Raw genomic sequence first — 56,093 nt, 5'->3', positions numbered from 1 at the left:
TCCATGCCGCCGGAGCCGCTCGCCGGATCGTCCACCGCATAGATGTGGGATTCGTCCTGCAGCACCAGCTGCGTGTCGCGGGCGAGGCGACGGGCGAAATCATCCGGCGCGCCGAGCGCCTGCGTGAAGGGCAGAACGGTCACGGCGTCGGCGCCGCCGATCGCCGCACCGAAAGAGGCGAGCGTCGCGCGCAGCAGATTGGTCCAGGGATCGCGCCGCGTCATCATGCGCCACGCCGTTTCCGCATGGACGAAGATCGGCGCCGGCGTGAGGCCGCAAGCCTCCTCCACGCGCGCGAACAGCCGCCGCAGAGCGCGGAACTTGGCGATGGTGACGAATTCATCGGCGTCCGCCGCGAGGCGGAAGGCGAGCAGCCCGCGCGCTTCGTCGAGCGCGACGCCGCCCTCCTCGAGGGCGCGCAGATAGGCGAGCGCGGCGGCGAGCGCGAAGCCGAGCTCCTGCGCCTCCGTCCCGCCGGCGGCATGGATCACGCGGGCGTCGGCGGCGACGGTCCCGAAACGATAGCCGGCGGCCGCGAGGCTCTTGGCGCGCGCCGCGAAGGATTTGCTCTCCTGCGCCCAAGGCGCGGGCGCGAAACCGTGCAGCGCCTTCGCGCCGAGAGGATCGAGCCCGAAGGAGAGGCGCGTGATGCTGGGCTCTATATGGGCGCGATCGATGAGCCGCAGCAGCGTATCCACCGCTTTCGGCGCGGCTGGGGAAAACTCCACCAGCGCGGGAATTCCGTAGTCGAAGCGGATCTTGTCGAAGACATGGGCGAGCGCGTCCTCGCCATCGTCGGAAAGGCCCGTCCCATAGGCGCCCTGGGCGCCGGCGAAGACGATGTGCAAGCCGTCGGCGCCGCCCTCGAGATCGCCGAGCGCGAGGGCGTTGGCCGCATCGGCGCCGGAAACATCGACCCGCGCCAGAATGGACCAGCGGCCGGCCGTGGCGCGCAGCGCCCGCGGACCCGGCGCGGTCGCGCGCGGATAGAGCGGGGATATCTCCACCCCGTCATAGGTCTTGGATATCAGCCGGTCGAAGGACGCGCCCTTGAGCGCCCGGTCGACGATTTTGCGCCAGCCCTCCTCGTTTCCCGGTGGAAAAACGCCGGCCAGCGGCGCGTCTTGCAAACTCATGAGCGAGCCTCGAACAATGACGGGGTTGCGGGCGTCTTCTTGCATGAAGCGCCGCGCGCCGCCACCCATATCCGCAGCCTTCGCCCGCGCCGGGCTTTATTTTCGCCTCGGGGCGCCTTAACGAGAACGCGACGCCGCCCGCCGAGAGGCGGCGGCCCGACTGGCTGAGAAACCCTGAACGGAGGTGGACGTGGCTGAAGATCCGCAGGATAAAGCCAAGCTCGTCGAAGAGATCATCGAGGTCATCGCCAAGGAAGGCATGATCAACCGCACAAAGGTCACGCCCGATGCGACGATCGAGAGCCTCGGCCTCAAATCGGTCGATATCGTCATGATTCTCACGGCGCTCGAGGAAAAGTTCAACGTCTATATCCCGATGGATGGCGCTCTGCAGGACGCCAAGAATGTCGAGGGATTGATCGACGCCATCGCCGAATATGTGTCGAAAGAGAGAGAGAAACAATAATATGGCCGCTTCGTCCGGGGGCGTCGGCGAGCGTCGAGTGGTGATTTCGGGCATGGGCGCCGTCTCGGCGGCGGGCGTCGGCGCCGCGGCGCTGTGGACGGCGGCCCGAGACGGCGTCTCGCAAATCCGGCCGCTCGTGACCGAATATCCCTATGACGGCCGCATCAGGATCGCGGCGCAGGTTCCCGGCTTCGATCCGTCGCAATATCTCGAGAAGGCGCTTCTCACCTTCTGCGATCCGTTCACGCAATTCACGCTGGTGGCCGCCGATGAGGCGGTCGCCCAGGCCGGCTTTGCGCGCGAGGAGCTCTCCGGCCCGCGCGTCGGCGTCATCGTCGGCTCCGGCATCGGCGGGATGACGACGATCGACAATGGCCTGCGCCATTACTATCAGGAGCGCATCAGGCCCGATCCGTTCAGCGTGCCGCGCCTCATTCCGAGCGCCGCTCCGACGACGCTCGGCATGCGCTACTCCGCCAATGGCCCGACCTTCGCGCTCGGCAGCGCCTGCTCCTCGGCGAGCCAGGCGGTGGGTCTCGGCGCGCAGATGATCCGCTTCGGCCTCATGGACCGCGCCATCGTCGGCGGCGCCGAGGCCTGCGTCATCAACGGCACCATTCGCGCCTGGGAAGGGCTGCGGGTGATGACGCCGGATTTCTGCCGCCCCTTCTCCATGGGCCGCAATGGCATGAGCCTCGGCGAAGGCGCCGCGGTCTTCGTGCTGGAGACGCTGGAATCGGCGCAAAAGCGCGGCCATGCGCCGCTCTGCGAGCTCGCCGGCTATGGCACGACGAGCGACGCCAAGGATTTCGTGCGTCCCGATCTCGACGGGATGATCGGCGCGATGCAGGCGGCCCTCGCCGACGCCGGGCTGGGGCCGGAGGCGATCGACTATCTCAACGCCCATGGCACGGCGACCCACGCCAATGACGTCACCGAGGCGGCCGCCATCGGCCGCGTGTTCGGCGAGCGCGCGGCGCATCTGCCGGTCTCCTCCACCAAGCCGATCCACGGCCACGCTCTGGGCGCCAGCGCCGGGCTCGAGCTGGCGCTGACGATCCGCGCGCTGCAGGAGCAGATCGCGCCGCCGACGATCAATTTCCTCGATTTCGATCCGCGCTGCCCGATAGACGCCGTGCCCAATGAGGCGCGCCGCGTCGAGATTCGCACGGCCATGTCCAACTCCTTCGCCTTTGGCGGCATCAACGCCGTGCTGATCGTGCGCGCGCTCGCGGGAGAGGCCTAGATGGCCGAAGCGCCCGAGAGCGGCGAGACGCGGATCGGCCCGTTGCGCGTCGTGGCGGATGAGGAGCGCATCGCGCGCTATCGCCGCGAGACCGGCTTTCCCGACACGCTGGAGAAGATCGTGCCGGTCGCCTTTCCCGCCGTGTGGATGACGGCCGAGGAGATCGAGACCGCGATCCGCGATTTTTTGGCGGGCGACGATGTGGTTGCGGTGCACGAGTCGCAGAGCTTCCATTATTTCGCGCCGCTGCGCGTCGGCGAGAGCTATGATCTGACCGTCTCCATGCGCCGCGAGGCCGAGCCGCCGCGCCTTGCCGTCAACGGCAACCTCACGACGATCGGCGGCGAGCCGCGCCTGCACGCCGAGACGCTTCTGCGCATCGTGCCGCGCCCCGCTGGCCTCGGGAGCGCCCCGTGAGCGGCGCCTATCTGCCCACGGTCGGCGAGCGCCTGCCGGACTGGCGGATCGGCCCCTTCGACGCCGCCGCGCTCGCCGCCTATGCGGAGGCCTCCGGCGACGCCAATCCGCTGCATCTCGACGATGATCTGGCGCGCGCCATCGGCTTTCCCGCGCCGCCGGTCCATGGCATGAAGCTTCTCGCCGCCTTCGAGCCGCTGCTCAGCGCCTGGCGGCGCGATTTGTTTCTGGCGCGGCTCTCCGGCAAATTCGTGCAGCCGGTGCTGCGCGGCGAGGCGGTGACGCTCACCGCCCGCGTGCTGCGCTCATCCCCCCAGGAGGGAGTGTTCTTGCGACTTCTGGCCTATGGCGAAACACGGGCGCCGGCGATCGTCGGCGAGGCGCTGATGACCCTGCCGCGAAAGCTCCGCCCGTGAAGCGCGGCGCGCGGCGCATTCTCGTCACCGGCGCGTCCAGCGGCATCGGCCGCGCGCTGGCGCTGCGCTATGCGCAGGAGGGGCGCAGCCTCGCCCTCTTCGGCCGCGACGCCGCGCGGCTGGAGGCGGTCGCCGCCGACTGCCGGGCCAAGGGCGCCGAGGTGGACGTCGCCATCGCCGATGTGCGCGACCGCGCCGCTATGGCGGAGCGCATCGCCGCGGCGGATGCGCGCGAGCCGCTCGATATCGTCATCGCCAACGCCGGCGTCTCCACCGGCCTCTCCCGCGGCCAGATCGCCGAGGATCCCGAGGCGGTTCGCGGCACGCTGTCGATCAATGTGCTCGGCGTGTTCAACACGGTGGAGCCCGCCATTGACGCGATGACGGCGCGGGGGCGCGGGCAGATCGCCGTCGTCGGCTCCATGGCCGGGCTGCGCGGCCTGCCCTATTCGCCGGCCTATTGCGCCAGCAAGGCGGCGGTTCACCTCTATGCAGATTCACTGCGTGGCGCTCTCGCCCCGCATGGCGTGCATGTGAGCCTCATCGTCCCCGGCTTCGTGGCGACGCCGATGACCGACAAGCTGCAAGCGTGGCAGGCCGGCAAGGTCAGCGACGAGAAAGCCGCGGAGATCATCATGCGGGGTCTCGACCGCCGCGCCGCCGTGATCGCCTTTCCGCTCTTCGTCTATTATGCGATGAAGCTGTTTGCGATGCTGCCGCCCCGCACCGTCGATTCGGTCATGCGGCTCTTCGAAGTGTCCGTGCCTCAGACCCATGAACGGGAGAAGCCGTGATCGACAGCATCCTGTATTCGCTCGTCGTTCTGTCGGCTGTGTTCTGGGCCTGCTCCGCCTTGCTGCTGCTTCTCTCGGTGACGGCGGCGCTCGTTCACCCCTGGCTCATCGCACGGCGCGGAACCTGCCGGGAGCAGCCGCCCGTCTCTCTCGTCCTGCCGGTGAAGATGCTCGACCAGGGTTTCGAGCGCGCTCAGGAATCGGCTCTCGCGCAGACTTATCCACAATTCGAGGCGCTGGCCTCGGCGACGGAAGCGGAATCCCCCGCAATTGCGGCGATGCGCGACATTTTCACGCGCCATCCGCAGATCGAATCGCGCGTCCTGCACTCCACGGCGCGTTTCGCCGCGAGTCCCAAGGTCGACAATCTCTTCGCGCCCGTCAACGCGGCGCGCAATGATGTGATCTTCATGAAGGACTCCAACATCGTGCTGGAGCCGGACGATCTCGCCGAGACGATGCGCCATTTGAAGCCCGGCGTCGGCATGGTTTGCGCTATTCCCTATGCCGCGCGGCCGGAGAATTTCGCCGCGCTGGTCGAGGCCGGCATAATGAACGGCCCGCATCAGCGCATGCTGTTCGCGGCCTCCGTGCTCGGCGGCGGCTTCGGCGTCGGCAAGATCATGCTGTTTCGCCGCAGCGATTTTCTGCGCGCCGGCGGCTTTCCGGCGATCGCGCATACGGTGGGCGAGGACAACGCCACCGCCAAGGCGCTGGGCCGCATCAAGCTTCGCACCGTCTTCTCGCATCGGCTGGTGCGCCAGGAATTGGGCGAGCGCAACATCGTCGACATCTATAATCGGCAATTGCGCTGGAGCGTGGTGCGCCGCGACGACGAGATTCTCTCCTTCCTGGCCGAGCCTTTCTGCCAGGCGCTGCCGGCCTTCGCCGCGGCGGCGATCGGGGCGCCGCTCGTCGGCGTCTCGCCCGTGGCGGCCTTGACCGTCACTTTTGGTTTGTGGCTAAGCTCGGAGACGCTGCTTTCCATCGCCAAGGGGTGGAAGGTATCTTGGGCCGCGCCGGTGATTTTTCTCTCGCGCGAGGCGTTGATGTTCGCAGTGTGGCTGCACGCTTGGACGGCCACCAAGGTCGTCTGGGCCAGGACGACGATCGACACGCGCTCCAGCGGCGAGGCGGCCGCCGCGACGGAGCCGCAAGTCGCGAAGGAAGAAGGATAAAACCGCTTGATCCTCGCTCTTCTGCAGTTTCTCGTCGATAGCGTCTGGCTCGTCGCGGCGCTGATCATGATCTCGATCGGCGCCGGCTTCGTCGCGATCATCGCCCGCTTCCTCTTCGATCAATTGCGCGGCGCGCGCGATCCCGAGGCCGTCGTCCTGCCCGAGGATGAGCTGCCGCATGTGCTGCTGCAGATCCCCGTCTTCAACGAGGCCGAGGTGACAGAGCAGGCGCTGCGCTGCGTCGCCGAGCTCGATTGGCCCAAGGATCGGCTGCATATTCAGCTGCTCGACGATTCGACCGACGAGACGCCCGTGCGCGCGGAAGCGGTCGCGATCGAGCTGCGCGCCAGAGGCGTCGACATTCATCACGTGCGCCGCGCCGATCGCTCCGGCTTCAAGGCCGGCGCCTGCGCCGAGGGGCTGAAGCTCTTCGACGCGCCCTATATCGCCATGCTGGACGCGGATTTCCGCCCGCCGGCCGATTGGCTGCGCCGCACAGTGCCGCTGCTGGTGAAGGACGATCGCGCCGGCTTCGTGCAATCGCGCTGCGAATTCTCCAATTATCGCAAGAATTGGCTGACGCGCGCGCAAGGTCTCGTGCAGGACGGCCATTTCCTCGTCGAGCAGCGCACGCGCGCGCTCGCCGGCTGGCTGTTCCAATTCAACGGCACCGGCGGCATCTGGCGCCGCCAGACGATCGAGGCCGTCGGCGGCTGGTCCGATTACTCGCTCTGCGAAGATTTGGACCTCACCGTGCGCGCGGCGCTCGGCGGATGGCATGGCATCTTCGTTTCCGAGCCGCCCATTCCCGGCCAAGTGCCGGAAGGCCTGCGCGACTATCGCCGCCAGCAGCGCCGCTGGTCCAACGGCTTCGTGCAAGTGGCGCAGAAGACCGTTCTGCCGCTGTGGAACGCGCCCTGGTCGCTGACCCGCCGCGTCGCGGCAATCGTGCTCATCGTGCATCAGATCTTTTTTCCGACGGCGGCGATCGGCCTCATTTGCCTGCTGCTCGGCGTGATCCTGCGCGGCTCGCTGACGCCCTATCTGCCGGTGCTGGAGTTCATCGGCGTCGAGACGCTGGTCGTCGTGGTCGGCTTCACGCTTCTGCCCTATCTGGCGCTGAAGCGCGGCGCGCTGACCGATTATGCGAAGACCATGGTCTCGGTGCCGCCGCTGATGATCTATCTCGCCTTCTCCAATGGCGCGAAGATCCTGCAGACGATGCGCGGCCGCAAATCCACCTTCAAGCGCACGCCCAAGACGGAAGTGACGGCGGCGACTGCGACGCCGACAATTCAAGAAGCGGAGTGAGATGGAGCGAGTAGCGAATAGAGAGTAGCGAGTAGAAAACCTCTCTATTCGCTACTCGCTACTCTCTATTCGCTGATTTTCACGCATGTCCCGCGGCGGACGACAGCCGCGCCAGATCGATGCCGATGAGGCCCAGAGCGCGCGCATATTTCGACTCGAGATCGGAGTCGAACAAAATGGAAGGATCGGCCGGGCAGTTGAGCCAGCCATTGTGCTGGATCTCATTCTCGAGCTGGCCGGGGTCCCAGCCGGCGTAGCCCAGCGCCAGCAGCGCCTGATTAGGCCCCTCGCCAGAGGCGATGGCGCGCAGAATGTCGATCGTGGCGGTCAAGGACACGCCATCGTCGATCGGCAGCGTCGAATTGTCGATGAAGAAATCCGAGGAATGCAGCACGAAGCCGCGGTCGGTCTGCACCGGGCCGCCCTGCAGCACTTGTATGGTCTCGGTCTCCTTGGGCAGGCTGATGCGCTCCTGCGGCGCGATGATCTGCAGCTGCACAAGAAGATCGGGGAAATTGCGGACCTGCGAGGGCTGATTGACGACAATGCCCATGGCGCCGTCTTCCGAATGGGCGCAGAGATAGATGACCGAGCGCGCGAAACGCTCGTCGACCATGCCGGGCATCGCCACGAGCATCTGCCCGTCGAGATAGCGCCTGCCGGAAGATTTGGAGCCCGCGCCCGTCTCGCGCCCCGCCTCGGGACCGCGGATGATCGGAACGGAGGAGCCGGCGCCGCGCGAGCCCGCCGACCGCCGGGCTGCGCGGGCGGCCGATTTCTCGAGGCCTTGTTTCTTGCCGACCGGGCTCATAGGGTCATACTACCCGCGGCGCAAACGCATAACAAGCGCCGTTCGACTGAGCAAAAAGCCGGCGCGGGGGGCGCCCCGGGGACCTCGATATGCATGCACGAAATCTGGCGGCGGCCGCGCTCGCCCTGGCGTCGCTCGCCTCGCCCGCGGCCGCGCAGGATGGGGACTTCGCCACCCCCTTCGCCCGCGCTGCGCATTCGGCGGCCCGTCTCCTCTCGGCCGGCGCGCCGAGCGGGGGCGTCTATCGCCTGGGCGTCGAGATCGCGCTCGATCCGGGAACCGTCACCTATTGGCGCAGCCCCGGCGACGCCGGCGCGCCACCCGTCCTCGATTTCTCGGGCTCGGAGAATGTCGCCGCCGTGGAGACGCTCTATCCGGCGCCCAAGCATATCGCCGAGGCCGGAATGACGGTCGCCGGCTATGACGAGAGCTTGGTTTTTCCGCTGCGCGTCACCGCGAAAAAGGCGGGCGCGCCGGTCGTGCTGAAGCTGGCGCTGGACTATGCGGCCTGTGCGCAAATCTGCCTTCCTGCAAAGGCGAAGCTCTCGCTGGCGCTGCCCGAGGCGGGGGCCTCGCCCTTCGCCGAGCGGCTGGCGGCGGCGGAGACTTTGGTTCCCCGGCCGATCGGCGCCGGCGAGGCCAAGAAATTTGTGGAGGTCGCGCGCGCCGGCGCGGGCGCCTGGCGGCTGCGCTATCTCGGGCCGGGCAAGGCGGCGGATGTCTTCATCGAGGCGCCGGAGCCCTACATCATCGACAGCGCGGCCGATGGAAAAGGCGGTTTCGAGCTGAAGCTCGGCGAAGGAAAGCTGGAGGGCGCGATCGAAGCCCGCGCGACGATCCGCACCGAAAAGGGCGGGGTGGAGCTGCCGCTGACACTGGATTGAGGCTCTCGATTCCCTTGTTCTGTCGTGTTTTCTTCACGCGAACCGGTTCCCACTTTGCTCGAAAACACTCCAAACAATAAGAAGGGCGCGGCCGAAGCCGCGCCCAGTGAGAAGAAGAGCTCTGCATTCTTCGATATGGTATTTAGAGTCTCATTCGACAAGGGGCGATCGGCGCGCTCGCCCGCTCATCGCGATCTCGACTGAAACGGCGCCATGCCCTTGCGGGCGAGGGCGTCGGCGCGCTCGTTCATCTCGTCGCCGGCGTGCCCGCGCACCCAATGCCAGGCGATCTCGTGACGCTCGGTCGCAGCGTCGAGGCGTGTCCACAGATCGATATTCTTGACCGGCTTGCGGTCGGCCGTCTTCCAGCCGCGCGCCTTCCAGCCCTTGAGCCAGGAGGTGATCCCATCGCGCAAATATTGCGAATCCGTGTGCAGATCGACAGTGCAGGCGCGGGTCAGCGCCTCCAGCGCCTCGATCGCGGCGGTGAGCTCCATGCGATTATTGGTGGTCGCCGCCTCGCCGCCGCAAATCTCCTTCTCGCGCTCGCCGAAACGCAGAATCGCGCCCCAGCCGCCGGGGCCGGGATTGCCGGAGCAGGCTCCATCCGTCCAAATGGCGACGCGCCCGCTCATGCGCTGAGGCCATAGTCGCGAGCGGCGCGAATCGTCCGGTGGAAGCGCAGGCGGGCGAGATATTCGCGCGGGTCCTTGGGCCGCACCAGCGCGCCCGGCGGCACATTCAGCCAATCGACGAAGCGCGTCAGCAGAAAGCGCAGGGCCGCGCCGCGCGCGAGCAGCGGGAACGCCTCCACCTCCGCCGCCGTCAGCGGACGCGCACGCGCGTAAGACGCCAGCAGCGCGGCGCCCTTCTCGGCGTCATAGCTTCCGGCCGCGTCGAAGCACCAAGCGTTGAGGCAGATGGCGAGATCATAGGCCAGCGAGTCGACGCAGGCGAAATAGAAATCGATGAGGCCGGAGACGCGATCGCCGAGGAAGAACACATTGTCCGGAAAAAGATCGGCGTGGATCACGCCCTCCGGCAGGCCGCGGGGCCAATCGCGCTCCAGCGTCTCCAGCTCCGTGGCGACGATCTCGCCCAAATCCTCCGCCACCTCGCCGGCGCGGGCGGAAAAAGGCGCATAGAGCGGCCGCCAGCCGCCGACCGACAAAGCATTGGCGCGACGCAGCGGAAAATCCGCCCCCGCCAGATGCAATTGCGCCAGCGCTTCGCCGAGCCGCGCGCAATGAGCGGGCTCGGGGTGATGGATGGAATAGCCGTCGAGAAAAGTGACGATCGCCGCCGGCCGGTCCGCCAGCCGCCCCAGCGCCGCGCCGGCGCGGTCGCGCACCGGCTGCGGACAGCCGAGGCCCTTGGCGGAGAGGTGCTCCATCAGCCCCAGGAAGAAGGGCAGATCGGCCTCGGCGACGCGCTTCTCATAGAGGGTGAGGATGAAGCTGCCGGCGCTCGTATGCAGGTAATAATTGGAGTTCTCGACTCCTTCGGCGATGCCCTTGCAGGACAAGAGCGCGCCGAGGTCGTAGCCGGCGAGAAAGCCGATCAGCTCCTCGTCGTCGACATCCGTGTAGACGGCCATGAGTTCCGCGCGGTTGGAGAAAAGCCGGGCGCGTCAAGCGTGCGCGCGCAGCTCCTTGGGAAGCGGGAAGGCGACATCCTCCAGCGCGGCGGACACGGTCTCGACCGAGATCTCATAGCGCTCGGCGAAAGCCTCCATGATCTCCTCGACGAGCACCTCCGGCGCCGAGGCCCCGGCGCTGATGCCGAGCGAGCCTATGCCGGTGAACATGCTCCAATCGATCTCGCTGCGGCCCTGGACGAGCTGGGCGGGCGCGCCGGCGCGCTCCGCCACCTCGCGCAGGCGCTGCGAGTTGGAGGAATTGGGCGAGCCGACCACGATCACCGCATCGACCTGCGGCGCGACCTGCTTGACCGCGCCCTGGCGATTGGTGGTCGCATAGCAGATGTCCTCCTTGTGCGGACCGACGATCTGCGGGAAGCGCCGCGTCAGCGCGCTGACGATCTCCTGCGAATCGTCGAGCGACAGAGTGGTCTGCGTCACATAGGCGAGATCGGCCACATCCTCGAGCTGCAGCTCGGCCACCGCCTGGACCGATTCGACCAGCACCACCGCGCCCGGCGGCAGCTGGCCCATGGTGCCGACCACCTCCGGATGGCCGGAATGGCCGACGAGCAGCACTTTTCGCCCGCGCTTGTGATGAATTTCCGCCTCGCGATGCACCTTCGTCACCAGCGGGCAGGTGGCGTCGATCGCCAGAAGATTGCGCGAGGCGGCCTCGGCGGAAACGGATTTGGCGACGCCATGGGCGGAGAAGATCACCGGCGCCTTGGTGTCCGGCACCTCCTCCAGCTCCTCGACGAAGATCGCGCCCTTGGCCTTCAGCGCCTCGACCACATAGCGATTATGGACGATCTCGTGCCGCACATAGACGGGCGGACCGAATTTGGCGAGCGCCCGCTCCACCGCGTCGATCGCGCGCACGACGCCGGCGCAAAAGCCCCGCGGCGAGCACAGCAGAATCTTCAACGGCGGCTTTGACGACGGGCGATGCTGAATATTCATCCTCTAGCGCCTCTTGATCGAAAGGGGGCGGCCGAAACACGCCGCGCTGTGATGTCCCGCGTGAGGAAAGGTGTCAAGCCGAGGGTCCGCTCACTCGCGGGCCGCCCGAAAATCTGCTACACGGACGATCGACGAAGACTGGCCGCGCCAATGCCGGAGTGTCTCGCGGCCCATCTCGCGGTCTATGAGGGGACGGGGGCGAATATGTCGAATATCGTCGATATAATACAGTCCGCTCAAGGCGGCCAGATCATCGAAAATCTCTCCGATCGCTTCGGCCTCGCGTCCTGGCAGACGCGATCGGCGGTCGAATCGCTGCTGCCGGCGCTGGTCGCGGCGCTGCGCAAGGCGGCCGAAGCGCCCGATTCGCTGCGCCCCGTCCTCGACGCGGCCAATGATTCCGCCCATCGCGCCGCTTTCGAGAGCGCCGAGGAGGCCCATTCGCAGGCCAGCGTCGAAGGCGGCGACGCCATTGTCGCGCATCTCTTCGGCTCCGCCTCGGCCGCCGGCGAGGTCTCGCAATTCGTTGCGCGCGACAGCGGCCTGCGCGCCGATGTGCTGCAGCGCCTGCTGCCGATTCTCGTCTCCGTCGCCGCCGGCGGCCTCGGCTCGACGCTGGAGCGCCAGAGCGCCGCGGAGCCCCCTGCTCCCTCGCCGGCGCCGACGCCCGCGCCCTCGGGCGGCTGGCTGAGCGCGCTTTTTGGAACTTTTTTCGGGGCGAAGCCGGCCCCGCAACCGCAGGCGGCCCCGCCGGCCGAGCCTACCGACGCGCTGGAAGCCGCGCTGACGAAGATTCGCGAGACGCTCGCGCCCGCCGCCGGCGCCGAGCAGCAGGCCGGGCTCGACGAATTGCTGGGACGGATCTTCGCCTCGTCGAAGGGCTGACGGCTCAGGTCAGATTATTGGCGACGGGCAGATAATAGGCCGCCGAGAGCTTGGTGCCGATAATGCGCGTCGCCGCCAGGATCACGATCGAGAGAAAAAAGCCGACCATCGCATATTCGAGTGTGGTCGCTCCGCTCTCGTCGGCCAGAAATCGTCGCAGGCAATTCGGCATGGATCAAATTCCTCGAGCGGTCTGGCCGGGTGGCGGGCGTTGCGTCTCATGGGACGAAAACGCGGCCTTCTCGGTAACAGAAACATAAGCTTAATTCGTCTCGAAAGCGTTAAGCCAGCCGCCGCCCCGGCGCCGCGCGCGGCGGGGCGGTCTTGCGCGCGGGCGGCTTTTCCGCCAATTCAGCAGCCGGAACGCATATTGCTTCGGCGCCTACGCCGGAAGCGCTGTGGTTCGCGCCCGCTCTTTCGCGCCCGCCGAAAGGGAAGTCGACCTATATGGACCGCTGCGCCGGTCCTCACTGAAAGTTGCTGATGGCTCGCGACGTAAACGATACGACGCCGATCACGTCGCGCAATGCGCTCGTGGAGTGGTTCGAGGCTGGCGTTAAGACGCCCGACGATCTCAATGTCGGGACGGAGCATGAGAAAATCGCGTTTTTCGACGCGAGCCGCGCGCCGGTTCCCTATACGTCGCCGGCCGGCGGCATAAAGGATCTGCTGGAAGGGCTGGGCGCAGCGCTCGGCTGGGAGCCGATCACCGACCGCGAGGCGATCATCGGCCTCTTCGATCCGCATGGCATAGGAGCCATATCTCTGGAGCCGGGCGGACAATTCGAGCTCTCCGGCGCGCCCCTGCCCACCGTCCATGGCGTGAAGGCCGAGCTCGACGTCCATTTCGCGGCGCTGGAGCCGGTGGCGCGCCGCTTCGGCATCTCCTTCCTCGATCTCGGCGCGAGCCCGAAGTGGCGGCGCGACGAGACCCCGGCGATGCCCAAGCAGCGCTACGGGATCATGGCCGCCTATATGCCGAAGGTCGGCTCGCTCGGCCTCGACATGATGTTCCGCACGGCGACCATTCAGGTCAATCTCGACTATACGTCCGAGAAGGACATGGTCGACAAGCTGCGCGTCGGCCTGGCGCTGCAGCCGATGGTCACGGCGCTCTTCGCCAATTCGCCCTTCATCGACGGCGAGCCGACCGGCTTCCTGTCGCAGCGCTCAGAGATCTGGCGCGACACCGACGGCGACCGCACGGGAATGCTGCCCTTCGCCTTCGAGTCCGGCATGGGCTTCGAGCGCTATGTGGATTACGCTCTCGACGTGCCGCTTTATTTCGTGAAGCGCGGCGAGGTCTATCACGATGTCGCCGGCGCCAGCTTCCGCGACCTGTTGGACGGCAAGCTCGCCGCTTTGCCCGGCGAGCGCGCGACAATGTCGGACTGGGCCAATCACCTCGGCGCCATTTTCCCGGAGGCGCGGCTGAAGCGCTATCTCGAGATGCGCGGCGCCGATGGCGGGCCGCGCTCCCATATGACCGCCCTGCCGGCGCTCTTCGTCGGCCTCTTCTACGATCGCGCGGCGCTGGACGGCGCTCTGGCGCTGATCGAGGGCTGGAGCGCCGAGGAGCGCGAGGCGCTGCGCGCCGATGTTCCGCGCCTCGCCCTGGAGGCGCGCATCGGCGGACGCCGGGCGCTCGACATTGCGCGCGACATGCTGGCTCTGGCCCGCGGCGGCCTCGCCCGGCGGGCGAAGCTGGATGCGCAAGGCCGCGACGAGACCATCTATCTCGCGCCGCTGGAGGAGATCGCCGAGACGGGCCGCACCTTGGCCCAGCAGCGGCTCGAAGCCTATCACGGAAGCTGGGGCCGCTCGGTCGATCCGGCCTTCACGGATTGCCTGCTATAAGAGGAGCGACGCGCTGCGCCCCCTCCCTCACCCTCCCCCGCTATTGCGGGAGAGGGAAGGCGGCGAACGCCGCGCGATGCTTCGATGAAACGCGAAACCTGCCCCCTCTCCCGCGAAGCGGGGGAGGGCTGGGGAGGGGACGCTTCGACTCTAGGGCTCGAATGGCGCGCGTTCAGCGCGCATAGAGGCCGGGGGCGCTCGGCGCGCGCACATAGGAATGGCCGATCGGCCGCACGCCGCCCTGCCCCCAGCCGGGACCGAGATCGCCGGCGCGCACATGGCCGCCGAGACGAACGCAATTATCCGAGCCGGAAACCGGGACGAACCCCTCGCCGAAGCGGGCGCAACGCCCGCCGGCGGGAATCGTGCCGGTCGTCTGCGCCTCCGCGGCCGGTGCGCCGACGACGGCGCAAAGGCACAGGCAGGCGAAAAGACGGCGGACGTCGAGCCCGCGAGCTTCGGCGGTGAAAACGGTCATTCGCAGATCAGCCTCGAAAATGTCTCGCATCGCAACAACCGAGTCGACGCGCCTTGCGCGCCCCTCGATGTTGCCGCCCGATGTTTACCAACTCGTTACTTCGCACGCTTCGACGCGAGGGGTCACGCGACGGCGACCACTTAGGTCCAATAAGGTCGAACAATCGTGGCAGGATCGTGTCGCTCGGCAAGGCCATCAGCGCCAATCGCCGAGAACCGCCTGCACCACCGTCAGCGCCGCGACGGCGGCCGTGTCCGCCCGCAGGATGCGCGGGCCGAGAGAGAGGCGCGCGACGAGCGGCGCGGCGAGGATCGCCTCCCGCTCGGCGGGATCGAAGCCCCCCTCCGGGCCGACCAGCACATCGACGCCCGCATGCGCCGGCGCCGCGCGCAGGGCCGTGACGGGATCGGCGTGCTCGGCGTCCTCGTCGCAGAAGACGAGCAGCCGCCCCGCCTCGAGCGCGGCGAGATAGGCCTCGAGCGCGACCTCCTCGACCACCTCCGGCACGCTCAGCACGCCGCATTGCTCGGCCGCCTCCACCACATTGGCGGCGAGGCGCTCCAGATTGACGCGGCGCGCCTGGGTGCGGCGGGTGATGATCGGAGCGAGGCGCGCGGCCCCCATCTCTGTCGCCTTTTGGGCCATATAGTCGAGCCGCGCGTGCTTGAGCGGCGCGAAGCAGTAATGGAGATCGGCGTTGACGGTCTGCTCGCGCAGGCGCTCTTGCACGACGAGAATCGCCTTGCGCTTCGCCACTTCCTCGAGGCTCGCCCGCCATTCGCCGTCGCGGCCGTTGAACAGCAAGATCGCGTCGCCCTCGCGCAGGCGCAGCACATTCAACAGATAATTGAGCCGGTCGGCGTCCGGAATGATACGCGCGCCGGCCTCGAGGGGCGCCTCGACAAAGAGCCTCTGCGCAGAGAAATCATAACGTGACACGAGCTTTCCCGGAGGGTGAGAGCGGGCCGCCATCAAGCCGCCGCTTTATCCGCGAAACTGCCGGATGCTTGCAAGGGGCGCAAGTCTCTTGCTAAGACCGCTTAAACCATAAAAGGGGAACGCCGCCATGAGGGCAAGGAGCGGTATCGCGCAGAACGCGCGGGCGATTGCAGGCATGATCGCCGGCGCGCCGATATTGGGAATTCTTCTCGCGACGGCGGGAGCGTCGACCGCTCTGGCCCAGTCCTGCCAGGAGGATTTTCAGAAGCTCTCGCAGCGGCGCATGTCCCAGATCCAGACGCTCAACAATATCGGCAAGGCGTCCAAGGGCAAAATGGACCCGATCGCCGCCTGTCCGGTGGCGCGCAAGCTCGTCTCCATAGAGACCGAGATGGCCGCCTATATCGATAAGAACAAGGAATGGTGCAACATTCCCGACGCTATGGTCGACGGTTTCAAGCAGGCGCGCGGCAAGACGCAGACTTTCGCCGCCCAGGCCTGCGCGGTCGCCGCCAAGGCGAAGAAAATGCAGGAAGAGGCGGCCGCCGGCATCGGCCCGCAGGCGCAGAAGCTGCCCGCCGGCCCGCTGTGAGCGCTGCGGAGCCTCAGGACGAGCCGCGGCTGCCCGACGCCGTCGCCGACCATCCGCTCTGGCGCCTCGCGCCAGACCCGCTCCGCCCCTATGTGCAGCTCGCCCGCCTCGATCGGCCGATCGGCTGGTGGCTGCTGCTGCTGCCCTGCTGGCAAGGCAGCGCGCTCGCCGCTGCGGCGCTCGGCGCGCCGCTCAATGTCTGGCATTTGCTGCTCTTCTTCATCGGCGCGGTCTCCATGCGCGGCGCCGGCTCCACCTATAACGACATCGTCGACCGCAAGATCGACGCGAAAGTGGAGCGCACGCGGCTGCGCCCGCTCGCCAGCGGCCGGGTCTCCTTGCGCGCGGCGATCGCCTTTCTCGTGGCTCAATGCCTCGTCGGGCTCGGCGTTCTTCTGTCCTTCAACGGCTTCACCATCGCGCTCGGCTTCGCCTCGCCGCTGATCGTGCTGATCTATCCTTTCGCCAAGCGCGTCACCTCCTGGCCGCAGGCGGTGCTGGGGCTCGCGTTCGCCTATGGCGCGCTGCTCGGCTGGACGGCGCTGACCGGCGGGCTCGGCCTGCCGGCCGTCCTCCTCTACGCCTCGGCGATTTTGTGGACGATCGGCTTCGACACGATCTATGCGCTGCAGGACAAGCGCGACGACGCCATAGCGGGCGTGCGCTCGACGGCGCTGCTGTTCGGCGCGCGCGTGCGCCTCGCGGTCGGCGCGCTCTATCTCGGCTCGGCTGTCTTCGCGGAATTGGCGCTGCTGTCCGCCGATGTCGGCGGCTTCGCGCAGATCGGCCTCGCCGCCTATGCGGCGCATTTTTGCTGGCAGGTCTATCGGACCAGCGAGTCCGCGGCGCCGCAGACGGCGCTCATGCTGTTCCGCTCCAATCGCGACGCCGGCCTGCTGCTCTTCGCCGGCCTCGCGGCGCAGAGCGCCATCCTCGCTTATTCATAGCAGACGATTTCGCGCTCGCCCTGATAGACCGTCGCCATGCGCTCGCCTTCGCCCTGCTTGCGGCGCGCGCAGAAGCGCGGACGGCGCTTGATGACGGAGGCGTTCTTGCGGCGCGCGATCGTCTCGCGCAGCGCGACGCCGCCGAGGCGCGGATCGATCGTCTCGAGCGCGCCGCCGCGCGCAGCAAGGCGCGGCAGATCGAGATAGGACGCCCAATATTTCCAATCCGCCGAGATCGCGCCGCCATCCGCCGTCTCGGTGAGAACGACGTCGAGATCAGGGTCCTGATGGGCGAGCGACAGGCGATAGGAGGCGCCGCCGTCCACGCTCGGCTCGACATCGAGAGCGACGCCGCGATAGGCCTGTACCGGCACGCTGATCATCATGGACATTCCGGCGAAGCGCCGGGAAATCAGAATATCGCGACGGCCGACGCGCACCTGGCGCTGACCGCCGTCGGCGCGCCGATCGCGCTGAACGGCGAATTGAAGCTGCGTCTCCGCCATGACTTTGGTCTCGAACATGCGCTCGCTCCCCGAGATGTGACCTTCGCGACTGGTCTCGCGTTTCATGGGTCGCATGTTGGGCGACGGTTGCGGCAAAGCTCGCTAACAAGGCTGGTGAATCGCCCGTAAACCATTGCCTTTTCGACCGATTCGCGAGCTTTGGGTTAGCGCCCGGCAAACGAGATCGTCGAAATTCGCGGCAATTCGCCGAAAAGACCGCCTTGCGGGAGGGGCTCGGCTCGCTTAACGACTATAGTAATGGCCGACAATGCAACCGACTTCGCGGCTCAGCTGCCGCAGCTCGAAGCCGTCGCGCGGCGAGCGGGCGAGATCGCCATGGGCTTCTTCCGCCCGGGCGAGAAGACCAGCGCGGCCGTCTCTTATAAGGACGGCGGCTCGCCTGTGACCGAGGCCGACATGGCGGTCGACCGTTTCCTGCAGGAGGCGGCGCTGTCGCTGTTTCCGGACGCCGGCTGGCTCTCCGAGGAGACGGCCGACAATAAGGAGCGTCTGCTTCGCCCCCGGCTGCTGGTCGTCGATCCGATCGACGGAACGCAGGCTTTTCTGCGCGGCGACAGGCGCTGGGCGGTCTCCATCGCGCTGATCGACCAAGGACGGCCCACGCTCGGCGTCATTCACGCGCCGGCGCTGGAATGGACCTTCGCCGCCGCCGCCGGCCATGGCGCGGCGCTGAATGGCGCGCCGATCCGCGTCGCCGCGCGCGCCGTTCTGGCGGGCGCACGGCTGGAGGCGCCGCGCGGCCTGGCGGCGCGCTTCGCCGGCTCCGAATATAAATTCGCGGTTCAGGACCGCACGCCCTCTCTGGCTCTGCGCGTCGCCGATGTCGCCTCCGGCCGCAATGATCTCACCATCGCTTCCGCGGATTCGAAAGACTGGGACATTGCCGCGGCCGATGTGATACTCACCGAGGCGGGCGGCGTCCTGTCCGAGCTAGAGGGGCTTCCCTTGCGCTATAATCGTCCGCAGCTGCGGCGCGATATGCTGGTGGCGGCGCCGCAATCGATCTTTCCCGAGAGTCTCGCGCTGGCGCGGGCGGTTTCCAAGGGCGTAATATGAGCGAAACGACGACACAGAACGGCGGCGCGCCGCAGGCGCTTCATCTCGTTTTCGGAGGCGAGCTGATCGACCTCCAGGGCGTCGCCTTCCGCGACCCGACCAAGCTCGACATCGTCGGCATTTATTCGGACAACGCCTCGGCGCTCGCCGCCTGGAAGGCGAAAGCGCATGCGACCGTCGACAACGCCCATATGCGCTATTTCGTCGTGCAGCTGCACAGCCTCCTCGATCCCGACACGAATTGAGCTGAGATCGCTCCTCCCGCGCGGCCGATCGACGGCGCGCCCGACGGCCTCTCCGGGCCGGGGCGTCGCGATCGGCCCTTTCATTCGAGGACGGCGCTGCGAGAGCTCGGCCGTCGCATTATTGGCGAGTTCACCGGGGCGTCGATGCCGGTCCTGACGATTTATCGGTTGCTGACCATCGGTTTGACGCCTCTCGCCGGCGTGGCGCTCGGCTGGCGCGCGAGACAAGGCAAGGAAGATCCCGCGCGGCTCGGCGAGCGCATGGGCGCGCCGAGCCTCGAGCGTCCCGCCGGACGGCTGGTGTGGCTGCATGGCGCGAGCCTCGGCGAGAGCCTCGCCCTGCTGCCGCTGGTGGAGCGCTTCATTCAGCGCGGCGTCGAGGTTCTCGTCACCACGGGCACGGTCTCCTCCGCCAAAGTGCTGCGGGCGCGACTCCCCGCCGGCGCTGTGCATCAATACCTGCCGCTGGACGCGCCGCAATTCGTCGAGCGATTCCTCGAGCATTGGCGGCCCGACATCGTGCTCTTCGCCGAGTCGGAGCTGTGGCCCAATATGATCCGCGCGATTCATGCGCGGCGGCTGCCGCTCGTTCTCGTCAACGCCACCATCTCGCGCCGCTCCGCCGCGCGCTGGCGGCGCCTGCCCGGCGGCGCGCGAACCTTGTTCGGCGAGATCGATCTCTGTCTCGCGCAGAACGCCGAGAGCGCCGCGCGCTATCTGGGCCTCGGCGCGCCGCGCGTGCGCGTTTGCGGCAATCTGAAATTCGACGTGCCGCCCCCGCCCGTCGGCGCCGGCCGGCTCGCCGAATTCAATGGCGCCATCGGCCCACGTCCCGTCTGGGCGGCGATCTCCACCCATGCGGGCGAGGAGGAGATCGCGATCGACGCGCATCTCTCGCTTTCCGGCGAGGTCCCGTCGCTGCTGACCATCATCGTGCCGCGCAAGCCCGAGCGCGGCGCCGAGATCGCCGCTCTCGCCAGCGCCAAAGGTCTCGCTGTGGGCCTGCGCTCGCGCGACGGCGAGCCGCGGCGCGGCGTGCAGATCTATGTCGCCGACACAGTGGGAGAGCTCGGCCTGTTTCTCCGCGCCGTCAGCGTGGTGTTCACAGGAAAATCGCTGACCGCCGAGGGCGGGCACAATCCGATAGAGCCGGCCAAGCTCGGCTGCGCGATCCTGCATGGGCCGCATGTCGAGAATTTCGCCGACATATACGGCGAGTTGGCCGCCGCCCGCGCCGCCGCCCGCGTGAGCGATGCGGAATCGCTGGCGCGCGCGCTACAATTCCTGCTCTCCGACCCCTCGCGCATGCGCAAGATGGGCCGCGCCGGCGCCGAGGTGGTGCGAAAGCTCGGCGGCGCCTCGCAGAGCATTATGGCGGCGATCGAGCCCTATCTCGCGCAATCGGCGCTGGAGCAGAAATGAGCCCGCGGCGCCGCATCGCAAATGCGCGCGCCTGACTTCTGGCGACGCACGCCGGCCTCGCCACTGGCGAAAGCTCTGGCGCCATTCGGCGCGATCTATGGCGCAATCGCTTCAGCGCGCATGAGACGGAAGGGCGGGCGCGCCGATCTGCCGGCGATCGTGATCGGCGGGCCGACGCTGGGAGGCGATGGCAAGACGCCGGCCGCGCTCGCCATCGCCGCTCTGCTCGCGGAAATGGGCGAGCGGCCGTTCTTCCTCACCCGCGGATATGGCCGCGGCAAAACGCGAAGCGCGCCTTTTCTCGTCGATCCGAGCATTCATTCCGCGCGCGAGACCGGCGACGAAGCGCTGCTGCTGGCGCGCTGCGCGCCGACCATCGTCGGCGTCGATCGCGCGGCCGGGGCGCGGCTCGCGCGCGATCTCGGCGCGACGGCGCTGGTGATGGACGATGGCTTGCAGAGCCGGCGGCTCGAGCCCGATCTCGCGCTGATGGTCGTCGATGGCGCCTATGGCGCCGGCAATGGCCTGTGCCTGCCCGCCGGCCCGCTACGCGCGCCTTTGCGGCGCCAGCTCGCCGCTGTGGATGCGCTCGTGCTCATCGGCGAGGGCGCCGCAGGAGAAGCGGTCGCCGAATATGCGAGCGCGGCGGTAAAGCCCGTTCTGCGCGCCCGCATCGCGCCCCTCCCCGCGCGCCTCCCCGAGCGCGCGCTCGCCTTTGCGGGCATCGCGCGGCCGGAGAAATTTTTCGCGACGCTGGAAGCTTTGGGGGTCGAGATCATCGGCCGAAAAAGCTTCGCCGATCATCATGCCTATACGGCGCGCGAGATCGCGGCTCTCGAGCGCGAGGCCGCGCGCCTCGGCGCGACGCTGGTCACGACAGAGAAAGACGCGGCGCGTCTGTCCCCCGACATGGCCGCGCGCGTGGACGTTCTGCCGATCCGCCTGCTCTTGGAAAAGGAAGAAACGCTCCGCGAGCTTCTGCGCCGCGCGCTGACGCAGAATTGAGAAGGCTCAAGGCTTCTTCGGGAAGCTGACGCCGATGCGGATGAGCTTGGCGTCGGTGCTCGAATAGGCCTCTTGCAGGTCGACGTTCCAATAGCGGAGCTCTTCCAGCGGTATGGGCTCGCCGGTCACGGCGCAGCGCACATAGGCGCCTGGACGGCGAACGCGGAAGTCGCCATCGCGATATTCGACCTCGGCCTCGACCGCGGCCTGCGGCTGTCGTTCGAACCGGTTCATGCGGATCCTGCGTCTCGCCCGCTCGGTTAAGCGGCGCACCGACGAAATAAACGAGGTCATGCCGAATTTTCAATAGCAGAGACGCAATTGGCAAGGCCGAATCGCACATTGGCGGCCGAGCTTGCGCATGCGCTCCCCAAAAAACCGGCGCACGGCGCCAGCAATCGGCTCGGATGAGCGCCATTGGAGAAGGAATTCCAAACGCGAATGGCCGCCCCAGAGGGCGGCCATGAAGATCGATTCGATATTCTTTCGAAGCGCTCTCACCAGAAGACGTTGGCGCGGGCGAGGAAGAGGCTCGGATGATCGCCGTTGAGGAAGGGGCGGTCGGAAGCCGCGACCATCGTCATGACGCGCGTCCAATTGGCCTGCAGGCGGAAGCCGTTGACCGGATACCAGTTCAGGCCGATGGTCAGATTCTCCTGGCGGCCGCCGAGCGTCGCCGTATTGGCCAGCGCCTTCTGCGCGGCGTTGCCGGCCACGGTCGCCGCATAGACGAAATTGCCGTCGACGAGGCCGCCATTGTTGAGATTGAGCTCGCTGAAGCGTGCAGCGATTTCCCAGGCGCCCCAGCCGCCCTTGTTGACCGGATCCTTGATCTTGATCGCGCCGAAGGTGCCGGGCGAGCTCCAGTTCTTGTCGTAGCCATTATACACTTCGGCTTTCGACTCGCCGGTCAGGAAGAACGAGCCCTGGACATAATATCCACTGGCCTGCAGGCTCGATCCGCCATTATTGCCGAGCAGCAGAGCATTGAGCGGATCACGCTCGTAGCGCGTCGCGATATATTCGCCCTGCAGTGAGAAGGGGCCATAGGCGGCCGCGGCTTCGAAGCCGTAGCTATAGGCGTATTTCAAGCAGCCATTCTTCATGATGAAGGGCGCTGACAGGAGACCGAGGCCGGTCGCGGTCGTCGCCAAGCTGCCGGAGGCCGCGCAAGTCATATCCTGCGCCGTCGAGACGCGGCTCCAGGTTCCGCTGCCGCCCAGAACATCCGCCTCTTCGCGCTCCGTGCCGGCGCCCGGCCGCAAGAAGGCGGCGTCGGTGGCTGCCGTCGAATCGTTCGGCTTGTGATAGCGGAAGGACGAGCCGACATGCAGCAGCTTGTCCTCTTCCTGAAGGGGCGCATAGGTGGCGCGAACCGCCGCGTCCCAATATTGCGCGCCGCTGGTGGGCGGAGCGGTCGCCGTGTCCTGCGGCGAGGTGGAGAAGATGCCCGTCTTGACCGACCACAGCTTGTCGCCGACGCCGACGGCCGCGCCGATGTGGCGGCTGGGCGCGAGAACGGTCGGCATGGCGCGCTCGAGGAAGGTGATATTGCTCGTGGAGCTGGTCGTCTCCATGCTGAAGGGCTCGAAGAAATTGCCGACCTGGAAAGTGACCGGCTCTTTGGTGATTCCTTCCGGCATCAGCTTCTGGCGATAGGCGATGAAGGCGTCGCGTATGCCCGCCACGCCTGTGTTGGTGAAGTCGTATTGGAACCGATAGAACCAGTTCTTATAGGCCTTGCCTTCGACCCAGATCTGCGCGCGGCGGAAGCCGACATTGCTGCGCGACATGGTGTCGGCAGAGCTCGAGAAGCCGCCGTCGGCCTGAATGCGGCCGCCGATCTTGAAGTTGAACGCTTTGTCCTCCGTCTCGACGAAGAGGCCGTTCTTGAAGCTGACGAACACCGGCGGCGGGGCGACGAGCCCGGGCAGGGTCCTGGCGGAATTCAACGCATTCTTGACCTGGACATTGGTCTTGGCCTGATCGGCGACCTTGGCCTCGAGACGCTTGAGCTGCTCCTTCAGCGCCTTGATCTCGCTCGCCGTATCCGCCAGCGCCGAGGCCGGAGCGCCCACCATCCCGCAGAAGGCGGCGAGCGCCACGCCGCCCGAGAGCCGCCGCGCCATTTTCGACCCGATTTCCTGTTCTCTCATCCTAGCCCCCTGCGCTCGGCGTTTTGCGTGAGCGGCTCGGACATTTGTTCGCCGGACGGGATATTCATGTGATCTAATGAATATCTCGCATCGACGACAAGTCTCCCGGGTCCGAACCACACACGCAAGGCGCACGACGATTGCACCGTTTGCCTACTCATCGTTAGATGATGCCCAAATTCTCACCAGCCATGCCCATGTGACGAGCTTCTAGGGGCGAAATGTTCTTTGGATACATCACATGTAATTGTCTTACATTTCGATCGGCCATTTGTGCAAGGCCAGAATCGGCTTCACTTAAGGATTTCCACGTATGTGTTGCCGAATCGACACAATCTGGATGTGGGGCCGCTGTAAGGCGCAACGACATTACGGCGCGAAGCGGCGCGGTCGAGGCGGCGAGACCGGCCGCCGAGCAAAGCCGGCGACAATCGGACGATCCGAATAAATCCGGGGCTTTATCTAGAACTTGCGGCCCGGCCTCACGCCCCATCGCCCGTGGCATTTGGGCAACACCCTAGGTAGAAACCGTTGTCACAATTCGGCGCCGCCGTCTTTTGTGATGATTGTGTCACATAAGGCCTCTAGCGCTGCCATAGCGGTAAGCAATTCAAGGCAGAGGCTGACATGACACAGGTACCGAACGTCCAGACGATCGCGAAGGGCGCGACGCCTTCGAAGCTGCTGGGAGGCGTCGCAGTCCTCGCCCTCGGCGCGTTCGGCGCGCCCACGGCGGCTCTCGCCGACACGCAGAGCGAGATCAAGGCGCTGAAGGCCGAGCTGAAGCGGCTCGAGCACAAGCTCGACGAGCAGGCCAAGACGACCCATCAGGTCAAGAACGCGCTGAATTCGGCCAAGGCCGCGCCGGGCGGCAATGCTCCGCCGCCGGTGTTCGTCAGCTTCAAGAACGGCCTCTTCGTCGAGACCGAGGACCAGGCGTTCAACTTCAAGATCGGCGGCCGCATCCAGGCCGACGGCGGCTTCACCAGCTATCCCTCCGCCTCCGGCTCCCGCAGCAATGTCGGCTTCCGCCGCGCCCGCCTCGAGGTCGAGGGCAAGGCCTATAAGAACTGGTACTACAAGTTCCAATATGACTTCACCGGCACTGGCGTGACCGGCATTCGCGACGCCTTCATCGCCTATCGCGATAAGCTGCTGCCGGAGTCGATCACCAAGCAGCCGATCACCATCCAGATCGGCAGCCAGTACGAGCCGTTCAGCATGGAGACGCTGACCTCCTCGAAGCACATCACCTTCATCGAGCGCGCGCTTCCCGGCGCCCTGGCTCCCGACCGCCATGTCGGCGCCAAGGTCGGCCTCGGCGACAAGCATTGGAGCGTGCAGGCCGGTGTTTTCTCGACCAGCTTCGGACAGGACTCCTCGCAGGCTCCGGCCGCGACCGGACATCAGTATTGGGACCTGACGACGCGCGCGACCTACGCGCCGATCATCGAGGAGGACAAGCTGCTGCATTTCGGCGGCTCGTTCATGTTCCACAAGCCGAACGACTCGACCGCCGCTCAGGATCCGAACAATCTGCTGCCGGGCACCGGCTCGCGCGACGAGACCGACATTCTCAACAACCGCTACATCGTCGTTCCGTCGGCGCAGGCGCTCAACTGCAGCCCCACTTTCAAGGCGGCGACCGGCCTCGCCCTGCTGACGACGCCCGGCTATCTGCAGAATGGCTGTCTGAAGTCCAGCTACAACTACAACTTCGAAATGGCGGCCACTTACGGCCCCTTCTCGGTGCAGGGCGAATATTCCGGCGCTCATTACGAGCGTGATGCGGGGACGGCCGCGCTGCTCGGCAACAATGGCGGCTCGAGCCTCAACTATAGCGGCTATTACGTCCAGGGCTCGGTCTTCCTGACCGGGGAGTCCCGCGCGGCCTCCTATAAGGGCTACGACAAGGACTGGAACACGCCGGGCACGTTCGGCGACGTGGCGATCAAGAACCCGCTCAACAAGGGCGGCCTCGGAGCCTGGGAGTTCGCCGCGCGCTACAGCGAGCTCAATCTGAACAATGGCGGCCTCGTCGACAGCAATTACGCCTATCTGGCGGCCGTCGCCGGCAATGCGGCGCAGCAGGCGATCGCGAAGACCGCGACGCTGGGCGGCCGCGAGGAGAATCTGACGCTCGCGCTCAACTGGTATCCGGTGCGGGGCGTCCGCTTCCAGGCCAATTGGACGCGCGCCATGACGCTCGTCGCTCCCTCCGACAAGCCCTATCTCAACGGCCAGCATCCGAGCACCTTCCTCGCTCGCGCCCAGGTCTTCTGGTGAGAGCAGAGGCCGGGCCTCTTCGGTCCCGGCACGATGTCAATCGAGAAGAGGCCGCCCTTCGGGGCGGCCTTTTTCGTTATAGAACTGAACTTTACGACGTGACATTTCCGCAACAGCCGCCGCTGAAAACCTCCCTTGCCGACCACCAGCCTAGTCAGCACCTATAGTCTATGATTAGTGTGTACCACTTAGGCGTTAATACGGGGACACTGATGAACGGGCATAAGGGATCGCGCGGACGGACAATGCGGCGGCTCTCGGGCGGCGTCTCTCTCGCCGCCTTCGCAGCGACTTTCGGACTTCCTGCTTCCGCGCTGGCGGATACGGCGAGCGAGATCAAGGCGCTGAAGGCTGAGCTCAAGCGGCTCGAGGCCAAGGTCACGCAGCAGGCCAAGGATCACGCCCAGGTCAAGAACGCGCTCAACTCCGCCAAAGGCGCGCCGGCGGCCAGCGCGCCGCCGCCGGTCTTCATCTCCTTCCGCAACGGCCTCTTCGTCGAGACCGAGGATCAGGACTTCAATTTCAAGGTCGGCGGGCACCTGCAGATCGACGGCGGCTTCGCCTCCTCGGCCGACACCATCTCCCGCTCCAATGTCGGCTTCCGCCGCGCCCGCCTCGAAATCGAAGGCAAGGCCTTCAAAAACTGGTTCTACAAGATCCAATACGACTTCACCGGCTCCGGCGTCGCCGGCATTCGCGATTTCTATCTCGCCTATCGCGACAAATTGCTCCCGTCGGAGATCAGCTCGCAGCCGGTCACCTTCCAGATCGGCAATTTCCGCGAGCCCTTCAGCCTCGAATCGACCGAATCGTCGAAATATTTCACCTTCATCGAGCGCTCTCTGCCCTCCGTTCTCTCGCCGAGCCGCCATACCGGCGCGGCGGTCGCCGTCGGCGACAAGCAGTGGAGCGTCAAGGCCGGCGTCTTTTCGACCAGCCCGCAGGACACGGCGACCGCTCCGCCCACCGGCGAATCGCAATATTGGGACGCAGCCGTGCGCGGGGTCTATGCGCCGATCGTGGAAGAGGACAAGCTCCTCCATCTCGGCGGCTCCTTCAAATATCACAGGCCCAACAACACCACCGCGGCGACCGACGCCGCCAATCTGCGCCCCGGCCAATCCTCCGAGCGCGAGGAGACCGACGTGCTCGGCGGCGGCGGCGCGCTGACCCGCGTCTCCGCGGCGCAGGACCTTTCCTGCGGCGCCTCGGCGGCCAGCCTCAACATAGCGACCACCGGCGTCGGCCTGCTCAGCGCGCCCTTCGCGCGGCGCTCGAGCTGCCTGAAATACTCCTATAATTACGGTTTCGAGGCCGCCGCCGCCTATGGCCCGGTCTCGCTGCAGGGCGAATATATCGCCGCTCAATATGAGCGGGACGCCACCAACGCCTTCCTCTACGGCAATGGCGGCGGAAGCAGCCTGCGTTACAGCGGCTATTATGTCTTGGGCTCCTTGTTCCTGACCGGCGAGTCGCGCGCGGCCTCCTACAAGGGCTATGACAAGGACTTCAACACGCCGGGCAGCTTCGGCGAGGTTCAGATCAAGAACCCGCTGAACAAGGGCGGCTATGGCGCCTTCGAGCTGGCGGCGCGCTACAGCGAGATCAATCTCAACAATGGCGGTCTCGTCGACAGCAGCTTCGTCTATGCGGCGACCGTGGCCGGCAACGCCGCGCAGAAGGCGCTGGCCAGCACCGCGACGCTCGGCGGACGCCAGGACAATTTCTCCCTCGCGTTGAACTGGTATCCGGTCAAAGGCGTGCGCTTCCAGGCCAATTGGACCAAGACGCTGACGCTGATCGCGCCCTCCGATCGCCCCTTCCTCAATGGCGACCATCCCAGCCTCTTCCTCGCCCGGGCGCAAATCTACTGGTGAGACGGACCTTCGGATCGAAGCGTCTTTCATGACGCTCCAATTCATGCGCGGCCGCCCCTTTCGGGCGGCCGTCGCATTTTGGGCGACGCGATCCGGCCGGGGATATTTCCGTCGTGCAGAAAATACAATATTAAATTAAGAAGTTCGCGTCGCCGATTCGGCGCAGCGTGCGTAATCGATACATTTACCTAAGCGTAAATACGTAATTCGATTAATCACCGCTTCGCCGGATTTCAAATATGCCTAATATAGTCCGCATTTCTATTGTCATAGCGGCAGTCGCGCAAGGCCTCGCCGCGGGGCGCGCCGAAGAGCTTCCGAAACGACAGGCTGCTCCTGTCGAGTATGTTCGTATTTGCGATCAATATGGCTCGGCCTTCTTCTATATCCCCGGCAACAACACCTGCCTGCGCATCGGCGGCGCCGTCGTCGCCGAATGGCGCTCGTGGAGCACCTCCTACCGCATGTCGCGCAACATCATCGCGACCGACAACCCTTTCGCCTTCGGCCCTAGCGTCAACGCGAATCCGCTCGGCATTCCGGGCCATGTTCCTCTCCTCGGCTATTCCAATCCGCGCAGCGGCGACAATAGCGGCTTCGTCGGCATCGGCCGGGTCGAGATGGACGCCCGCGCGCCGACCGACTACGGCACGATGCGCGCCTTCATTCGACTCGAATCGCAATTCGGCTCGGACAGCAGCGCGGCGACCGGCTCGCTCAGCGGCTCGCAATATTTCGGCGCCGCCAATTTCTCCAACGGCAATGTGTTCCGGACGACGGCGCGCGAGACGACGATCCTCAACAAGGCTTTTCTGCAATTTGGGGGCATTACCGCCGGCCGCGTGCAGTCCTTCTTCGATTTCTACACCGACAATATCGATTGGGAGGCGCTGCGCGGCTCCAACTCCACCGTCGGCGCGCTGGCCTATACCTATAGTTTCCGTGACGGCGCCTCGCTCAGCTTCTCGCTCGAGGACAATGTATCGCGACGCGGCTTCATCGGTTCGACGATCGGCGCCTTCAATTACGTCGCCGCGGTTTACGGCCTCTCGGGCGCTGCGGCGGACGCCGCGGCGGCGGCCTGGGGAACGCGCTTCACCGGCGTGCCGGACGGCGTGCAAATTCCCGAGATCGTCGGCGCCTTCCGCATCGACCAGCCCTGGGGCGCCGTGCAACTCTCCGGCGCCGCGCATCAGCTGCGCACATCCACCTACACACGCAACGCCACGGTGGCGACGCCCGTCACCGGACTGCCGCTCGGCACAGCCATCCCCGTCGTTTCGCAGGAGGATTACGGCTATGCGTTCCAGCTCGGATGGCAGTTCAATCTCGACAGGCTCGCCCCGGATATTTTTTCCGAGGGCGACAAATTATGGGTGCAGGGAACCTACGCCCGCGGCGCCGTCGGCTATCTGATGGGCAATAATCTCAGCTTCAACGGCGGCCCGGTGAATGGCAACGCCTTCTACGGCTATGGCAATGGCGGCGTCAAAGCCAGCAATGGCTGGGAGTTTCTGAGCTTCGACTGCATATGGACCGCCGCCGCCCATTGCGACAAATCGATCGGCTGGGTCGGTCTGGCGGCATTCAAGCATTATTGGACGCCGACGCTCTCCTCCGGCGTCTACGGCTCCTTGATGGAGCTCTATTACAGCCCGAGCGCCATAGCAGATTTCGGCGGCGGCGTCGGCGCGGTGAACACGACCGAATATCGGGTCGGCTCCAATCTCATCTGGACGCCGATCAAGAATTTCGATCTCGGCGGCGAGCTGATGTATCTGCGCGACAATCACCACAACCGGCCGGTGGGGCTCGCGCCGGACATTGCGCTGTGGTCGGTGGGCCTGCCGTCCTGGAAGGGCGCGAATGCGACAGTAGAGGGACGCGTGCGCCTGCAGCGCTCGTTCTGACGCCGAGAACTCCTTGCTCGGCCGTGTCTTCTGCAGGCGAACCGTTTCCCGCTTCGCGCGAAAACGCTAGCTCTCGCGCGGGAAGACCCCGTCCGCCTCCATCATCTCGAGCAGCATGCCCTCGCGCAGGCCGCGATCGGCGATGCGCGTGCGGGAGGCCGGGAAGACGCGGCGAATCGCCTCGAAGATCGCGCAGCCGGCGAGCACGAGATCGGCGCGCTGCGGGCCAATGCAGCCATTGGCGGCGCGCTGATCGAAATCCATGGCGCGCAGCGAATCGATGGCGCGCGTCGCGTCCTCGTCCGAGAGCCAGAGCCCATCGACGCGCCAGCGATCATAGCGCTCGAGGCCCAGATGCACGCCGGCCAGCGTCGTCACCGTGCCGGAGGTGCCGAGCAGATGGAAACGCTCGCAGCGGCGCTCCGCCGCCGTGCGCTCGGCGAAGGCGACGAGCCCCTCGAGCGCGCGCGCCGTCATCGCCTCGTAAATGGCCGGCGTCACGCTCTTGCCGCCGAATCGCTCCGCCAGCGAGACGACGCCGAGCTCGAGCGAGGTCCAATGGCGCAATTCGCAGCCCTGCGCGTCGCGGGTCAGCCACACCAGCTCGGTGGAGCCCCCGCCTATGTCGAACAGCAATATGCTCTCGGCGCGCGGGTCGGCGAGCGAGCCGCAGCCGCGCGCGGCGAGGCGCGCCTCGGTCTCGCGATCGATGACCTCGAGCAGCAGGCCGGTGCGCTCATGCACGCGCTCGACGAATTCGGCGCCATTCTCGGCCGCGCGGCAGGCCTGGGTGGCGATGAGCCGGGCGCGGGAGACGCCGCGGACGCTCATTTTCTCGCGGCACACGTCCAGCGCCTCCAGCGTGCGCTCGATCGCCTGCTCGCAGATGCGACTCGAGGAGCCCATGCCCTCGCCGAGCCGCACGATGCGGGAAAAGGCGTCGACGATGCGCAGCAGGTCGGTCTTGCGCCGTGAGCGCTGCTCCGGCCGCGCGATCAGCAACCGGCAATTATTGGTGCCGAGATCGAGCGCCGCATAGACATGATCGTCGCGCCGCTCGCCGGGCGCGCGGGCGTTCCGCGCGGAGGCGCCCGGATCACCCGCGCCGTCCACGGATGCGCGCATCCCCGCTCCAGCGCGCGGCGCCTCGCCTCCGCCCAGGCCCCCGCCCCAATGTTCCGGCTTTTTCAACCCGCCTCCCGATCGGCCTTTTCCGCCCGCCGCCGATCTTTGTCTCGACGAACTCTCATGGCCGATCGCGGGAAGTGTAGCAAGGCCGGCGCGAATGCCAAGGAGCGCGTTTACGGGCCAAGCTGGCGGGCGGGGCCGACCGGCGGGAGCGACGCCATTGTGGGAACCGGCCAAGGTCACGCAACGAACCGCGCCGATCATGTTGACAGAGGCGCGTCCTCTCTTTAGATCACCGCGACGCGCCGCTTCGCCGCGCGACCGTTGGGGGATAGTTCAACGGTAGAACAGCGGACTCTGACTCCGTTAATCTTGGTTCGAATCCAGGTCCCCCAGCCAAACTCTATAAAATCCCTAGAGTTCCACGCTCTTGCAAAAGAGCGCCGTTTTCGCGCGCCCCGAGGTCCAAAGCATTGGTCCAAAATGGGGTCCAAAATCCATGAAGAGCGGCTGCAATCTGCGCCGGCGCGCCTCCGCCTATCAGTTCCGTTTCGCCCTGCCGCAGCGGCTTGCGTCTTTCTTAGGGCGGAGAGAGATTGTCGTGGGGCTGCGCACGACCGCCTATCGGCTCGCCATCAAGCGGGCGCGCGTGCTGCGGACGCGCGTGGAGAGGCTGATGGAGGAACTCGATCTCGTTACGGTCAAGGCCGAGGCCGAAAGGCTCGTGCGCGCCTGGATCGACAGGCAGGTGGCGGCGGTCGAGAACAATCTCGCCAGCCATGGCGCCTCCTATTTCGACGCCGAGGAGGCCGCGCGACTCGGGCCGGAATTCCTCCAAGAGACCCAAAATCTGTTCTACACGGTGGCGCGAATCGATCACGAGGATGACCTCCGTCCAGCGATCGCCGCGCTTCTCGCGGGCCAGATGGCGGAGGCGCGCCCGTTCCTTCGAGAGGCCATGAAGATGGCCTGCGCCGAGATTGGCATTGCGGAAGAGAAATTGGACGGGCCGGCTGGCCCCATGATCGAGCGCGCGGTGCTGCGCGGCTTCCTGACTCTGTTCGATGAGAAGTTCGCCATCGAGGGCGGCGAGGTCGAGCCCGTGCCGCGATACGTGGCCGCGCCAGCGCAGCCGACGCCGCAGCCCGCGGCGGCTCCCGCCCCCGCGCCGGAAAAGCCCTTCTTCGCCGCCTGGGACACCTTCGTCGAGAGCAAGACGAGGGTAAAAGAGTGGAAGGCGGACATGCCGAACAATGCGCGCTCGGCCCGCAACACATTCGAGGCGCTGGTCGGCGATCCGCCGCCGACGCGAATCACGAAGGCGGTCGTCTCCGACTATAAGGCCGACCTCCTTCGTCTGCCGCGCTACTACGACAAGGCGCGCCAGTGGCGCGATCTGCCCCTGGCCAAGGTCGGCGCCGCCGTCGAGAAATTCCGCGACGAGAATCCGAAGGAGACGGTTCCGATGCTCACGCCGACGACGGCCAATAAGCATCTGACCAATCTCTCCACCTATTGGAATTGGCTCGAGCAGAACGGCCGCCTGCCGGAGGGGCTGAAAAATCCCTTCCCCGGCCTCAAATCCAAGCGCCGCCGAGGCCGCGCCGCTCGCGAGGAGCGGCAGATGTGGCCGGAGGCGTTGGAGCGCAAGCTCTACGAGTCGCCCGTCTGGACAGGATGCCTTTCGATCCATCGCCGCAGCAGGTCCGGACCGAATATCTACCGCGACGCCTTGTTCTGGGTTCCGCTTCTCGGGCGCCTGCTCGGCGCCCGCGAGGACGAATTGTGCTGCCGCAAGGTCGGCGACGTAAAATTCCTCGACGGCCTCTGCTATCTCGAAATCCGCGGCTCGAAGACCGACTCCTCCGATCGCGACGTGCCGCTGCCGCGCCTCATCTTGGATTTCGGATTCCTGGAATATCGCTTTTACGGCCGCGCGCCGGAGGAGCCGCTGTTTCCGGAGCTGATCGCCCAGGGGCCGGCAAATCGGCATTCGGACGCGTTCGGCGGGCGTTTCAGCCACTATCGCAAGCAGATCGGCGTGAAAGAGCCGCTCGTCGACTTTCATTCCTTCCGGCACAATGTCACGACCGACCTCAAGAACACGGCGGGCCTCAACACGGGCTGGATCGACGAGATCACCGGGCACGCGAGCGACGAGCGCACGAGCGAGAGCACGCGCTACACGAAGCTGATCTATCTCACCAATCTGAAGACGGCGATCGACGAGGTGACCATCGCCGCCGATCTGTCGCATCTGCGCTACGACGGCCCCAGGGGCGTCGCTGCGCCGGGCGCGCAGGAGGATATCGCAAAATTCCGCAAGCTCGCCGAGCAGGAGATGCGCAAGAAGGAGGGACGGAACGAAGTGACGGTGAAATTGAAAATGAAGCCGAAGACAAAGGTGAAGGCGAAGGCGTGAGCGAGCGACGAATAGACGCGCCGGTCGTGTCACAAATTTCTGTCTACAGAGCGACACGCATCACGGCCAACGACACGCGAATAGTGACGTCGCTCGTCGGGGAATGACCCGCGGACGAGGTCGACGAATTTCGGCGTCGATGATGTTCGTCGACGCCACCGCCACTGTCGCCATCGCCTGCGGCGAGCCCGAGGCGGAAGAACGCGACATACGGCCGGTGTGCGCAGCCCGTCGTTTCATATCGCCCACCGACCATATTATGGGCAATGACCGATCCGGCGCACTCACGGCCCCATTTACGGCTTGGGGCAGGCGGTTACAGACACGCTCCTGCCGACACCGAGCATGCCCATGCAAGCTTCTGCGCGATCGGCGTCGAGACCGCCTGCTCTACGGGCCGACCGCAATGGGACCGAAATGCTCATGACGAGCGCCGGCTGGACGCGCATATGGATGGTCCTCCCGACAATCGCGCGATTTCACATCGAGATCGCAACGGGTCGCCGCGAAATGAATGTCTGGACTTTGTTCGGCTCGACACGCTTTCCGCGCCGCGTCGGTTCCGGTCGAGCGAATAGCGCCGCCTCGAGGCAACGCAGGGAGAATCGGCTGAATGATGGCGCTTCTGTCACGGGTGACATTCGGGATCGTGAGCGCAATGTTGATGCTGCTAGCTCTGGCGCTCGTCGCATTTGGCGCGCTCGAGCTGGTCGCCGAGCTGAAGAAGTCCTGGCGCGAGGGCGGCAATGCGCTTCTTACTGCGATCGGCTATGTCGTCATCGCGATAGCGGTTTTCGACGTCGCCAAATATTTCGTGGAAGAAGAAGTCATACGTCGCCCTGGGACACTCACCGCGTCCGAGGCGCGGCGCAGCCTTTCAAAGTTCATCTCGACGATCGTCATCGCCGTGTTCATCGAAGGTCTGGTCATCGTATTTCAGGTGAGCAAGCAGGACGTAGCGCAAATGCTCTATCCGATAGCGCTGCTCGTGACGGCCGTTCTGATCGTGCTCGGACTTGGCGTCTACCAGCGACTGAACGTCGAGGTCGAGCGCCAAAGCGCCCGAAAGGAGCAGAGCAAGAGCGGCGACGACAAAGACGAGCAGGCTGACGTTCGATCACGGCCACGCTCGACATGAGGCGCTGCGTGGAATTCGAGAAATGTGGGTCCGACCCACGAAAACTGGAGCACGGCCATGAAACTTCGCATCGGCTATGAGCTTCGATACGACTTTCCGCAGCCGACGCCGGCCATCTTGATTCTCAACGTGCATTTCACGCGCGTTTCCGATCTCTCTTGGCCCGACCACATCTCGATTGCGCCCGTTGCTCCGATCTCGGGATACCGCGACAGCTTCGGCAATTGGTGTAGCCGCGCCGTCCTCGGGCCGGGCAGCACGCTCATCTCGACCAACGCGCTGATACGCGACTCCGGCCTGCCGGATATCGTCACCTCGGGAACTTACCAATCGCCTGTAGAGAGCTTGCCGGAGGAAACACTGGTCTTCCTGTTGCCGAGTCGCTTCTGCGAGAGCGACCGACTTCTAGAACTCTCTTGGACGCTATTCGGCGCCGCGACGCCCGGACGGGGCCGCGTGCAGGCGATCTGCGACTTCGTGCATGACCACATCTGCTTTGGTTACGAGCACGCGCGGGCGACGCGGACGGCATGTGAGGCCTATGAAGAGCGTCTCGGCGTCTGCCGCGATTATGCGCATCTGGCCATCGCCTTTTGCCGCGCGCTGAACATTCCGGCGCGCTACTGCACCGGCTATCTCGGCGACGTGGGTACGCCGCCTCCCTATCCGCCCGGGGATTTCGCTGCCTGGTTCGACGCCTACATCGGCGGCGCTTGGCAAACATTCGATCCCAGGAACAACACGCCCAGGATCGGGCGCGTTCTGCTGGCGCGCGGGCGCGACGCAGCGGATGTGGCGATGGTCACGACCTTCGGTCCCAACAAGCTGGAAAATTTTCGTGTCTGGACAGATGAGGTCAGCGAAGACGCCGAATGATGCACGGACGTGGTGGGTCGGCAATTGCTCCCTCGATCTCAATCGGAGCAATCCTCGACAGCGCCCGCTCGTTGGACGAGTTCGTGAAACGCGATGAAGCTCGGCCCGCGAACAATTCAATGGGCCTGCTTCATCTGCGCATGCAAATCGATGGCCGCCGCAAATCGCTTGACGCGCACCAGGCCTTCACGCCGCAACGTGAACGATATGCCCCCTCCGCGCTCGCGCGAGCAGGTTTGCATGAACCTCCAAACACGTCGGCTTCAGGCCCGCCAAAATCGCATGGGCTCGTGTCGACTCCGCGCCACGTCCATGCACAAAGACCAAAGATCCATCGGCCCTCAATGTTTGCTCACAATCGAGAACGATTTCCTCCGGAATGCCGAGATCACAGAGCGCATCGACCAAGGCGCTCGCGCCGCTGGATGACAGCGCGCCGGCGACTTGTCGCTGGATGAGAGGTGCAATGGCGCCGAGCGCCACGACCGGTCCGGTAGATGGCGAAGTCGAAAAGACTCCTCCAGCAGATAGCTCACATAGGCCACCCCAAAATGCGCCATAGTTTTCCCACATACGGATCTGTCCGCCGACATTGTGAAAGCCCACGCCATCTCTATCAGAGCAATATCCGCGTCCGACGACGCTCAATCGCCCGGTGTCGAAGCCGGCCTGCGACAGCGTCTTGACCGCGGTCGCGGCCTGAAAGTGGTACGCGAAACTCGCGATCGATATTTCATCGATGCGTTTCATGAGTGCCTCCTTTCGAGAAGGCGAATGGGGCGATGAGCGCGACGCAGTGGCGTCGACGGCTGTGAACGCGCCGAGCAGCGGGGGAATGCGCACAAGCCGAATAATTCCGCCGAACGATCCCGGCGAGCGTTACGCGGCCCGGAGCACGACCACGAGTTTCCCAAAGACGACGCTCGAGCGAAGTTCATCGAGCCGAGCGGCGCGGACGTTCTGAGCGTCCATGGACGCGATTTATCGCCAACTCGTCCCGTGCACGAAAGGATTGGACTTCCGTTGCGAGATCCGGTCTCGATATCGAGCGGTCGACATCTGTAATATAGGCGCCTTAGCGGCGACGGTCAGCCTCGGTAAATACTCTAGGCGTTGCGCAGGGTCGCCATGGCGATGTCGCGCTTTATTGGGAGAACTTCGACAAGCCCGAATGCAACGAGGAGGCGACATGCAAAATCGACAGATATGCTCGCCTGGGCGTGCTCATCGTCAATCCGACCGACAATTTTCTCGAGCCGCTGCTGATCAGCAGCGCCGCCGACATTCCTCTCGTCATCGCCTTCCTCGGCGCGATGGGCGGCCTGCTCACCTTCGGCTTGGTCGGATTGTTTCTCGGCCCGCTCATTCTCGCCGTGCTGCTCGCCATATGGCGGAAACGGCTGGAAGGAAACGCGCCCGAAGTGGAGCGCTGCCCCCGCAACGCGCCGCATTGATCGATGTCGAGACGATCATTTCGCGTCGACGTCCGCGTCCCGATACGGTGCGTGAAAAAAGCCACTGCTCCGCCGACCTGCCGCTCTCGGCCAGCGCACCCATCTCGAGGCGGCGTCACATGTCGCCGGAAAAGCGCCCACTGCGCCACTCGTTAAACTCCGTATGCGCCCTAGTTAATGACAAACCAACGGGACATAAACCACAGGGGATCATGTCATGGACAAGGAAAGCATCAAGGGCGCGGGACAGAAGATAAAGGGCAAAATCGAAGAAGTCGCGGGGAAGGTTCTCGGCGACAAGGAGCTTGAGCTGCATGGCAAAGCCGATCAGCTCGGAGGCGCGGTTCGAAGCGCGGTCGGAGAGGCGAAGGATACGATAAAGGACGCGATCAAGGACGCCAAGAAAGTCTAAAGCGCGATCTGACGAAGGGAACGGGGCGTCGTCGTCGACCACGGAGGCGTACGGAGCTCCTGGGCTCTTCGTCGCGCTCTTTCCCCCGCGCCTCTGCGGGTTTCCCTTCGCGATTTGCACTGTCGGCGCCTGACAATCGGAGCGAAATCGGTTCATCTCGGATTGCGATTCCGCTCCGTCGGCCTAATTCAAGGTATGATCCGGTTCGTGAAATCTCCAGAAATTGCTTTAAGGGAGTAGGCCCATGAACATCAGCATCGAGCACCTCCAGCCGATCGTCTCGCTGCTCGCCGGCGTTCTCATTCTGATCATCCCTCGGCTCCTCAACTACATCGTCGCGATCTTTCTGATCGTATCGGGAATTCTGGGGCTCGGGTGGATCAAGTGACGACGAGCGATAGCACTCCGAAATGTCATCTCCGAGTGGCGACGCACGCCGCCGAAAAACGATAGCGTGCAATTAGGTTTTGGCATTCATTGAATGCATTTCCTCTGGTTGTCGCAACGTCGGCGCGCCCGAGAGGGCGGGCCGGCGCTCTTTGGCGTCATTGCATGATTGCACAGCCGCGCTATGTTTTTTGAAAGAGCTTTCCCGACGACCTGAAGCAGGCCGTCGAAGGCGTCGAGCAGCTCGTTCGAATCTCGATATTGGAAAAAGCCCCTCGCAGTCGGGCTGAATCGAGACGGCCGCAACCGGGGAGACACGCTCATGTCGATCGGGCTCATACTCGTCATTCTCCTTATCATCTTTTTGTTCGGTGGCTTCAGCGGCCGCTTCGGCGGCTATGGCTATGGCTACGGTCACGGCGGCGTCGGCGTGATCGGCATTCTTCTGATCATCGTCGTCGTGTTGCTTCTGACAGGACGGCTTTGATCGAGACCGCCGCCACTCGATCGGTGTAACGTGCATGGAAAGCGCGCGCGGACGACTTGTTCGCACCAACTTAGGCGTCGCGCGAACGGGGTCGGATGAGTCGTCTTCGCCTGCACGCTGAGAAGCACCTCGTCGATCGCATCGGTTGGCTGAGAGCCGCAGTGCTCGGGGCCAATGATGGAATTGTCTCGACCGCGAGCCTGATCGTCGGCGTAGCCGCGGCGACCGCGGCGCGAAACGATGTTTTGATCGCGGGCGTCGCTGGACTGGTGGCCGGAGCCATGTCGATGGCCGCGGGCGAATATGTGTCCGTCAGCTCGCAATCCGACACCGAGCGAGCGGATATCACGCGTGAACGTAAAGAACTCAGCGACAACATCGCATTCGAACTCGATGAGCTCGCCGACGTCTATGTCACACGCGGTGTAGATCGAGAGCTCGCGCTTCGAGTCGCCGAGCAAATGATGGCGAAAGACGCCCTGACTGCCCACGCGCGCGATGAGCTCGGAATTTCAGAGATCACTACCGCCCGTCCGGTGCAAGCGGCGCTGACATCCGCAGCTACGTTTTCGCTGGGCGCCGCCATGCCCTTGCTCATGGTCGTCGTGGCGCCTGTCGGCACGCTCGTCCCCGTCGTTTCCGTCGCGTCCTTGGCCTTCCTCGCGCTTTTAGGCGCCATCGGAGCAAGAGCAGGCGGCGCCGATGTTCTGCGCGCGACGGCCCGAGTGACATTCTGGGGCGCATTGGCGATGGCCCTCACCGCCGGCATCGGGAAAATTTTCGGCACGGTCGTTTGAAGATTGGATTCACGAGAGGGTCATGCTTTGTGAAAACCGGAGCGAGCGACGCATGGCGGCCGCGCGCGACACGGAACGCAACATTCGCCGCAGCCCGGTCTCGGTCCTGCGACGTTGGATAAGAAGGTCGCCGCCGCGGATCGGTTTTCAAGTTGCGAAGCGAGAATCAGGCGATCACGTCCTCGGCGCCCATCCGCTTCGGACACTTCGCGCTAATCGCCCGGGCACCTACGCCCTTATCGAAAATGCGCACGATCTCCTCGTCTCCGGTCTGCGCGGCGTCAGATTTCGATGCGTCGCTCAGTCCCCGCGGAGGAACTCGGGGAGATCGGCGGCGCCGTCGTCGCCTCTTCCGGCGCCCCCGTCCGGCGCCCCGGACGCCGGAATGTCCAGATTCGACACGAGGCTCTCCGCGGTCGAGGCCTCGGCGTCCTGGGCCGCTCCCTCCGTCACGCGCTCGGCCGGACCATCCTCCTTCAACTCCGCCTTCTGCTCTTCCGGCCCCGCCTTCAGCTCCCCCTCCGCCTGCTGAGGCGCCGCGGAATGACCACGCAGGGGAGAGCTGCGTCCGCGCGTCGGCGCGCCCGAAGAAGCCCTCCCACGCTTGTCCGCGCCATCGAGCGGCGGTCTGTCGGGCTCGGCATCGTGATCGACCTTCGCTTTGGCTTCCTCGCTGACCGTCTCCGACGCGGCCACCGCGGCCGAAGGGGCGGCCGCGCTCGGCTCCGTCTCCCGGTCGTGTGCGCTCGCGTCGTCGCCGCTTTGCGCGGGCTCGGCGCCTTTTCCATTGCCAGCGCCCGAGGAGTCCGCGTCCGGAGTCACCATGACCTGGCCGGAAGCTCCGACGATGGCGCGGATAACCGAGGGCGCCGCGACGCCGTGCCAAATCCAGCAGACGATGCCACGTCTCCGTGTATCCGTGTGACGAATGAGCCCCTGCGCCGTGAGCGCCTGCTCGAGCTCCGGCTCTCGCTCCCGAAGAGTCACGAACAGATCGCGAGGCCGCATGTCGGGCGCTTTCGCGAACTCCAACGTCGCAGCGCCTCGCTGATGGAGCATACGGCGCTGATGCGGGTCCGCCAGCAATTCGGCCAGCAGGTCGCACCCGCCATAGAGCATTTGGGGGGTCACGTCCGGCAGCGGCTCCGCGAGATGCGATTTGATCGCGAGTTGCAACGTCTGGCGCCAAGCCGTTTTTTCAGCTTTCGTCACCGAGGCGAGCGCAGCGTGATATTCGGTGGACACCTGGGCGAACGTGGCCAAATCGGGGATGATCATCACGCACCTCGCTAAGCTGAACGATTAAGCTATATCACAGGCTCACTCGAGCATTTACATTTGTCAAGCGAATTTTTCATACGACTTTCACAAGGATTTTCCCGGGCAATGAGCGATAATCTCGACGACAATCCCGACATGATTTCGAAATGCGTACGCATGCGCACTTAAGAGCTATGGAATCCCACCACCGTTGTTCGAGGTAGCTATCAGAAAGCGCTGGACCCCTCGAATTACAAGATTCATTCGTTCCTCTAGGCGCCATCTAGATTTACAGACACGCTGAAACTGGAGCGCTCCAAAGGCGCCAAATCGCCAAGATTCGAACTGTCCCAGCAATAGCGCTACCGATTACGTGATCGATCTCGCATACCGGCTCTGCTAGGGGATCAGACCTCGAGAGAAATTTACAGGACTGTTATGGAGACCGCTCCACGTGGACCTGTCAGTGCCGTGTTACTCCATGGCTATGAAACGGATTTATCCGTTTATGTAACGGAATTGTCCGCGGACAATTCCGTTACATAACATGACTTTTTCTCGTCGATCTCTACGAATCGAGCTACCATCGAAACGTTGATTTTTTTGATTTTCGTCGGCACAAAGCACAAAACTGAACACAAATTAAACACATTTAATCATATGATATTTAGCATCACTGCCTTTATTTTTGGCCGGATCCATGGACGCAACCCCTATTCCCGAACCGCGCCGCGGTCGTCGTCGTAGATCCGATCACGCCAATGGCGGCGCGACATTGAAATAGGAAAATCGGCGTGGCGGTCAGCGAGCAGACTATCTCCGCCTATATGGTCCGCACGACGCAATTGCGGTGGCAATGCGCCAGCATGCTCATGATTGACCTCGCCACGCTGACATGGCCGCGTTTCGTCGAGTGGCTCATTGCGCAGCGACCGCGGTGGAGCCGGTCGACATGGCGGACCTACAAGCGCTCGGTCATCGAGGTCATGAAGCGCGAGCACCCGGACGAGTGCGGCGCGATGGCGGAGCTGGGCGCAGCGACACAAACCGGCGCGAGAAAAAAGACCGACCAGACGTCGGCGGCCAAGGCGACGCGCTTCGGGACCGATGAGCGAGAGCGGATTTTCGCGGATCTCCGACTCGGGCGATCCAACCGGGCGCTGGAGCTCATAGCCTTCATACGCGCGACATGCACGACGGGCCTGCGCCCGACCGAGTGGCGCGGCGCCGTTCTGGAGGTGTCCTCGGACGGCTCCGTCCGACTGGTGGTCAAAAATGCAAAGGCCACGAACGACCGCTCTCATGGCCCGCACAGGACGCTACATTGGCGCCATCTGCCGCCGGAGACATTGGGCGCGATTTCGCGGACCATTGCGATCGCGCGGGAATCTCCTTCCGCGGCCGAATACGAAGCCCATCGCAAAGCCCTGCAAAACCTGCTCGGCTCCGTGAGCCGTCGCCTGTGGCCTGATCGCGCCAAGCATTTCGCGCTCTATTCATGCCGGCGCGAATTCATCGCCCAAGCGAAAAGGGCCTATTCGCCCGTCGAAATCGCGGCGCTCGTCGGCCACAGCGTCGACAGGACGGCGCAGTCCCATTACGGCCGAGTCACGAAATCAGGCGCGCGCGACATCTCGCTGCCGACCCCGGATCGCGGAGACGTGGCTCGTGTGCGCGCGATCGTCGCGCCGCGACTTGCGGCGTTGTCACGGGTGCACGAGAAGGCGGCCAAAGAGAAGGCCGGCAAAGAGGCTCCCTCGCGCGAGCTCGAATGCTTCCATGACGCGACTTCGGCCGCGGAATTCGCGGAAACGGCGATCACAGATCACGCGGACGGGGCCGAGGAATCGCCGCGATCGGCCGAGAGCGCCGACGCCGACGCGCCGTCCATCACGCTCGACACAGACCCCGCCGCCTCCATCGAGGGTCCCACGATCGACCTCGTTCCTGAGCCCTCCGCGCAGGTGGACGAAGCGAAAGAGGCTCCCGACGAAAGCGAGCGCCTCCAGATGGCGCTTCGAGAAAAGCCGCCGATCCCGGCTTCTGGGGATGTCGATCACGCCCCCGAGATCGTCGAGCCGCGACCCAAGACCATTTCGCAAACGCAAGAGAGCGCCGACAAACTGGCTCCGTCAATCGTGCTCGAGGGGTCGCAAGAGCCGCCTCCGGCCGCGGCGCCATTCGCCGAATGCACGGCCGCGGATCACGAGGCCACGGTCTCGCCGCGATCGACCGAAGACCCTGACGCCACTGCGCCGTCCGAGGGTCCGACGATCGATGCGTTTCCAGAGCCTCCCGCGAAGCCGGACGGGGCCAAAAAGGCCCGCGACGAAGGCGAACGCCTCTGGCGAGCGTTTCAAGAGGAGCAACGACGATCATTCGACGCCGCGCCCTCAAAAAACCGTCACAGAAAAAAGGACGCCGTTCACGAGGCCAATTCGGCCGCCTCATCGTCGGAGAGCTCGACCGACGTCGAGCCGAAGCACAAGGATATCCCGTAGAGGCTCGGGCCGCCGAGGAATTCCGCAGAAATTCATCGCGCCAGCCGGCAATTTGCGTGACCAAAGAGCGAACGCCGCGCCCGATCGGCGCGGCGGCGCTTTATTCATTGTGATCGCGAGCGATCACAATTCGCCGCGCAACGTCACCGTGAAGTTCCGCGGATCGCCCGGCGTGTTGTAGGTGTTGGCGCCGCCGACGCGCATGTAGTATTTCTGATCGGTGATATTGTTGATATTCAACTGCAAGCTCAGATTTTCGTTGATCTTATAGGACGCCATCGCATTGAGAACGGCATAGGCCGACGCATGGCGCGCTTCGTTCCAGGAGTTGACCGGACCGGAGAGACCGCTCTGCGCGACGACGCCGGCGCCGACAGTCAGGCCTTGCAAAAAGCCCTCGAAGTCGTATTTGCCCCAAATCTTGAACAAATGGGTCGGATACCAGGAATTGATCGAACGGCCCTGATTGGTCTTATCGACGAGATAAGCGGTCTTCATATAAGTATAGCCGCCGACGATATCGAGCCCCGGCAGCGAGCGCGCGACGAGAGGAACTTCATAGTCCGCGAAAGGCTTGCCCGAGAACTCGACCTCGACGCCGGTCGACTCCGCCAGTCCCGCCTGGAGATAATAGCCAGGATTTGCGGTATCTGCGAAAGAGCGGTTTCTGTCGCGAATCTCGAACCAGGCGGCCGACGCGTTCAGCTTCTTCTCGAGGAATTCGCCCTTGACGCCGGCCTCCCATTGTCCGCCGACGCGCGGATCGAGCGTCGTGCCGTCGGCTCTCTGCTGAGTCTGGGGAAGGAATATATCGGTATAGCTGCCGTAGAGATTGATCTCGTCGGTCAGACGGAAAATGCCGGCGGCATAGGGTGTGAAGCGATGATTGGATTTCGCGCCATAGGACCAATTCGCGGGCATGCTCGGAAAGGCCGCACGATTTTTCGCGAAATAGTTTGTGAGCCTGCCGCCGAACACGAAGGTCAAAGGTTCGATCGGCGTGAGGCGAAGCTGGCTGTAGGCGCCATGTTGCAGCGTCTGGTTCTGGCCGCCGACCGTGTAGGGATTGGTATTCGGACCGATATAGTTCGGCCAGAAGACCGGGACGTTGTTCACTGTCGCGATCGGCGCGCCTTTGTACTCATAGGTGAAGCGGTCGTAATTATAGCCTAGCGTCAATGTGTTCTTGATCGGCAACAAGGGCAGCGTGCCGGAGAGATAGGAGTCGAGACCGGTGCGATGATAGTAATAGTTGTAATGGCGGCGCGCATATTGCGTGGACCAGTTGGATGGATTGACGCCAGCGTAGGGGAAGGCGTCGTTGAACTCCTGCGTCTGGTCACGTCGATTGAAGTTGATTTTCGCGACCCAGTCGTCGCCGAAGCGATGCTCGAGGCGGAGATTCTTGTCTTCCGTGTCCCATTTAATTTGAGTCCAATCGGGATAAGGATTCCATGAGCGCGGCACGTTCAAGAAATAAGGGCTCGTATTGCCGAAATAGGAGATCGCCGCAACGGGCTGCCCGCTATAGGCGGGGTCGCTGGTCCGTTGGCGTGTATAGGCGACATTCACGAGCGTGTTCGGCGTGATGTCGTATTCGAGAGAGCCATAGCCGAGCCATTTGTTCTCGGGCTGCGACGGCGTGAAGAAGAAGTGCTTGTCCTGGTGCAGCACGAGCGCGCGATAGCGAAATGTCCGTTCTTCATTGATCGGCCCGGTGACGTCGATCATGCCGCGATAATTGTCCCACGAGCCGGCGTTGAATTCCGTTCGCAGCTTGAATTCGTCCTGGGGCCGCTTGCGGACCACATTGACGACGCCGCCGGGGTTTCCCGAGCCGGAGAGCAGGCCCGAGGGGCCTTTGAGAACTTCGAGACGGTCATAGACGGCGAGATCGAGCTGCTGATAGCCGCCGAGGCCGCTATAGGTCGGAACGCCGTCATAAGCCACGTCGAGGAAATAGCCGCGCGACGCCGGCTGTCCTTGCGTCACATCGTTGGAAATGGCGGAGACGCCCGGAATCCAGAACATCGCGTCCTGAACCGTGTTGAGCTGCATATCGTTGATCTGCGCGCGCGTCATCACGGAGACAGACTGCGGCACCTCCTTGCGCGGCAGCGGAACCTTGCCGGCGACGGTCACGAGCGGCGTCGTATAGGAGCCCGTGCCTTCCGTTATCGCGCCTCGGTCGGCGCTATAGGCTTTCTTTTCGTCGCGCTTTTCCGCGCCGATGTCGATCCGCGGCAAGGCCTCCGCGCCATTCGCATCGCTGCGCAGGCCCGTATCGTTCTGCGCCAGCATGATCGACACGGCCTTCGCGTCCGGACCGCCGAAGCGATAGGAGAGCCCCGTGCCGTCGAGCAGTCGATCCAATCCCTCACGCACGGAGAAGGCGCCGACAAGTCCGGTCGTGCGCAATGTCCTGGTCACATGCGCTTCATAGAGAAGATGGAGTCCATTCTTCACGGCAAAGGCGTTCAGCGCCGTCGCCACCGATCCAGCCGGTATGTCGTAGACCATGACGACGCCGCTGCGCTCTTGCGGCGAGAGGGACGCCTCGGCCGGCGTTCCTCCCATCGCAAAGGCGCCGAACGCCATCGCCGCAACCGTCGAGCTCATCGCCGCACCCTCGTAACGCAGACCTCTTTTCGCCATCGCCGCTTTCCGTCGAATTGGGTTCTCGGACGCGAGACGACGTCCGTGACCAACTCGACGCCCTCGCGTCGAATTCGGAATGTCCAATGCGAAAAAAATTGTGCGGGAAGGTGTGGCCGGCGCCGCCCGTCATTCCGTGAGCAGAATGAGGTAGTCGGTCAGATGGATCGAATGCAGGCCGAGGAAATATTCGATCTCGCGCAGAGAAGTGAGCGGCTCCGCGGTCGAGAAAACGCCGCTCACCCGCCGCGCGCAGGTCGATGCGCGCAGGCAGAGGATATAGCCATGGTGATGACGGCCGAGCGTCGCCAGGGCTTCGCCGAGCGGCCTGTCTTCGACGATCAGTGCGCCGCGTCGCCAAGCGGCGATCGTTTCCGCAGCGGCGGTCGCCGGAGGCCGCGCGGCGGCGTTCGCCTCGTAGAATGTCTGCTGCCGCTCCTCGACGATGACGCGCGCGCCGCCGCTGGCGACAGCGACCGAATGCTCGCCGACGGCGACATGCGCGCCGCCTTCCTTGGTGAGCGCGACGTCGAAGGCGGTGCCGAGCGCCGTCACTTCGCCGCCCGCGGCCTCGACGACGAAGGGACGCGCGGGATCGGGCGCGACCTCGAACCACGCCTCCCCGGACAGCAGACGCACGCGCCGTCGCTCGGCTTCGAAACGGACCTCGATCGCCGAGCCGCCGTCGAGCTCCACGCGCGAGCCGTCGACGAGGGTCGCCGTTCGGCGCTCTCCGACGCCCGTCGAAAAATCCGAACGCCAGATCAGAGAGAGATCGCCAAGGACGAATAGGAAGGCCAAGGAGGCCGCGGCCAATAATCCGACCGTCGCCATTCGTCGTAACGCCACGCCCCGGGAGAGAGACCGGCGCGCCGGGCGCAGCGTTCGCGCCTCCTCGAACATTCTGGCGACATCGGCATAGGCGCGGCGATGGACGGGATCGGCGGCGAGCCAGGCGTCGAAGGCGGCGCGATCCTGATCGAGGTCGCCGGCCTTCTCTCTGATCCACCAGTCGATCGCCGCCGCATGGGCGGCGTCGCCCTCGCCCATTCCCATCTCTTCGTCGCTCCCTGCGCGCGGATCGCCATCCGCGCCCGCCGAATACGACGCGCCAATAGGGGAAAAAGGAAGGTCGGGCGGCGAAAAAACTTTCATCCCAGCGCCGCCCAGCAGCGCTGCATGGCGATGCTCATATGCTGGCGCACCATGCGCTCGGTGACGCCGAGACGCAGGGCGATCTCGCGAAAGGAAAGGTCCTCGAAGGCGCAGAACTCGAAGACCTCGCGGCATCGGGGCGGCAAGGCCTCGATCGCCTCGCGGAGGCGGCGCGCCCGGCGCTCATAGTCGACGATCTCGTCCTGACGCGCCTCGCTGCTCGGCCGCTCGCCGAGGAGCTGATCGAAGGCGAGATATTTGTGCTCCGTCCGCCGACGCCGGGCCAGGTCGCGCGTGAGATTGGCGGCGATCTGCTGGAGGAAGGCCGGCGGATCGGCGACATCGTCGAGGCGCTCGTGCCGCAGCGCGCGCACGAAGGTCTCCTGAAGCAGATCGGACGCGTCTTCCGCGCCGACGCGACGCGTCAGATAGGCCGTCAGCGCGCGCCTGTTGCGCTCGAACAGGTCGCGGATGAAACGAGTCTTCTTTTCCGACATTCGCCGGCGCCCGCGACGATCACGACGCGCGCTACGCTGTCGTCGAGACCGGAGGTGAAAAATGAGGGTGAAAGGGTCGATCAGCCGATCGACGGGGGCGCGCGGGAGGAGGAATAGCTCGGACGGCCGATGGGCGCGCCGGCTTGCTCGCGATCGACCGACGAAACTTGTCCCGAGTCGAAGCGCTGCGCGAGCGCCGTAAAGAACATGGCGAGAAATGCGAGGGACGCCGAATCTCGAGGACAGGTGCAGAACGCGCAATGCGAGTGCTGGCCGCCGTGCTTCACGGGCGCGCCATCGTCTCCGCGAGCCGCGCATAGCGGACCGCCCTCCTCCCCGCTCGACCAGCCGAAAGACGGGAAGGCCGTCGCCCATCCGTGGCTGGGCATCACAAAGGGAAGCGAGGCGAGCGCCAGCCAAACGCCGAGCACCGCGGCGAGCGCGGTCCGCAGCTTGGAGAAATGCGCCCATGACGAAGCCATGACGTCATAGGAGACAGGCGAAAGCGTGAGCGTCAAGAAGGAATTCCGCCGCAGGGCAGTGTGGAACGCAAAACGCGCTTTTCCAGGACTGGCTCTCCGTGGCCTAGACGCCCGGAGAGCGGGGGCTGTCCACCGTCATAATCCGTCTCTGTGGGCATGCTCTTGCATCGCGCCGCTATTGGTTGATTTCGCGACGCCGCACGGCGGGGACCGCGTTGTGGGCCGGGCGCTCGCGCGCCTCAGACCCGCTTTCGCGCGGCGCCACGAAGCATTCGGAACGGGAACCACAATGAAATCGGATATTCTTCGATCGGCCGAGAATGGTCAGAGGGATCGAGAACAGATCAGCAAGACCTTCGAGACCCCGATCGTGTTGGCGAACCGCGTTTACCGTCATAGGCGCACGCCGGCCCTAAATCTGAATCTTTTATTGCGCACTGCAAAAAATAAGTACTAATTGTGGCTCAGACGCCGCACTGCGGGGTCGTAGCGTTGTTTCGAGAAGTGGTATTATGCCCATGAGCACTCGTCGTATTTGGGTCGCCGGTCACAGAGGCATGGTCGGTTCGGCCGTCACACGTTATCTCGAGGCGCGAGGCGACAAGGTATTGAAAGCCGATCGCTCTGTCGTCGACCTCCGCAATCAGATCGCCGTCGAAGTCTGGCTGAAACAAAATCGGCCCGACGCCATTGTCTTCGCCGCGGCGAAAGTCGGCGGCATCTATGCGAACGACACCTATCCCGCCGATTTCATCTACGACAATCTGGCGATCGAGACGAATATCATCCATTCGGCCCACGCCGCGAATGTCGACCGTCTCGTCTTTCTCGGGTCTTCCTGCATTTATCCGAAATTCGCGCCGCAGCCCATCCGCGAGGACTCGCTGCTCACAGGCCCTCTCGAGCCGACCAATGAGTGGTATGCGATCGCAAAAATCGCCGGCATCAAGCTCTGCCAAGCCTACCGCAAGCAATATGGCCGGCATTACATCTCGGTGATGCCCTGCAATCTATACGGCCCGAACGATAATTTCGATCTCCAGACAAGCCATGTGCTGCCCGCGCTCATTCGCAAATTCCATGAAGCGAAGGAATCGAGGAAGCCGGAGGTCGTCGTCTGGGGGACGGGCACGCCGCTTCGCGAATTCTTGCACGTCGATGATCTCGCGCGCGGCGTCGTCTTCTGCCTCGACAATTACGATGGCTATGAGCACATCAATTGCGGCGCAGGTTCGGAGATCACGATCCGAGGTTTGGCGGAAACCGTGCAGAAAGCGGTCGGATTTTCGGGCGAGCTCGTGTTCGATACGTCGAAGCCGGATGGCACGCCTCGCAAGCTGATGGACTCGAGCCGCATTCGCACGCTCGGATGGGAGCCTGAAATCTCGCTCGAAGACGGAGTTGCCGGCTCCTACCACTGGTTCCTCGCGAATAAAAACGTCGCTCCGGCGCTGGAGCTGGCGACAGTCGCATAAGCGCGATTGCGCGCGCGAATTCGATCGACATCGCCGGACGTAGCCTCAAAACACAACGTCAAATCTTCACAGCTATGGACCCAGAGATCGATCGTCGCGATTACGCCAAGAGAGCGAAACTTCTGGGCTGACGGCGCCGCCGGCGCCGCGCCCTTTCCTAGGCAAATTATTTCGACGCGTGGTTTCGCGCGCAAGCTCAGCGAGCTCGCCGGGTCCTGTGGCGCGCTGATCGACGGCTATTCGGCAGGTGACGAAAGGACCACGATGGCGATCGATATGCCGAAGGATTCTGCGAAGGAAGCGGTCTTGTCGCTTCAACGCTACTTCAAAGAGAACATGGACAATGAGATCGGCAATCTCGCAGCGGAAGGCCTGCTCCAATTCTTCGTGGAAGAGATCGGGCCAATTATCTACAACAAGGCGGTCGAGGATGTGCAACAAAGGCTACAAGCCCGCATAGCCGAGTTGGATGTCGAGGTTCAGGAGGAAGCGTTCGGCTATTGGCGGAAGCGCCGGCGTCGCTGATCCTCCGCGAACGCTTCCGAACGACGGTCGCTCATCGCCTATGCGCAGGCGCGGATGCCGAGGCCGATCGCCTCGCGGCCGGACATTTCCGTGAAGGCCAGACTGTCCAGAGCCTGATGGCGACGCACCCAGGCCTGGATCGCCGGCGGATAGACGCTCATCATCAGCGTGTTGCCTCCCCAGGAGGTCTCCCCCTCGTTCGTACGCGCCGAATGGAAGCGCAGCGTCGCCTCCGGCGAAACACAGGCATGGCGCGCGCCGAGCTTCATCGTGCAGGCCGAGGCGCAGTAGCCGTCGATGGCGACGGTCCGCCGCGTCACATTGGCCGAGCGGACCTGCTCGTAATAGTCGAGGACATTGCCGCCGCGGTCATAGCTCGAATAATCGGCGCGCGGCGTATAGCCGCCAGAAAGATCGGCGCGGCGGGAATAGCCGTAGCGGCTCGAGCTGGTCGCCCGGCTCGAATAGCCATTGTCGAAGGAGCCGAACAGATCGGAGAAGAGATCGGCCTTGGCGGGCGCCGAAGTGAAGGCGGCGAAGCCGGCGAGGCCGAGAATAGCGGCGCGCTTGGCGATGCGGGGAGCGATGAAGGCGCCGAGCGAAGCGGAGAACATGGGTTGATCCTCTCTCTAGTCAGATGAGGCGGCCCCATGGAGTAGAGGGGCTCGACCTCTTCGGTGAGGATCAGATTGACGGCGACGCTCTAACGGCCATTAAGCCGCGGTAATGCAACTCGAGCGGCATCGGCAAGGAAACATAAACCATGCGCCGGAATGCCCAGACAACATATTGAATATAATTAGATTATAAGGCTGTTTACCAAGCAGGCGCAGAGAATTTTCAACCGTATTTCGACAAAATTTTCTACGAATTGATACGGAGATCGCGGCTTCCGACGCAATTTTGTCGCTGGAAGACAGCGCCAAAGCCTCCATTGCCATGGAACGGGATTTGCTCGAAACGAGCCGCCTGACGCGCGGAGATCCTATGTTCTTTTTTCGCCAGCCGAGATCGGAGCAGAAGCGACCAGAGCCGCGCATCCCCGATGGAATCAAGCTTTACGTCATAGGCGACGTGCATGGTCGAGACGACCTTCTCGATACTCTTTGCGGCGCGATCGACAAGGACCTCGCCGGAACGCCCAGCGAGCACGTGAGCATCGTCTTTCTCGGCGACTATATCGATCGCGGACCTCGATCCGCCGAGGTCGTCGAGAGGATCGTCTCCGGCGCGACGCCGGCTCCCGTCATGGCGCTCAGAGGCAATCACGAAGCGATCTTGCTGCAATTTCTCGAGGATGAGAATGTCCTCGATAGCTGGCGCCGATATGGCGCGATGGAGACTCTTCTGTCGTATGGGGTCGACCTCAAAGAGGTGTTGCGCGGCCGCAACTTCGATATCGCGCAGGCGGAATTGCGAGAGAAACTGCCTTTGGCGCATTTGCGCTTCTTCGAGGATACGAAACTGTCCTGGTCGCTCGGCGATTATTTTTTCTGCCACGCCGGATGCCGGCCGAATGTGCCGCTCGCACGCCAGCAGGAGGGCGATCTGCTCTGGATCCGGGAAGAGTTTCTCGGCTTCTCGGGGTCGTGGGACAAAGTGATCGTCCATGGCCATACGCCGGCGCCGGAGCCAGAGGAGCTGCCGCAGCGGATCAATCTCGACACGGGCGCCTATGCGACCGGGCGGCTCACTTGCCTGGTCCTGGAGGGCGCAACGCGCCGCTTTCTGTCGACGTGACCTCGAGCTCCGATCATCTATGTCGACCCGGCATGAGATAACAGCCGGTCGCCGCATCGCCGCGCGCATTGGGCTCGAGGACAGATGCGCAATCGAAATTCGGATCGACGGGAGGACGTGGAACTGCTCCAGAACCGTCCCCGGGCGGCGGCGTGTCGACGCCGAAGCTCTCCCCTCCCCCACTGGCCGGTTGGGCGTCAGGTCGCCAATTGCGTCGCGCCTGACGCGCAACCGCAAAATCGACGCCCGTGTCGCGCCGCATCGCCGTCCGCCGCGAGAAGGAGACTCCGGGACCGGTGATCATCGGGGTCACATAGGCTTCCCGCTCCGACAGAACATTGATGCGGAAACCGAACATGCGCGGGGAAAAATAAATGGCGGAGCGTTTGCCCACCCAACCATCGGCGCCGGAAAAGCCGACACTGCATCGGTCGCGAGGAAAGACACGATCACAAGCTTCCCTCGTCGGATAGCGTGGCGCCTTCTCGTCGAACTCGGCGCGCGCATTGGCGGCGGCATTGGCGCAGATCGGCGCACCGATTCGTCCTCCGGACAGACAGCTTTTCTCGTCCGAATAGACATAGGCTCCGCGGCTCGATTCAGCCGCCGCGACACCCGAATGCGTCAGGAAAATCGCCGTGACGAGTGGTCTCCATAATGACGGGCGCATCACGGGCTTTCGGCCCCGCACAGAAATGGACGTCTCATCGAATTGGTTCCGAGGCGCGGTCCTGAAGAATCGTGGAAGAAAGACGTTCGGCGATCCGCGCCCGAATTCCGAAGCCGGATTAATCATATTCTATTGGCCCCTACGTGCAATCTTGAAATCGTAATCGTCTGGTGGCATACAAAAAAGAAAGCATACGCGTCAGGAATAGCTTCATGTATTCGAAGGCCCTTTTTGCATTGATTGTCGCGGCGTCCTGCGCCATGGGCCTCAGCGGATGCGACAGTTTCCCAGCGGGCTCGCCATCGGTCGGCGGAGCCGACTCGGCCCCGATTTCCACCGGAGGCGGCGGACTGCGGCTCCAGGCCGGCGACAAGCTGAAAGTCTCCGTCTTCGGCGAAGACAAGCTGAGCGGAGAATATGAGATCGATCCCGCCGGCTACGTCTCTTTGCCCCTCGCGGGCACCGTTCAGGCCGCCGGCCTCACGAAATTGGAGCTCGAGCAGGCGCTGACGAAGAAATTCCGCAGCGAGCAATATCTCCGTAACGCGAAAGTCACGGTCGACATCGCCAATTTCCGCCCCTTCTATGTACTCGGAGAGGTCGAGAAGCCCGGCAAATATCCCTATGAGAGCGGACTGAACGTCGTCAGCGCCGTCGCCGTGGCGGGCGGCAACACCTATCGTTCGAGCCTGTCTCGCGTGCTGATCCAGCGCGCCGGAGAACATGGTTTCAAAGAATATCCGTTCTCGCCCAACGTCTTCGTCTTTCCCGGCGATCTGATCCGCGTTCCGGAACGCTATTTCTGACAGCGCGCAGAGGCGATCGAATCACTGTTGCGCCGCAGCAACACTCCAAAATTGGTTCATTCGCGGTTTACAATCAGCCTTGTGGAGAAGAAAAAGCTCGGCTAGAGTTTTCGGCAATTACGGGCGTATTTTCACTGCCGGTTGCTGTTCGGGGTCGGTTTTAATGTCGAGGTCGAAAAACCCATTTGTTCGTGGACCGTCCTCGGCATTCGTATTCGCAGGATTGAGCGCGCTTCAAATCGTGCCCGCCTTCGCGCAGAGTGTCCCGAACGAAGTCCGAACCGTCGTCACGCCCAATAGTTTCGGCGTAAGAAGTCTGCGAGACACGCCGACACGAGAATATCAGGGACTTCTTCTAGGCGGCTGGGTGCTCTATCCGAGCCTGCTCGTCGCCGGAACATATGACGACAACCCGTTCCAGGCTCCGTCAGACCGAAAAGGCGCCGTCGGCACACATCTACGCCCGAGCCTCATCGCCGACCGAGACAACGGCCTCCACCACACGACCGTCTATACGATCGGCGATTTCCGCATCTACCCGGATTTGCCAACCGGCAATACGGTCAATGTGAATACTGGCTTCAATCACACGTGGGAAGCGCGCAAGGATCTCGTCGTCTCCGCGAGCGGCGAATATGCGCGCCGCACGGACATGTACAACACCGGGCAGGTCGTGAATCCCTTCGTGCTCGGCGGCCTCACCTATCGTGGGACGCAAGCCAGCCCGCAGCGATACAATGAATTCATCGGATCGGTCTCGGCGCAGAAATCCTTCGACCGCCTCTTCATAGGCCTGTCGAGCACAGCCAGGGCGACGACCTACGACACGCTCTACACATCGACGGGCGCTTTAGATCAGGCCTATCGCAACAATCTCGTGACCGGAGTCACTGGACGGCTCGGCTATTTCGCGACCCCGCTGCTCTTCGTCTTCACCGAAGCCAGCGGAAACTTCCGGGACTTCCGAGACTCCACCTATAATTCGGAAGGTTATCGCTTCGTCGGCGGCGTCGGAACCGATCGCATTGGGCTTATTCGCGGCGAGATTTTCGGCGGCTATCAGAGCCAATTCTACTTCAGCGGCTTGTTCCCCTCCGCGAACAGCCCTGTGTATGGCGGCAAGCTCTACTGGTATCCGACACGCGCCTGGACGATCGAGGCGGGCCTCGACGAAACCTTCCAGGACTCCGCCTTGTCGACAGTGGGCAATACGACGGGAAGCGCGGCGCGCGCCACGTCGGCGAATTTGAGGATCGGCTATAAGCTCGCCAGGAGCTGGTCAGCGACGGTAAATGGGCAATATACCGACATCGCCTACATCTCAGGCGGTCGTCACGATAGCCGTTGGAATTCCGGAGCCACGCTGAACTACGAGATCTGGCGCAATCTGAATGCCACTTTCGAATATGCGTTCACGCGCGTATTCTCCAACTCCGATGGCGCGGCCTTCACGCGCAATGTCTTCACGCTCGGCGCGACCTACAAATATTGAGATTCCGACAGGAGCAACGAAAATGAAAAAGCTCTCGATTTTTGCGGCGACTGTCCTTTTGTGCGGGACGACGGCTGCGATGGCCGTCCCCAACTCCACCAATAGCGCGGGCAATCAGTCGCAGGGAGCAACTAATCAGCAGACGATCGATTCGCGCGTCACGGCGATCTTCTCGAAATCTGCAAATGCGAATGGCGGCGCCGAAATGACCGCCGAATTGAAGGCGCTCCTCACGACCAATCCGGAACTCGCGGCTGACGTTACGGCGGCGTCCAAGAAAGCCAATTTGGACCAGAAGGTCGCAGCCGGCAAAGCGCTCGCCCAGGCCGAACAGGCGCTGAAGGACGCGGGGAATACGAATGGAGCCAACAAAATCAAGAGCGCTTCTGACGCGTCGGACGAACAAACGCTGGCCGCCTATCAAGCGGAGCGGAGCCAAGTGGTCGCTTCGGACGACGGAGGAGAAGGCAGCGGTCGTGGCGGCCGCGGCGGCTTCGGCAACGGCGGCAATTACGGCGGGGGGTCGGGTGGCGGCAGCGTCAGCGGGCATTGATCGGGCGGCGTCATCGTGCATGACCGCTAACGCGCGATAATTGGCGTTATCGCGCCTTGGGGGGCACCGGGGCGACGCGTGTTGCGTCTCGACAACCCCGCGCGCGGCCGGCCGACGGGCCCTTCGCCGCGCGAGCCCCATCATTGGTCACTCAGGCCTACTTCTCTATCCTATCCACCACGCGCCTGACTTCGTTTTGGTAAAAAATCTAGCGACTTCAACGCGATTCGCAAATATCTCGCCAGAAAGTTTAACGGCCAGAGGACACCACCATGAGTTGCGCAAAAGGCCATCCATTCTGAAACAGGTATCCCTTTGGGATGGGTCAGAACCCTCCAAAGATCAGATAGGCTGCGAACGCGTGGTATGCCCACGTAGGCAGCAAAGTTCATCTCTAGCTCCGCGACAGGAGTTTTGCACTCCACGATTGTCACTCCGGCTCGGCGCGCACGTAACCCGTAATCGATATCACCTAAAGCATGTGAAAAGCGACTTGAAATATTGCCAACCTTCATCGCGACAGCATGGGGTACAAGTACACAATTACCATTCATCGTGTCACAATACATTTCACTAGCCAAAAGTAGCCGGTAGCGTAAATTCGAAAAAGTTCGCTCTCGGACTAGCCCCCCGTAGGTCGTGTAACCAGTAAGAGGTGAAATTGTGCGGCCGACGACAATTACATCCGTCTCACCATTGCGAGCGTGCTGGAGATACTCCTTTGTGAGCAATTTCAAAGCATTTTGTGAAAGAATGACATCATCATTCAGCCAAAGATATGCGTCAAATTGCATTGACAAGCATTCGGACCAGGCAGTCCGCATGCCTCCGCTCCAGTAGAGATCGCCATTTCGGCTAATTATGTTAACTGATTTGAATTCAGCTCTAATTGCGTCGACCGTTCCGTCGACACAGCCGTCGTCGACCAAATATACGGAAATCGCATGGTTGTCATTTTGCCCGAAAAGTGCTCTCAAACAATTCAATGTTGAAAGCTTTCGATTGTGACAAGTCATTACCGCTGCAAGGTTCATTGAGCTTTCCGTTTTTTGAGACCTCGGTGACCTGCCCCCGATATTTCATCCAGCGGCGAGTTGAGTCCCGGCGGTTGATACGCCCGCGGGCGTGGGGTGAGCAACAGGCGATCGACGGAGCTGGTCGGGGTTGCGCAGCCGATCGCCTGTTGCGGTGAGCGCGGCCGCATAGTCCGCCGGCGTCGCATAGCCGAGCGAAGAATGCGGTCGTCGGTGGTTGTAGTCGTGCGCCCAATATCGGATCTTCTCTCTCGCGTGGTCGAGCCCGAAGAACAGCGTCTCGTTGAGCAGCTCGTCCCGCATGCGACCGTTGAAGCTCTCGCAGAAGCCGTTCTGCATCGGCTTGCCGGGCATGATGAAATGCCACTCCACCTTGTTCTCCTCCGACCAGGACAGGACGGCGTTCGACGTGAACTCGGTTCCATTGTCGGAAACGATCATGCCGGGCTTGCCGCGCCTTTCGATCAGCGCCGACAGCTCGCGCGCCACCCGCTTGCCGGAAATCGACGTGTCCGGGATCGCCGCCAGGCATTCACGCGTCACGTCATCGACGATGTTGAGGATGCGGAATCGTCGCCCACTGGCGAGCTGGTCGTGCACGAAGTCGAGAGACCATCGGGCATTCGGCTTCGCTTCGACGAGAACCGGCGCCCGTGTTCCCACGGCGCGGCGGCGCGCGCGGCGTTTCCTCACCGTCAGCCCTT

56 protein-coding genes and 1 tRNA gene (1 of these 57 running past the window's edge) are annotated in these 56,093 nt (G+C 64.0%); 35 read left to right on the top strand and 22 right to left on the bottom strand.

Annotated elements, in window-relative coordinates; translation table 11 throughout:
• Window positions 1-1,136: the 5' portion of a methylmalonyl-CoA mutase family protein gene (locus tag A1351_RS02815; protein ID WP_064032122.1), read on the bottom strand. 718 nt of this gene lie to the left of the window's left edge; the window shows 1,136 of its 1,854 coding nt (coding positions 1-1,136); it begins with the start codon at window positions 1,134-1,136; its stop codon lies beyond the left edge, outside the window.
• Window positions 1,137-1,326: 190 nt separating this feature from the next.
• Between A1351_RS02815 and A1351_RS02810 the strand changes: the two genes are divergently transcribed.
• From A1351_RS02810 to A1351_RS02780, 7 genes are read left to right on the top strand one after another with little or no spacing between them, the layout of a single operon-like run.
• Window positions 1,327-1,602, top strand: a complete 276-nt coding sequence (locus tag A1351_RS02810; protein WP_024878713.1) for an acyl carrier protein — start codon at window positions 1,327-1,329, stop codon at window positions 1,600-1,602.
• Window position 1,603: 1 nt separating this feature from the next.
• Window positions 1,604-2,848 carry a beta-ketoacyl synthase gene (locus tag A1351_RS02805; protein ID WP_024878712.1) on the top strand — a complete coding sequence of 415 codons (1,245 nt, stop codon included), beginning with the start codon at window positions 1,604-1,606 and terminating at the stop codon, window positions 2,846-2,848.
• Complete coding sequence (locus A1351_RS02800; RefSeq protein WP_064032092.1) at window positions 2,849-3,265, top strand: hypothetical protein; 417 nt, start codon at window positions 2,849-2,851, stop codon at window positions 3,263-3,265.
• On the top strand, window positions 3,262-3,681 hold the full coding sequence (locus A1351_RS02795; protein WP_064032091.1) for a MaoC family dehydratase: 420 nt from the start codon (window positions 3,262-3,264) through the stop codon (window positions 3,679-3,681). The genes A1351_RS02800 and A1351_RS02795 overlap by 4 nt, the downstream gene beginning before the upstream one ends.
• On the top strand, window positions 3,678-4,475 hold the full coding sequence (locus A1351_RS02790) for an SDR family oxidoreductase (RefSeq protein ID WP_024878709.1): 798 nt from the start codon (window positions 3,678-3,680) through the stop codon (window positions 4,473-4,475). The genes A1351_RS02795 and A1351_RS02790 overlap by 4 nt, the downstream gene beginning before the upstream one ends.
• Entirely contained in the window at window positions 4,472-5,653 is a 1,182-nt protein-coding gene (locus tag A1351_RS02785; RefSeq protein ID WP_157096059.1) for a glycosyltransferase, read from the top strand. Before A1351_RS02790 ends, A1351_RS02785 begins: the two co-directional genes overlap by 4 nt.
• A 6-nt stretch (window positions 5,654-5,659) precedes the next feature.
• Window positions 5,660-6,964 (top strand): glycosyltransferase family 2 protein, encoded by a 1,305-nt coding sequence (locus A1351_RS02780; protein ID WP_024878707.1) that lies wholly within the window; start codon window positions 5,660-5,662, stop codon window positions 6,962-6,964.
• Window positions 6,965-7,043: 79 nt separating this feature from the next.
• Here A1351_RS02780 and A1351_RS02775 read toward each other — a convergent pair whose 3' ends face one another.
• Window positions 7,044-7,775 carry a YqgE/AlgH family protein gene (locus A1351_RS02775; RefSeq protein WP_024878706.1) on the bottom strand — a complete coding sequence of 244 codons (732 nt, stop codon included), beginning with the start codon at window positions 7,773-7,775 and terminating at the stop codon, window positions 7,044-7,046.
• Window positions 7,776-7,864: 89 nt separating this feature from the next.
• Here A1351_RS02775 and A1351_RS02770 point away from each other — a divergent pair, with 89 nt between their 5' ends.
• The gene (locus A1351_RS02770) at window positions 7,865-8,659 is read left to right on the top strand and encodes a protein-disulfide reductase DsbD domain-containing protein (RefSeq protein WP_024878705.1); all 795 of its coding nucleotides are present in this window, start codon (window positions 7,865-7,867) and stop codon (window positions 8,657-8,659) included.
• Between the two features lie 185 nt (window positions 8,660-8,844).
• On the opposite strand, the gene rnhA is transcribed toward A1351_RS02770, so the two are convergent.
• The 3 genes from rnhA to ispH are packed head-to-tail and all read right to left on the bottom strand — an operon-like array spanning window position 8,845 to window position 11,261.
• Entirely contained in the window at window positions 8,845-9,294 is a 450-nt protein-coding gene (gene rnhA, locus A1351_RS02765; RefSeq protein WP_024878704.1) for a ribonuclease HI, read from the bottom strand.
• Window positions 9,291-10,256 carry a homoserine kinase gene (gene thrB / locus A1351_RS02760; RefSeq protein ID WP_024878703.1) on the bottom strand — a complete coding sequence of 322 codons (966 nt, stop codon included), beginning with the start codon at window positions 10,254-10,256 and terminating at the stop codon, window positions 9,291-9,293. The genes rnhA and thrB overlap by 4 nt, the downstream gene beginning before the upstream one ends.
• Before the next feature lie 33 nt (window positions 10,257-10,289).
• Window positions 10,290-11,261, bottom strand: a complete 972-nt coding sequence (ispH, locus tag A1351_RS02755; protein WP_024878702.1) for a 4-hydroxy-3-methylbut-2-enyl diphosphate reductase — start codon at window positions 11,259-11,261, stop codon at window positions 10,290-10,292.
• 150 nt (window positions 11,262-11,411) lie between these two features.
• Between ispH and A1351_RS02750 the strand changes: the two genes are divergently transcribed.
• On the top strand, window positions 11,412-12,146 hold the full coding sequence (locus A1351_RS02750; protein ID WP_024878701.1) for a DUF937 domain-containing protein: 735 nt from the start codon (window positions 11,412-11,414) through the stop codon (window positions 12,144-12,146).
• 4 nt (window positions 12,147-12,150) lie between these two features.
• Here A1351_RS02750 and A1351_RS02745 read toward each other — a convergent pair whose 3' ends face one another.
• Window positions 12,151-12,318, bottom strand: a complete 168-nt coding sequence (locus tag A1351_RS02745) for a Flp family type IVb pilin (protein WP_024878700.1) — start codon at window positions 12,316-12,318, stop codon at window positions 12,151-12,153.
• Between the two features lie 311 nt (window positions 12,319-12,629).
• Between A1351_RS02745 and A1351_RS02740 the strand changes: the two genes are divergently transcribed.
• Entirely contained in the window at window positions 12,630-14,003 is a 1,374-nt protein-coding gene (locus tag A1351_RS02740) for a glutamate--cysteine ligase (RefSeq protein ID WP_024878699.1), read from the top strand.
• A 172-nt stretch (window positions 14,004-14,175) separates the two neighbouring features.
• Here A1351_RS02740 and A1351_RS02735 read toward each other — a convergent pair whose 3' ends face one another.
• A complete protein-coding gene (locus A1351_RS02735; RefSeq protein WP_157096058.1) occupies window positions 14,176-14,481 on the bottom strand; it encodes a hypothetical protein in 306 nt (101 codons plus the stop codon).
• A 195-nt stretch (window positions 14,482-14,676) separates the two neighbouring features.
• Window positions 14,677-15,420 (bottom strand): 16S rRNA (uracil(1498)-N(3))-methyltransferase, encoded by a 744-nt coding sequence (locus A1351_RS02730; protein WP_024878697.1) that lies wholly within the window; start codon window positions 15,418-15,420, stop codon window positions 14,677-14,679.
• Between the two features lie 127 nt (window positions 15,421-15,547).
• On the opposite strand from A1351_RS02730, the gene A1351_RS02725 reads away from it, so the two are divergent.
• Together A1351_RS02725 and ubiA are read left to right on the top strand one after the other, a co-directional pair.
• Window positions 15,548-16,012, top strand: coding sequence for a hypothetical protein (locus tag A1351_RS02725; protein WP_245267225.1), 465 nt, complete (start codon window positions 15,548-15,550; stop codon window positions 16,010-16,012).
• The gene (ubiA, locus tag A1351_RS02720) at window positions 16,009-16,959 is read left to right on the top strand and encodes a 4-hydroxybenzoate octaprenyltransferase (protein ID WP_024878695.1); all 951 of its coding nucleotides are present in this window, start codon (window positions 16,009-16,011) and stop codon (window positions 16,957-16,959) included. The genes A1351_RS02725 and ubiA overlap by 4 nt, the downstream gene beginning before the upstream one ends.
• On the opposite strand, the gene A1351_RS02715 is transcribed toward ubiA, so the two are convergent.
• Window positions 16,950-17,483 carry a DUF6101 family protein gene (locus A1351_RS02715; RefSeq protein ID WP_024878694.1) on the bottom strand — a complete coding sequence of 178 codons (534 nt, stop codon included), beginning with the start codon at window positions 17,481-17,483 and terminating at the stop codon, window positions 16,950-16,952. The two genes, ubiA and A1351_RS02715, sit on opposite strands and share 10 nt — an antisense overlap.
• A 240-nt stretch (window positions 17,484-17,723) precedes the next feature.
• On the opposite strand from A1351_RS02715, the gene A1351_RS02710 reads away from it, so the two are divergent.
• The 4 genes from A1351_RS02710 (at window position 17,724) to lpxK (ending at window position 21,214) form a co-directional block, all read left to right on the top strand.
• Window positions 17,724-18,542 (top strand): 3'(2'),5'-bisphosphate nucleotidase CysQ, encoded by an 819-nt coding sequence (locus A1351_RS02710; protein ID WP_024878693.1) that lies wholly within the window; start codon window positions 17,724-17,726, stop codon window positions 18,540-18,542.
• Window positions 18,539-18,787: a DUF4170 domain-containing protein gene (locus A1351_RS02705; RefSeq protein WP_024878692.1), complete on the top strand. Its 249-nt coding sequence runs from the start codon at window positions 18,539-18,541 to the stop codon at window positions 18,785-18,787. Before A1351_RS02710 ends, A1351_RS02705 begins: the two co-directional genes overlap by 4 nt.
• A gap of 144 nt (window positions 18,788-18,931) precedes the next feature.
• A complete protein-coding gene (locus tag A1351_RS02700; RefSeq protein ID WP_064032089.1) occupies window positions 18,932-20,209 on the top strand; it encodes a 3-deoxy-D-manno-octulosonic acid transferase in 1,278 nt (425 codons plus the stop codon).
• 21 nt (window positions 20,210-20,230) lie between these two features.
• Window positions 20,231-21,214, top strand: a complete 984-nt coding sequence (lpxK, locus tag A1351_RS02695) for a tetraacyldisaccharide 4'-kinase (RefSeq protein ID WP_064032087.1) — start codon at window positions 20,231-20,233, stop codon at window positions 21,212-21,214.
• A gap of 6 nt (window positions 21,215-21,220) precedes the next feature.
• Here the strand turns inward: lpxK and A1351_RS02690 are convergent, their stop codons facing one another.
• Together A1351_RS02690 and A1351_RS02680 are read right to left on the bottom strand one after the other, a co-directional pair.
• Window positions 21,221-21,448: a DUF2093 domain-containing protein gene (locus tag A1351_RS02690; RefSeq protein ID WP_064032085.1), complete on the bottom strand. Its 228-nt coding sequence runs from the start codon at window positions 21,446-21,448 to the stop codon at window positions 21,221-21,223.
• Between the two features lie 263 nt (window positions 21,449-21,711).
• The gene (locus A1351_RS02680) at window positions 21,712-23,370 is read right to left on the bottom strand and encodes an OprO/OprP family phosphate-selective porin (protein WP_245291560.1); all 1,659 of its coding nucleotides are present in this window, start codon (window positions 23,368-23,370) and stop codon (window positions 21,712-21,714) included.
• A gap of 627 nt (window positions 23,371-23,997) precedes the next feature.
• On the opposite strand from A1351_RS02680, the gene A1351_RS02675 reads away from it, so the two are divergent.
• The 3 genes from A1351_RS02675 to A1351_RS02665 all read left to right on the top strand — a co-directional run bounded on the left by A1351_RS02675 (window position 23,998) and on the right by A1351_RS02665 (window position 29,443).
• The gene (locus A1351_RS02675) at window positions 23,998-25,656 is read left to right on the top strand and encodes an OprO/OprP family phosphate-selective porin (protein ID WP_051592646.1); all 1,659 of its coding nucleotides are present in this window, start codon (window positions 23,998-24,000) and stop codon (window positions 25,654-25,656) included.
• A gap of 245 nt (window positions 25,657-25,901) precedes the next feature.
• On the top strand, window positions 25,902-27,533 hold the full coding sequence (locus A1351_RS02670; RefSeq protein WP_064032082.1) for an OprO/OprP family phosphate-selective porin: 1,632 nt from the start codon (window positions 25,902-25,904) through the stop codon (window positions 27,531-27,533).
• 239 nt (window positions 27,534-27,772) lie between these two features.
• The gene (locus tag A1351_RS02665; protein WP_024878686.1) at window positions 27,773-29,443 is read left to right on the top strand and encodes a porin; all 1,671 of its coding nucleotides are present in this window, start codon (window positions 27,773-27,775) and stop codon (window positions 29,441-29,443) included.
• Between the two features lie 66 nt (window positions 29,444-29,509).
• Here the strand turns inward: A1351_RS02665 and A1351_RS02660 are convergent, their stop codons facing one another.
• Window positions 29,510-30,568, bottom strand: a complete 1,059-nt coding sequence (locus A1351_RS02660; RefSeq protein WP_024878685.1) for a Ppx/GppA phosphatase family protein — start codon at window positions 30,566-30,568, stop codon at window positions 29,510-29,512.
• A 328-nt stretch (window positions 30,569-30,896) separates the two neighbouring features.
• On the opposite strand from A1351_RS02660, the gene A1351_RS02655 reads away from it, so the two are divergent.
• The 4 genes from A1351_RS02655 (at window position 30,897) to A1351_RS02640 (ending at window position 35,007) form a co-directional block, all read left to right on the top strand.
• Window positions 30,897-30,970 (top strand) — tRNA-Gln (locus A1351_RS02655).
• Between the two features lie 100 nt (window positions 30,971-31,070).
• Window positions 31,071-32,993 carry a DUF6538 domain-containing protein gene (locus A1351_RS02650; RefSeq protein ID WP_064032081.1) on the top strand — a complete coding sequence of 641 codons (1,923 nt, stop codon included), beginning with the start codon at window positions 31,071-31,073 and terminating at the stop codon, window positions 32,991-32,993.
• Window positions 32,994-33,606: 613 nt separating this feature from the next.
• On the top strand, window positions 33,607-34,131 hold the full coding sequence (locus tag A1351_RS02645) for a GNAT family acetyltransferase (protein ID WP_198029896.1): 525 nt from the start codon (window positions 33,607-33,609) through the stop codon (window positions 34,129-34,131).
• A gap of 57 nt (window positions 34,132-34,188) precedes the next feature.
• Window positions 34,189-35,007: a transglutaminase family protein gene (locus A1351_RS02640; RefSeq protein WP_026600147.1), complete on the top strand. Its 819-nt coding sequence runs from the start codon at window positions 34,189-34,191 to the stop codon at window positions 35,005-35,007.
• A 186-nt stretch (window positions 35,008-35,193) separates the two neighbouring features.
• Here A1351_RS02640 and A1351_RS02635 read toward each other — a convergent pair whose 3' ends face one another.
• A complete protein-coding gene (locus A1351_RS02635) occupies window positions 35,194-35,757 on the bottom strand; it encodes a hypothetical protein (protein ID WP_064032080.1) in 564 nt (187 codons plus the stop codon).
• Window positions 35,758-36,227: 470 nt separating this feature from the next.
• Here A1351_RS02635 and A1351_RS02630 point away from each other — a divergent pair, with 470 nt between their 5' ends.
• From A1351_RS02630 to A1351_RS02620, 5 genes are all read left to right on the top strand, one after another.
• Window positions 36,228-36,461, top strand: coding sequence for an AI-2E family transporter (locus tag A1351_RS02630; protein ID WP_064032079.1), 234 nt, complete (start codon window positions 36,228-36,230; stop codon window positions 36,459-36,461).
• A gap of 217 nt (window positions 36,462-36,678) precedes the next feature.
• Window positions 36,679-36,873 carry a CsbD family protein gene (locus A1351_RS02625; RefSeq protein ID WP_024878679.1) on the top strand — a complete coding sequence of 65 codons (195 nt, stop codon included), beginning with the start codon at window positions 36,679-36,681 and terminating at the stop codon, window positions 36,871-36,873.
• A gap of 244 nt (window positions 36,874-37,117) precedes the next feature.
• Entirely contained in the window at window positions 37,118-37,261 is a 144-nt protein-coding gene (locus A1351_RS23580) for a DUF3096 domain-containing protein (RefSeq protein ID WP_083967044.1), read from the top strand.
• Window positions 37,262-37,582: 321 nt separating this feature from the next.
• Window positions 37,583-37,747, top strand: a complete 165-nt coding sequence (locus A1351_RS23510) for a DUF3309 family protein (RefSeq protein WP_064506549.1) — start codon at window positions 37,583-37,585, stop codon at window positions 37,745-37,747.
• A 95-nt stretch (window positions 37,748-37,842) separates the two neighbouring features.
• Window positions 37,843-38,544, top strand: a complete 702-nt coding sequence (locus A1351_RS02620) for a VIT family protein (protein WP_064032078.1) — start codon at window positions 37,843-37,845, stop codon at window positions 38,542-38,544.
• 300 nt (window positions 38,545-38,844) lie between these two features.
• Here the strand turns inward: A1351_RS02620 and A1351_RS02615 are convergent, their stop codons facing one another.
• Entirely contained in the window at window positions 38,845-39,822 is a 978-nt protein-coding gene (locus A1351_RS02615; RefSeq protein ID WP_064032077.1) for a hypothetical protein, read from the bottom strand.
• A 776-nt stretch (window positions 39,823-40,598) separates the two neighbouring features.
• Between A1351_RS02615 and A1351_RS02610 the strand changes: the two genes are divergently transcribed.
• Complete coding sequence (locus tag A1351_RS02610) at window positions 40,599-42,305, top strand: hypothetical protein (protein WP_064032076.1); 1,707 nt, start codon at window positions 40,599-40,601, stop codon at window positions 42,303-42,305.
• 123 nt (window positions 42,306-42,428) lie between these two features.
• On the opposite strand, the gene A1351_RS02605 is transcribed toward A1351_RS02610, so the two are convergent.
• The 4 genes from A1351_RS02605 to A1351_RS02590 form a co-directional block, all read right to left on the bottom strand.
• Entirely contained in the window at window positions 42,429-44,924 is a 2,496-nt protein-coding gene (locus A1351_RS02605) for a TonB-dependent receptor (RefSeq protein WP_064032075.1), read from the bottom strand.
• Between the two features lie 165 nt (window positions 44,925-45,089).
• Window positions 45,090-46,010, bottom strand: coding sequence for a FecR domain-containing protein (locus A1351_RS02600; protein ID WP_064032112.1), 921 nt, complete (start codon window positions 46,008-46,010; stop codon window positions 45,090-45,092).
• A 101-nt stretch (window positions 46,011-46,111) separates the two neighbouring features.
• Window positions 46,112-46,612, bottom strand: a complete 501-nt coding sequence (locus tag A1351_RS02595; RefSeq protein WP_064032074.1) for an RNA polymerase sigma factor — start codon at window positions 46,610-46,612, stop codon at window positions 46,112-46,114.
• A gap of 80 nt (window positions 46,613-46,692) precedes the next feature.
• The gene (locus A1351_RS02590; RefSeq protein WP_064032073.1) at window positions 46,693-47,130 is read right to left on the bottom strand and encodes a hypothetical protein; all 438 of its coding nucleotides are present in this window, start codon (window positions 47,128-47,130) and stop codon (window positions 46,693-46,695) included.
• A 476-nt stretch (window positions 47,131-47,606) separates the two neighbouring features.
• Here A1351_RS02590 and A1351_RS02585 point away from each other — a divergent pair, with 476 nt between their 5' ends.
• Together A1351_RS02585 and A1351_RS25705 are read left to right on the top strand one after the other, a co-directional pair.
• A complete protein-coding gene (locus tag A1351_RS02585; protein WP_064032072.1) occupies window positions 47,607-48,569 on the top strand; it encodes a GDP-L-fucose synthase in 963 nt (320 codons plus the stop codon).
• Between the two features lie 6 nt (window positions 48,570-48,575).
• Window positions 48,576-49,094, top strand: a complete 519-nt coding sequence (locus A1351_RS25705) for a DUF2164 domain-containing protein (protein ID WP_245291559.1) — start codon at window positions 48,576-48,578, stop codon at window positions 49,092-49,094.
• 38 nt (window positions 49,095-49,132) lie between these two features.
• Here A1351_RS25705 and A1351_RS02575 read toward each other — a convergent pair whose 3' ends face one another.
• Complete coding sequence (locus A1351_RS02575; protein ID WP_064032070.1) at window positions 49,133-49,708, bottom strand: hypothetical protein; 576 nt, start codon at window positions 49,706-49,708, stop codon at window positions 49,133-49,135.
• Between the two features lie 373 nt (window positions 49,709-50,081).
• Between A1351_RS02575 and A1351_RS02570 the strand changes: the two genes are divergently transcribed.
• Window positions 50,082-50,834, top strand: coding sequence for a metallophosphoesterase family protein (locus A1351_RS02570; RefSeq protein ID WP_064032110.1), 753 nt, complete (start codon window positions 50,082-50,084; stop codon window positions 50,832-50,834).
• A gap of 13 nt (window positions 50,835-50,847) precedes the next feature.
• On the opposite strand, the gene A1351_RS02565 is transcribed toward A1351_RS02570, so the two are convergent.
• Complete coding sequence (locus tag A1351_RS02565) at window positions 50,848-51,504, bottom strand: DUF1190 domain-containing protein (protein WP_064032069.1); 657 nt, start codon at window positions 51,502-51,504, stop codon at window positions 50,848-50,850.
• A gap of 212 nt (window positions 51,505-51,716) precedes the next feature.
• On the opposite strand from A1351_RS02565, the gene A1351_RS02560 reads away from it, so the two are divergent.
• The 3 genes from A1351_RS02560 (at window position 51,717) to A1351_RS02550 (ending at window position 54,355) form a co-directional block, all read left to right on the top strand.
• Window positions 51,717-52,310, top strand: a complete 594-nt coding sequence (locus A1351_RS02560; RefSeq protein WP_064032068.1) for a polysaccharide biosynthesis/export family protein — start codon at window positions 51,717-51,719, stop codon at window positions 52,308-52,310.
• Window positions 52,311-52,473: 163 nt separating this feature from the next.
• The gene (locus tag A1351_RS02555; RefSeq protein ID WP_083967036.1) at window positions 52,474-53,802 is read left to right on the top strand and encodes an outer membrane beta-barrel protein; all 1,329 of its coding nucleotides are present in this window, start codon (window positions 52,474-52,476) and stop codon (window positions 53,800-53,802) included.
• 22 nt (window positions 53,803-53,824) lie between these two features.
• Window positions 53,825-54,355, top strand: a complete 531-nt coding sequence (locus A1351_RS02550) for a hypothetical protein (RefSeq protein WP_064032066.1) — start codon at window positions 53,825-53,827, stop codon at window positions 54,353-54,355.
• Between the two features lie 170 nt (window positions 54,356-54,525).
• Here the strand turns inward: A1351_RS02550 and A1351_RS23575 are convergent, their stop codons facing one another.
• Entirely contained in the window at window positions 54,526-55,389 is an 864-nt protein-coding gene (locus A1351_RS23575) for a glycosyltransferase family 2 protein (RefSeq protein ID WP_083967034.1), read from the bottom strand.
• A 45-nt stretch (window positions 55,390-55,434) separates the two neighbouring features.
• On the bottom strand, window positions 55,435-56,093 hold a 659-nt coding region (locus tag A1351_RS02545; protein ID WP_064032065.1), incomplete at its 5' end, for an IS3 family transposase.

Origin of the sequence: Methylosinus sp. R-45379, from assembly GCF_001644125.1 — a bacterium.
In the GTDB taxonomy this organism is placed as follows: Bacteria; Pseudomonadota; Alphaproteobacteria; order Rhizobiales; family Beijerinckiaceae; genus Methylosinus.
The sequence above is the reverse complement of the archived record's forward strand: the minus strand, read 5'-3'. Positions and strand labels throughout refer to the sequence as shown.

Coding starts and splice junctions, on each gene's coding strand:
- A1351_RS02805 (WP_024878712.1), top strand. CDS start 1,604: ATGGCCGCTTCGTCCGGGGGCGTCGGCGAGCGTCGAGTGGTGATTTCG.
- A1351_RS02800 (WP_064032092.1), top strand. CDS start 2,849: ATGGCCGAAGCGCCCGAGAGCGGCGAGACGCGGATCGGCCCGTTGCGC.
- A1351_RS02775 (WP_024878706.1), bottom strand. CDS start 7,775: ATGAGCCCGGTCGGCAAGAAACAAGGCCTCGAGAAATCGGCCGCCCGC.
- A1351_RS02770 (WP_024878705.1), top strand. CDS start 7,865: ATGCATGCACGAAATCTGGCGGCGGCCGCGCTCGCCCTGGCGTCGCTC.
- rnhA (WP_024878704.1), bottom strand. CDS start 9,294: ATGAGCGGGCGCGTCGCCATTTGGACGGATGGAGCCTGCTCCGGCAAT.
- thrB (WP_024878703.1), bottom strand. CDS start 10,256: ATGGCCGTCTACACGGATGTCGACGACGAGGAGCTGATCGGCTTTCTC.
- ispH (WP_024878702.1), bottom strand. CDS start 11,261: ATGAATATTCAGCATCGCCCGTCGTCAAAGCCGCCGTTGAAGATTCTG.
- A1351_RS02750 (WP_024878701.1), top strand. CDS start 11,412: ATGCCGGAGTGTCTCGCGGCCCATCTCGCGGTCTATGAGGGGACGGGG.
- A1351_RS02745 (WP_024878700.1), bottom strand. CDS start 12,318: ATGCCGAATTGCCTGCGACGATTTCTGGCCGACGAGAGCGGAGCGACC.
- A1351_RS02740 (WP_024878699.1), top strand. CDS start 12,630: ATGGCTCGCGACGTAAACGATACGACGCCGATCACGTCGCGCAATGCG.
- A1351_RS02735 (WP_157096058.1), bottom strand. CDS start 14,481: ATGACCGTTTTCACCGCCGAAGCTCGCGGGCTCGACGTCCGCCGTCTT.
- A1351_RS02725 (WP_245267225.1), top strand. CDS start 15,548: ATGAGGGCAAGGAGCGGTATCGCGCAGAACGCGCGGGCGATTGCAGGC.
- A1351_RS02715 (WP_024878694.1), bottom strand. CDS start 17,483: ATGTTCGAGACCAAAGTCATGGCGGAGACGCAGCTTCAATTCGCCGTT.
- A1351_RS02710 (WP_024878693.1), top strand. CDS start 17,724: ATGGCCGACAATGCAACCGACTTCGCGGCTCAGCTGCCGCAGCTCGAA.
- A1351_RS02705 (WP_024878692.1), top strand. CDS start 18,539: ATGAGCGAAACGACGACACAGAACGGCGGCGCGCCGCAGGCGCTTCAT.
- A1351_RS02700 (WP_064032089.1), top strand. CDS start 18,932: ATGCCGGTCCTGACGATTTATCGGTTGCTGACCATCGGTTTGACGCCT.
- lpxK (WP_064032087.1), top strand. CDS start 20,231: ATGCGCGCGCCTGACTTCTGGCGACGCACGCCGGCCTCGCCACTGGCG.
- A1351_RS02690 (WP_064032085.1), bottom strand. CDS start 21,448: ATGAACCGGTTCGAACGACAGCCGCAGGCCGCGGTCGAGGCCGAGGTC.
- A1351_RS02680 (WP_245291560.1), bottom strand. CDS start 23,370: ATGAGAGAACAGGAAATCGGGTCGAAAATGGCGCGGCGGCTCTCGGGC.
- A1351_RS02675 (WP_051592646.1), top strand. CDS start 23,998: ATGACACAGGTACCGAACGTCCAGACGATCGCGAAGGGCGCGACGCCT.
- A1351_RS02670 (WP_064032082.1), top strand. CDS start 25,902: ATGCGGCGGCTCTCGGGCGGCGTCTCTCTCGCCGCCTTCGCAGCGACT.
- A1351_RS02665 (WP_024878686.1), top strand. CDS start 27,773: ATGCCTAATATAGTCCGCATTTCTATTGTCATAGCGGCAGTCGCGCAA.
- A1351_RS02660 (WP_024878685.1), bottom strand. CDS start 30,568: ATGCGCGCATCCGTGGACGGCGCGGGTGATCCGGGCGCCTCCGCGCGG.
- A1351_RS02650 (WP_064032081.1), top strand. CDS start 31,071: ATGAAGAGCGGCTGCAATCTGCGCCGGCGCGCCTCCGCCTATCAGTTC.
- A1351_RS02645 (WP_198029896.1), top strand. CDS start 33,607: ATGATGGCGCTTCTGTCACGGGTGACATTCGGGATCGTGAGCGCAATG.
- A1351_RS02640 (WP_026600147.1), top strand. CDS start 34,189: ATGAAACTTCGCATCGGCTATGAGCTTCGATACGACTTTCCGCAGCCG.
- A1351_RS02635 (WP_064032080.1), bottom strand. CDS start 35,757: ATGAAACGCATCGATGAAATATCGATCGCGAGTTTCGCGTACCACTTT.
- A1351_RS02625 (WP_024878679.1), top strand. CDS start 36,679: ATGGACAAGGAAAGCATCAAGGGCGCGGGACAGAAGATAAAGGGCAAA.
- A1351_RS23580 (WP_083967044.1), top strand. CDS start 37,118: ATGAACATCAGCATCGAGCACCTCCAGCCGATCGTCTCGCTGCTCGCC.
- A1351_RS23510 (WP_064506549.1), top strand. CDS start 37,583: ATGTCGATCGGGCTCATACTCGTCATTCTCCTTATCATCTTTTTGTTC.
- A1351_RS02620 (WP_064032078.1), top strand. CDS start 37,843: ATGAGTCGTCTTCGCCTGCACGCTGAGAAGCACCTCGTCGATCGCATC.
- A1351_RS02615 (WP_064032077.1), bottom strand. CDS start 39,822: ATGATCATCCCCGATTTGGCCACGTTCGCCCAGGTGTCCACCGAATAT.
- A1351_RS02605 (WP_064032075.1), bottom strand. CDS start 44,924: ATGAGCTCGACGGTTGCGGCGATGGCGTTCGGCGCCTTTGCGATGGGA.
- A1351_RS02600 (WP_064032112.1), bottom strand. CDS start 46,010: ATGGGCGAGGGCGACGCCGCCCATGCGGCGGCGATCGACTGGTGGATC.
- A1351_RS02595 (WP_064032074.1), bottom strand. CDS start 46,612: ATGTCGGAAAAGAAGACTCGTTTCATCCGCGACCTGTTCGAGCGCAAC.
- A1351_RS02585 (WP_064032072.1), top strand. CDS start 47,607: ATGCCCATGAGCACTCGTCGTATTTGGGTCGCCGGTCACAGAGGCATG.
- A1351_RS02575 (WP_064032070.1), bottom strand. CDS start 49,708: ATGTTCTCCGCTTCGCTCGGCGCCTTCATCGCTCCCCGCATCGCCAAG.
- A1351_RS02570 (WP_064032110.1), top strand. CDS start 50,082: ATGTTCTTTTTTCGCCAGCCGAGATCGGAGCAGAAGCGACCAGAGCCG.
- A1351_RS02565 (WP_064032069.1), bottom strand. CDS start 51,504: ATGCGCCCGTCATTATGGAGACCACTCGTCACGGCGATTTTCCTGACG.
- A1351_RS02560 (WP_064032068.1), top strand. CDS start 51,717: ATGTATTCGAAGGCCCTTTTTGCATTGATTGTCGCGGCGTCCTGCGCC.
- A1351_RS02555 (WP_083967036.1), top strand. CDS start 52,474: ATGTCGAGGTCGAAAAACCCATTTGTTCGTGGACCGTCCTCGGCATTC.
- A1351_RS02550 (WP_064032066.1), top strand. CDS start 53,825: ATGAAAAAGCTCTCGATTTTTGCGGCGACTGTCCTTTTGTGCGGGACG.
- A1351_RS23575 (WP_083967034.1), bottom strand. CDS start 55,389: ATGAACCTTGCAGCGGTAATGACTTGTCACAATCGAAAGCTTTCAACA.